57 protein-coding genes (1 of these 57 running past the window's edge) are annotated in these 55,474 nt (G+C 67.7%); 22 read left to right on the top strand and 35 right to left on the bottom strand.

What is annotated here, in order from left to right; all coding sequences use genetic code 11:
- Window positions 1–799 carry the final stretch of a bifunctional protein-serine/threonine kinase/phosphatase gene (locus MHA02_RS11495; RefSeq protein ID WP_147078790.1) on the top strand. The gene continues 944 nt to the left of window position 1, outside the view, so the window shows 799 of its 1,743 coding nt (coding positions 945–1,743); its start codon lies off the left edge, out of view; its stop codon occupies window positions 797–799.
- A 956-nt stretch (window positions 800–1,755) separates the two neighbouring features.
- Here MHA02_RS11495 and MHA02_RS11490 read toward each other — a convergent pair.
- The 4 genes from MHA02_RS11490 to MHA02_RS11475 all read right to left on the bottom strand — a co-directional run bounded on the left by MHA02_RS11490 (window position 1,756) and on the right by MHA02_RS11475 (window position 5,282).
- Window positions 1,756–2,025, bottom strand: coding sequence for a DUF6894 family protein (locus MHA02_RS11490; protein ID WP_147078775.1), 270 nt, complete (start codon window positions 2,023–2,025; stop codon window positions 1,756–1,758).
- A gap of 243 nt (window positions 2,026–2,268) precedes the next feature.
- Entirely contained in the window at window positions 2,269–2,790 is a 522-nt protein-coding gene (locus MHA02_RS11485; protein ID WP_147078774.1) for a Ros/MucR family transcriptional regulator, read from the bottom strand.
- A 214-nt stretch (window positions 2,791–3,004) separates the two neighbouring features.
- Window positions 3,005–3,391 carry a hypothetical protein gene (locus MHA02_RS11480; RefSeq protein WP_147078773.1) on the bottom strand — a complete coding sequence of 129 codons (387 nt, stop codon included), beginning with the start codon at window positions 3,389–3,391 and terminating at the stop codon, window positions 3,005–3,007.
- A gap of 610 nt (window positions 3,392–4,001) precedes the next feature.
- A complete protein-coding gene (locus tag MHA02_RS11475) occupies window positions 4,002–5,282 on the bottom strand; it encodes an O-acetylhomoserine aminocarboxypropyltransferase (protein ID WP_147078772.1) in 1,281 nt (426 codons plus the stop codon).
- A 118-nt stretch (window positions 5,283–5,400) separates the two neighbouring features.
- On the opposite strand from MHA02_RS11475, the gene MHA02_RS11470 reads away from it, so the two are divergent.
- Window positions 5,401–6,663, top strand: a complete 1,263-nt coding sequence (locus tag MHA02_RS11470; RefSeq protein ID WP_147078771.1) for an MFS transporter — start codon at window positions 5,401–5,403, stop codon at window positions 6,661–6,663.
- 41 nt (window positions 6,664–6,704) lie between these two features.
- On the opposite strand, the gene MHA02_RS11465 is transcribed toward MHA02_RS11470, so the two are convergent.
- From MHA02_RS11465 to MHA02_RS11455, 3 genes are all read right to left on the bottom strand, one after another.
- On the bottom strand, window positions 6,705–7,184 hold the full coding sequence (locus MHA02_RS11465) for a hypothetical protein (protein WP_147078770.1): 480 nt from the start codon (window positions 7,182–7,184) through the stop codon (window positions 6,705–6,707).
- A 141-nt stretch (window positions 7,185–7,325) separates the two neighbouring features.
- Window positions 7,326–8,354: a ribosome small subunit-dependent GTPase A gene (gene rsgA / locus MHA02_RS11460; protein WP_147078769.1), complete on the bottom strand. Its 1,029-nt coding sequence runs from the start codon at window positions 8,352–8,354 to the stop codon at window positions 7,326–7,328.
- Window positions 8,355–8,425: 71 nt separating this feature from the next.
- Window positions 8,426–8,965: a CoA-binding protein gene (locus MHA02_RS11455; protein ID WP_147078768.1), complete on the bottom strand. Its 540-nt coding sequence runs from the start codon at window positions 8,963–8,965 to the stop codon at window positions 8,426–8,428.
- A gap of 42 nt (window positions 8,966–9,007) precedes the next feature.
- Here MHA02_RS11455 and MHA02_RS11450 point away from each other — a divergent pair, with 42 nt between their 5' ends.
- Window positions 9,008–9,430, top strand: a complete 423-nt coding sequence (locus MHA02_RS11450; RefSeq protein ID WP_373318337.1) for a PaaI family thioesterase — start codon at window positions 9,008–9,010, stop codon at window positions 9,428–9,430.
- On the opposite strand, the gene MHA02_RS11445 is transcribed toward MHA02_RS11450, so the two are convergent.
- From MHA02_RS11445 to MHA02_RS11430, 4 genes are all read right to left on the bottom strand, one after another.
- On the bottom strand, window positions 9,431–10,033 hold the full coding sequence (locus MHA02_RS11445) for a protein-S-isoprenylcysteine O-methyltransferase (protein ID WP_147078766.1): 603 nt from the start codon (window positions 10,031–10,033) through the stop codon (window positions 9,431–9,433).
- Window positions 10,034–10,068: 35 nt separating this feature from the next.
- Window positions 10,069–11,283: an RBBP9/YdeN family alpha/beta hydrolase gene (locus MHA02_RS11440; protein ID WP_147078765.1), complete on the bottom strand. Its 1,215-nt coding sequence runs from the start codon at window positions 11,281–11,283 to the stop codon at window positions 10,069–10,071.
- A 13-nt stretch (window positions 11,284–11,296) separates the two neighbouring features.
- Entirely contained in the window at window positions 11,297–11,947 is a 651-nt protein-coding gene (locus MHA02_RS11435; protein WP_147078764.1) for a hypothetical protein, read from the bottom strand.
- Between the two features lie 134 nt (window positions 11,948–12,081).
- Complete coding sequence (locus tag MHA02_RS11430) at window positions 12,082–12,222, bottom strand: ABC transporter (RefSeq protein ID WP_147078763.1); 141 nt, start codon at window positions 12,220–12,222, stop codon at window positions 12,082–12,084.
- 565 nt (window positions 12,223–12,787) lie between these two features.
- On the opposite strand from MHA02_RS11430, the gene rplM reads away from it, so the two are divergent.
- Window positions 12,788–13,249, top strand: coding sequence for a 50S ribosomal protein L13 (rplM, locus tag MHA02_RS11425; protein ID WP_147078762.1), 462 nt, complete (start codon window positions 12,788–12,790; stop codon window positions 13,247–13,249).
- A 2-nt stretch (window positions 13,250–13,251) separates the two neighbouring features.
- Window positions 13,252–13,737 carry a 30S ribosomal protein S9 gene (gene rpsI, locus MHA02_RS11420; RefSeq protein WP_147078761.1) on the top strand — a complete coding sequence of 162 codons (486 nt, stop codon included), beginning with the start codon at window positions 13,252–13,254 and terminating at the stop codon, window positions 13,735–13,737.
- Window positions 13,738–13,961: 224 nt separating this feature from the next.
- Here rpsI and MHA02_RS11415 read toward each other — a convergent pair whose 3' ends face one another.
- The 3 genes from MHA02_RS11415 to MHA02_RS11405 form a co-directional block, all read right to left on the bottom strand.
- Entirely contained in the window at window positions 13,962–15,692 is a 1,731-nt protein-coding gene (locus tag MHA02_RS11415; RefSeq protein WP_238180185.1) for a pyrroloquinoline quinone-dependent dehydrogenase, read from the bottom strand.
- Between the two features lie 181 nt (window positions 15,693–15,873).
- Window positions 15,874–16,326 carry a response regulator gene (locus MHA02_RS11410; RefSeq protein ID WP_147078759.1) on the bottom strand — a complete coding sequence of 151 codons (453 nt, stop codon included), beginning with the start codon at window positions 16,324–16,326 and terminating at the stop codon, window positions 15,874–15,876.
- 29 nt (window positions 16,327–16,355) lie between these two features.
- Complete coding sequence (locus tag MHA02_RS11405; RefSeq protein WP_147078758.1) at window positions 16,356–16,823, bottom strand: BLUF domain-containing protein; 468 nt, start codon at window positions 16,821–16,823, stop codon at window positions 16,356–16,358.
- A gap of 242 nt (window positions 16,824–17,065) precedes the next feature.
- On the opposite strand from MHA02_RS11405, the gene MHA02_RS11400 reads away from it, so the two are divergent.
- The 3 genes from MHA02_RS11400 (at window position 17,066) to MHA02_RS11390 (ending at window position 22,249) form a co-directional block, all read left to right on the top strand.
- The gene (locus MHA02_RS11400; RefSeq protein WP_147078757.1) at window positions 17,066–18,457 is read left to right on the top strand and encodes a flagellar hook protein FlgE; all 1,392 of its coding nucleotides are present in this window, start codon (window positions 17,066–17,068) and stop codon (window positions 18,455–18,457) included.
- 94 nt (window positions 18,458–18,551) lie between these two features.
- Window positions 18,552–20,441, top strand: coding sequence for a flagellar hook-associated protein FlgK (gene flgK, locus MHA02_RS11395; RefSeq protein ID WP_147078756.1), 1,890 nt, complete (start codon window positions 18,552–18,554; stop codon window positions 20,439–20,441).
- A gap of 11 nt (window positions 20,442–20,452) precedes the next feature.
- The gene (locus MHA02_RS11390) at window positions 20,453–22,249 is read left to right on the top strand and encodes a flagellin family protein (protein WP_147078755.1); all 1,797 of its coding nucleotides are present in this window, start codon (window positions 20,453–20,455) and stop codon (window positions 22,247–22,249) included.
- Window positions 22,250–22,325: 76 nt separating this feature from the next.
- On the opposite strand, the gene MHA02_RS11385 is transcribed toward MHA02_RS11390, so the two are convergent.
- From MHA02_RS11385 to MHA02_RS11365, 5 genes are all read right to left on the bottom strand, one after another.
- Window positions 22,326–23,564, bottom strand: coding sequence for a DUF4167 domain-containing protein (locus tag MHA02_RS11385; RefSeq protein WP_147078754.1), 1,239 nt, complete (start codon window positions 23,562–23,564; stop codon window positions 22,326–22,328).
- A 442-nt stretch (window positions 23,565–24,006) separates the two neighbouring features.
- Window positions 24,007–24,918, bottom strand: a complete 912-nt coding sequence (prmC, locus tag MHA02_RS11380) for a peptide chain release factor N(5)-glutamine methyltransferase (RefSeq protein ID WP_147078753.1) — start codon at window positions 24,916–24,918, stop codon at window positions 24,007–24,009.
- A gap of 137 nt (window positions 24,919–25,055) precedes the next feature.
- Window positions 25,056–26,135, bottom strand: a complete 1,080-nt coding sequence (gene prfA / locus MHA02_RS11375; protein WP_147078752.1) for a peptide chain release factor 1 — start codon at window positions 26,133–26,135, stop codon at window positions 25,056–25,058.
- A gap of 69 nt (window positions 26,136–26,204) precedes the next feature.
- A complete protein-coding gene (gene ptsP, locus MHA02_RS11370) occupies window positions 26,205–28,469 on the bottom strand; it encodes a phosphoenolpyruvate--protein phosphotransferase (protein WP_147078751.1) in 2,265 nt (754 codons plus the stop codon).
- An 87-nt stretch (window positions 28,470–28,556) separates the two neighbouring features.
- Window positions 28,557–29,792, bottom strand: a complete 1,236-nt coding sequence (locus tag MHA02_RS11365) for an aspartate kinase (RefSeq protein ID WP_147078750.1) — start codon at window positions 29,790–29,792, stop codon at window positions 28,557–28,559.
- A 190-nt stretch (window positions 29,793–29,982) separates the two neighbouring features.
- Between MHA02_RS11365 and ubiG the strand changes: the two genes are divergently transcribed.
- From ubiG to MHA02_RS11350, 3 genes are all read left to right on the top strand, one after another.
- Entirely contained in the window at window positions 29,983–30,714 is a 732-nt protein-coding gene (gene ubiG / locus MHA02_RS11360; RefSeq protein ID WP_147078749.1) for a bifunctional 2-polyprenyl-6-hydroxyphenol methylase/3-demethylubiquinol 3-O-methyltransferase UbiG, read from the top strand.
- Between the two features lie 64 nt (window positions 30,715–30,778).
- Entirely contained in the window at window positions 30,779–31,351 is a 573-nt protein-coding gene (locus MHA02_RS11355; RefSeq protein WP_147078748.1) for a YbhB/YbcL family Raf kinase inhibitor-like protein, read from the top strand.
- A 67-nt stretch (window positions 31,352–31,418) separates the two neighbouring features.
- On the top strand, window positions 31,419–32,399 hold the full coding sequence (locus MHA02_RS11350) for an NADPH:quinone oxidoreductase family protein (RefSeq protein ID WP_147078747.1): 981 nt from the start codon (window positions 31,419–31,421) through the stop codon (window positions 32,397–32,399).
- Between the two features lie 73 nt (window positions 32,400–32,472).
- Here the strand turns inward: MHA02_RS11350 and MHA02_RS11345 are convergent, their stop codons facing one another.
- The 3 genes from MHA02_RS11345 to MHA02_RS11335 all read right to left on the bottom strand — a co-directional run bounded on the left by MHA02_RS11345 (window position 32,473) and on the right by MHA02_RS11335 (window position 34,274).
- Entirely contained in the window at window positions 32,473–32,760 is a 288-nt protein-coding gene (locus tag MHA02_RS11345) for a hypothetical protein (RefSeq protein WP_147078746.1), read from the bottom strand.
- A gap of 240 nt (window positions 32,761–33,000) precedes the next feature.
- Window positions 33,001–33,567 (bottom strand): crossover junction endodeoxyribonuclease RuvC, encoded by a 567-nt coding sequence (ruvC, locus tag MHA02_RS11340; protein ID WP_147078745.1) that lies wholly within the window; start codon window positions 33,565–33,567, stop codon window positions 33,001–33,003.
- An 83-nt stretch (window positions 33,568–33,650) separates the two neighbouring features.
- Complete coding sequence (locus MHA02_RS11335) at window positions 33,651–34,274, bottom strand: YceI family protein (protein WP_147078744.1); 624 nt, start codon at window positions 34,272–34,274, stop codon at window positions 33,651–33,653.
- A gap of 93 nt (window positions 34,275–34,367) precedes the next feature.
- On the opposite strand from MHA02_RS11335, the gene ruvA reads away from it, so the two are divergent.
- Window positions 34,368–34,985, top strand: coding sequence for a Holliday junction branch migration protein RuvA (gene ruvA / locus MHA02_RS11330; RefSeq protein WP_147078743.1), 618 nt, complete (start codon window positions 34,368–34,370; stop codon window positions 34,983–34,985).
- A gap of 14 nt (window positions 34,986–34,999) precedes the next feature.
- Here the strand turns inward: ruvA and MHA02_RS11325 are convergent, their stop codons facing one another.
- Window positions 35,000–35,296: a DUF3572 domain-containing protein gene (locus tag MHA02_RS11325; RefSeq protein WP_147078742.1), complete on the bottom strand. Its 297-nt coding sequence runs from the start codon at window positions 35,294–35,296 to the stop codon at window positions 35,000–35,002.
- Between the two features lie 76 nt (window positions 35,297–35,372).
- Here MHA02_RS11325 and MHA02_RS11320 point away from each other — a divergent pair, with 76 nt between their 5' ends.
- Together MHA02_RS11320 and MHA02_RS11315 are read left to right on the top strand one after the other, a co-directional pair.
- Entirely contained in the window at window positions 35,373–35,747 is a 375-nt protein-coding gene (locus MHA02_RS11320; RefSeq protein ID WP_147078741.1) for a response regulator, read from the top strand.
- Between the two features lie 42 nt (window positions 35,748–35,789).
- A complete protein-coding gene (locus tag MHA02_RS11315) occupies window positions 35,790–37,163 on the top strand; it encodes a PleD family two-component system response regulator (protein ID WP_147078740.1) in 1,374 nt (457 codons plus the stop codon).
- Here the strand turns inward: MHA02_RS11315 and MHA02_RS11310 are convergent.
- The 6 genes from MHA02_RS11310 to MHA02_RS11295 form a co-directional block, all read right to left on the bottom strand.
- Window positions 37,160–37,339, bottom strand: a complete 180-nt coding sequence (locus tag MHA02_RS11310; RefSeq protein WP_147078739.1) for a hypothetical protein — start codon at window positions 37,337–37,339, stop codon at window positions 37,160–37,162. The two genes, MHA02_RS11315 and MHA02_RS11310, sit on opposite strands and share 4 nt — an antisense overlap.
- The gene (locus tag MHA02_RS11305) at window positions 37,336–37,638 is read right to left on the bottom strand and encodes a hypothetical protein (protein WP_147078738.1); all 303 of its coding nucleotides are present in this window, start codon (window positions 37,636–37,638) and stop codon (window positions 37,336–37,338) included. The genes MHA02_RS11310 and MHA02_RS11305 overlap by 4 nt, the downstream gene beginning before the upstream one ends.
- Entirely contained in the window at window positions 37,635–37,847 is a 213-nt protein-coding gene (locus MHA02_RS22140) for a hypothetical protein (protein WP_170249179.1), read from the bottom strand. Before MHA02_RS22140 ends, MHA02_RS11305 begins: the two co-directional genes overlap by 4 nt.
- Before the next feature lie 121 nt (window positions 37,848–37,968).
- On the bottom strand, window positions 37,969–38,946 hold the full coding sequence (gene cysK / locus MHA02_RS11300; protein ID WP_147078737.1) for a cysteine synthase A: 978 nt from the start codon (window positions 38,944–38,946) through the stop codon (window positions 37,969–37,971).
- Between the two features lie 293 nt (window positions 38,947–39,239).
- Entirely contained in the window at window positions 39,240–39,413 is a 174-nt protein-coding gene (locus MHA02_RS22135) for a hypothetical protein (protein ID WP_170249177.1), read from the bottom strand.
- Window positions 39,414–39,552: 139 nt separating this feature from the next.
- Window positions 39,553–40,050 carry an META domain-containing protein gene (locus MHA02_RS11295; protein WP_147078736.1) on the bottom strand — a complete coding sequence of 166 codons (498 nt, stop codon included), beginning with the start codon at window positions 40,048–40,050 and terminating at the stop codon, window positions 39,553–39,555.
- Between the two features lie 297 nt (window positions 40,051–40,347).
- On the opposite strand from MHA02_RS11295, the gene MHA02_RS11290 reads away from it, so the two are divergent.
- Window positions 40,348–40,620 (top strand): helix-turn-helix domain-containing protein, encoded by a 273-nt coding sequence (locus MHA02_RS11290; RefSeq protein ID WP_147078789.1) that lies wholly within the window; start codon window positions 40,348–40,350, stop codon window positions 40,618–40,620.
- A 6-nt stretch (window positions 40,621–40,626) separates the two neighbouring features.
- Here the strand turns inward: MHA02_RS11290 and MHA02_RS11285 are convergent, their stop codons facing one another.
- Window positions 40,627–41,862 carry an NAD(P)/FAD-dependent oxidoreductase gene (locus MHA02_RS11285; RefSeq protein ID WP_147078788.1) on the bottom strand — a complete coding sequence of 412 codons (1,236 nt, stop codon included), beginning with the start codon at window positions 41,860–41,862 and terminating at the stop codon, window positions 40,627–40,629.
- Window positions 41,853–42,806 carry a LysR family transcriptional regulator gene (locus MHA02_RS11280; RefSeq protein ID WP_147078735.1) on the bottom strand — a complete coding sequence of 318 codons (954 nt, stop codon included), beginning with the start codon at window positions 42,804–42,806 and terminating at the stop codon, window positions 41,853–41,855. The genes MHA02_RS11285 and MHA02_RS11280 overlap by 10 nt, the downstream gene beginning before the upstream one ends.
- Window positions 42,807–42,971: 165 nt before the next feature.
- Between MHA02_RS11280 and MHA02_RS11275 the strand changes: the two genes are divergently transcribed.
- The 6 genes from MHA02_RS11275 (at window position 42,972) to MHA02_RS11250 (ending at window position 48,823) form a co-directional block, all read left to right on the top strand.
- Window positions 42,972–44,021: a class 1 fructose-bisphosphatase gene (locus MHA02_RS11275; RefSeq protein WP_147078734.1), complete on the top strand. Its 1,050-nt coding sequence runs from the start codon at window positions 42,972–42,974 to the stop codon at window positions 44,019–44,021.
- 34 nt (window positions 44,022–44,055) lie between these two features.
- On the top strand, window positions 44,056–44,916 hold the full coding sequence (locus MHA02_RS11270) for a phosphoribulokinase (protein WP_147078733.1): 861 nt from the start codon (window positions 44,056–44,058) through the stop codon (window positions 44,914–44,916).
- Window positions 44,917–45,099: 183 nt separating this feature from the next.
- Window positions 45,100–45,783: a ribulose-phosphate 3-epimerase gene (rpe, locus tag MHA02_RS11265; protein ID WP_147078732.1), complete on the top strand. Its 684-nt coding sequence runs from the start codon at window positions 45,100–45,102 to the stop codon at window positions 45,781–45,783.
- Entirely contained in the window at window positions 45,777–46,541 is a 765-nt protein-coding gene (locus MHA02_RS11260; protein WP_147078731.1) for an HAD-IA family hydrolase, read from the top strand. Before rpe ends, MHA02_RS11260 begins: the two co-directional genes overlap by 7 nt.
- A gap of 312 nt (window positions 46,542–46,853) precedes the next feature.
- Complete coding sequence (locus tag MHA02_RS11255) at window positions 46,854–47,963, top strand: OpgC family protein (protein ID WP_147078730.1); 1,110 nt, start codon at window positions 46,854–46,856, stop codon at window positions 47,961–47,963.
- Window positions 47,912–48,823, top strand: a complete 912-nt coding sequence (locus tag MHA02_RS11250) for an SGNH/GDSL hydrolase family protein (RefSeq protein WP_373318381.1) — start codon at window positions 47,912–47,914, stop codon at window positions 48,821–48,823. The genes MHA02_RS11255 and MHA02_RS11250 overlap by 52 nt, the downstream gene beginning before the upstream one ends.
- An 8-nt stretch (window positions 48,824–48,831) precedes the next feature.
- Here the strand turns inward: MHA02_RS11250 and radA are convergent, their stop codons facing one another.
- The 3 genes from radA to MHA02_RS22375 form a co-directional block, all read right to left on the bottom strand.
- A complete protein-coding gene (radA, locus tag MHA02_RS11245; protein ID WP_147078728.1) occupies window positions 48,832–50,265 on the bottom strand; it encodes a DNA repair protein RadA in 1,434 nt (477 codons plus the stop codon).
- A 272-nt stretch (window positions 50,266–50,537) separates the two neighbouring features.
- Window positions 50,538–51,647 (bottom strand): alanine racemase, encoded by a 1,110-nt coding sequence (gene alr / locus MHA02_RS11235; protein WP_238180386.1) that lies wholly within the window; start codon window positions 51,645–51,647, stop codon window positions 50,538–50,540.
- Between the two features lie 188 nt (window positions 51,648–51,835).
- Window positions 51,836–52,210, bottom strand: coding sequence for a hypothetical protein (locus tag MHA02_RS22375; RefSeq protein WP_174804665.1), 375 nt, complete (start codon window positions 52,208–52,210; stop codon window positions 51,836–51,838).
- A gap of 95 nt (window positions 52,211–52,305) precedes the next feature.
- Between MHA02_RS22375 and MHA02_RS11225 the strand changes: the two genes are divergently transcribed.
- Entirely contained in the window at window positions 52,306–53,253 is a 948-nt protein-coding gene (locus MHA02_RS11225) for a LysR family transcriptional regulator (RefSeq protein ID WP_147078727.1), read from the top strand.
- A 303-nt stretch (window positions 53,254–53,556) separates the two neighbouring features.
- On the opposite strand, the gene MHA02_RS11215 is transcribed toward MHA02_RS11225, so the two are convergent.
- Window positions 53,557–55,098, bottom strand: a complete 1,542-nt coding sequence (locus tag MHA02_RS11215) for a replicative DNA helicase (RefSeq protein WP_238180385.1) — start codon at window positions 55,096–55,098, stop codon at window positions 53,557–53,559.
- Window positions 55,099–55,474 lie beyond the last annotated feature (376 nt).

The raw sequence follows: 55,474 nt of genomic DNA, 5'->3' as shown, positions 1-55,474 counted from the left end.
GCGCTTCATGATGGAGGAGTGGATCGCCCGGCGGATCGACAACCTCCACGTGCTCAAGGCCCATCCGCAGACGCGGCGGCGCAGCCACCTCTACGTCGCCATGGACTACGTCGACGGCCAGACGCTGACGCAGTGGATGGCCGACCATCGCGAGCCCGGTCTCGAAACCGTCCGCAGCCTCGTCGAGCAGATCGCCCGGGGCGGGCAGGCCTTCCACCGGCGCGAGATGGTCCACCGGGACCTGCGGCCCGACAACATCCTGATCGATGCCGGCGGCACCGTGCGGATCATCGATTTCGGCGCCACCAAGGTCGCTGGCGTCATCGAGGCCGAGCCGCCGGTGGCGGACGAGGCGATGCTCGGCACGCTGCAATACACCGCGCCGGAATGCTTTCTGGGGGAAGCGGCCACGCCGGGCTCGGACGTCTTCTCGGTGGGCGTCATCGCCTACCAGTTGTTGACGGGCCGGCTGCCCTACGGCGCCGCGGCTGCCCGCGCCTGGACCCGGGCGAGCCAGCGCAAGCTCCGCTACCGCTCCGCCCGCGACAGCCGCCCGACCTTGCCCGCCTGGGTCGACGGCGCCCTGCGCCGGGCCGTCCACCCCAATCCCCAGCGGCGCTACACCGTCCTCTCCGAATTCCTCCACGACCTCCGTCACCCCAACCCGGCCCTCACCGACACGCGCAGCCTGCCGCTGCTGGAGCGCAACCCGCTGATCTTCTGGCAGGGGCTCTCGCTGGTTCTCGCCGTGGTGGTTTTTTGTCTGCTGGCGGATCGGGTGTTCTGGCCGCCAAGATGAGGTGCGTTCAAGCGCAACGTCCACCGTCGTCCTTGCGCGCCGCGGGCGAAGCAAACCAGGGCAACCCCGTGATCGTCGTCGGTCTGGCCTCGGGTTGCTTCGCTACGCGCGCAATGACGGACAGCTTTCGAGATTCGCATAACGACTGAGCCACCGGAAATGCGGCCTCATGGAGCCGATGCACCAAGTGGTGAGGCCTACCCCGCCCGTCGCCCCTGAGGCGGAATGCTCTCGGCAGCCTTGTTCGGCACCATCGGCTCGCTGCTCGTCTATTCTTTTTTCAAAGTTCAGGGGTTCCTGGGAAATAGCACTACGCCGGCGAAAACATCGCGCCGAATTTTTGCATTGCCGTGACGTTGTCGGCGCTTGCGCGGCAATAAGCCTGTTCTTTTGCAGCACGTAGCGCGATAATCGATGCCGCCCAAGATTTACGCCTGATTTGAAATTTCTTCTGTATCTCAGGGCTACAATCTAAAACAGACGACTGCGCTGGCAGGACGATTGACAGTACAAGCATAGTGCTGAAAATCCACATCTTCCCTGCAACCTTCATCTGCTGAATTAGCCCCCGATAAGGCTGGATCAGCCAGAAGCAGGGAGCGAGGTAGCCGACAGGTTTGAAAACGAAAGCGCCCCGCGAGCCGAAGCTGCGGGGCGAAGTCGGTTTGGATTGCGCTGCAGCCGCCCGCTGCAGGCAACTCCGGCCTACCCGTGCTGCGAGCCGTCGGCCGTACGCGGGCACACATCGTCGCGCTGAGGACGGCAGGGCTGAGTGAGCTTGCTGCTTAAAGACCGCGAAACTCTCGCGCTCGTCTCCGGTCATAAGTTGGCGCGTGCGCACCTATAGGGGCCTATCGCCATCTTACCGCTGTCGCTTTGCCTCGGCGGCAGCGGCCTCCCGACCCGACCTTCGCCCCGCAGATCGCCCGTTCTCCAGGGCGCTCTTGTTCGAGGTTTCACGCCGTAGACGCGACGGGCACGCGCTGGCGTTTCCAGGGCTTGTCGATGTTGAACACCAGGCGAACCTTCAGCGCGACGCAATCCGGAGCATTGCGGACAACGACAACCAACGCGCCCCCCTCTGCGCCGAGCATGGCCGGTCTAGTCGCAAAGTTGCCGGCGATGCGAACAGCCTCGGCTTCGGCGGCTGGAAGGTCGGGAAGATCCTGACCTGCATCATCGATGGCATCCACGCCATCATGGACGTCGAAGAAGTATCGGGGCACGGCGCACAACCTGCTCACTCAGCCGTGCGGCTCGCCGCCCCAATCTGAGGTTGGCCGACCCCATTAATGCATATGCACGCTGGCCCGAATTGCCATTTGCGCGCACCACCATTTGGGTCCGGTATCCGACGGTTCCTCGGTGCATGTGCTCCATGAGGCCACAAAAATGCGGCCCCGGCATCAGGTGATGCCAAGGGCCGCCAAATCGTCGTCGATCAATGGCTTCTGATCGTGTCGAACCGTTCAGGCAGCCTCGACGGCCTTCTTGCGGCCGGGGGTCTTGCGCGGGGCCTTGGCGGGGGGCGAGTCGGCGACGACTTCGGCGGGTTCGGCGGCCTTCTGGGCGGCGGGCTTGCGGCGCTGCTGGCCGAGTCCGAGATCCTTGGCGAGGGCCGAGCGCGCCGCGGAGTAGTTGGCCGAGACTGTCGGGTAATCCGCCGGCAGGCCGTAGCGGGCGCGGTAGGTGTCGAAGTCGAGACCGTGCGTCGACAGGTGACGCTTCAGCGTCTTGTAGGGCTTGCCGTCGATGAAGGAAATCAGTGCATCCGGCGTGACCGACTTCTTGATCTGGCTCGTCGTGGCCTTCTCGACGGAATCCTCGGGTACGGCGGCGGGCGCGGACAGGTTCGCCAGTGCAGCGTGGACCTGCGTGATCAGGCCCGGAAGATCAGCGGCAGGCAGCGAATTGTTCGAGACATAGGCCGATACCAGATCGGCGGCGAGTTCGACCCGGTCGAGTAGCGGTGCTGCAGTACTGTCGGACATTATGGGGTTCCTGTGTTTGGCTTACGCCATAAACGACCTATGCGGATCAGAAAAAGATTCAAGTGTTTTTTTGAGTGCTCGCCCAGCTTCGATGCAGTTTTCAGCACAAAAACCCCTCGCGGGCCATGATCAACCGCGGATTGTGCCGTGACGGGTTTTGTACTGCGTTAAAGGAGGGTCAGTGCAGACCGTGATGAACCCTGCGCGGACAGCCTCAGGGCGCGGTGTGATCTGGCGTCTGTGGCTGATTCGCAGTGGCGGTTGCCATCCGTCGCCGACGCCGTCTCGGACGTGGCCGCGGCGCGGCCGTATCGAGCGATTCGGCGAGCCTGAGAAAACGCGCGGCGCGGGCGAGTTGCGGCACTGTCGCGGCAGGATCCATCTCGATGATACTGACGAGGTCTTCGGCGCGCCGCAGAATACGTCCGGCGAGCGCCCCGCGCGGTGACCGCCGCCGGCCCTCCGGCGCCAGCCGCTCTTCGCGCAAGACGGCCTCGGGCCGGCACCATCCCTTCGCCGTAGCGTGGCGCGAAATCGCGGCGGGCGAGACCCCGGTGCACCGGGCGATCTCGCGGTAGGTAAGGGTGGTGGTCTCGAACAATCCGCGGACCGTCTCCAACGCCTCGGGCGTCGGCTTGCATCCGCCCCGCGGTTCCGCCCGGGCTTCGTCTGTAGCGAAGGGTGAAAGGCGAACGATGCCGTAACTCATACTAGGCTTATTAGCATATTCTAGGCATGAAAGCTAGTTTTACGGATGCGATCTGCACTCTGCCGACCGAAACGGCTGCAGGCTCTCGATAGGACGCTCGGAAGTTCGACGGACTATGATCCGCGCTTCAGAGAAGACAGCACCGCGTCCTATCCTCGAAGACCGATGCCCGGACCCAGCCCCGTCTTTGCGGGTCGAAGGAGGGATGAACGGCTCGGTGACCCGGCGCTCGAGATCCGCCCTGTTCCACCGGAGGACAGATTGGCGGATCGCGCCTGACGACGCTTCGCGACATCGTCGTCCCGGACAACGGGGAGCACCCGCCATCGCCTCGTCGGTCCGAAAAGATGCGCGCGTCCGAGGTGGCCGGGGCCGCTTGGCCGCGAGTCCGGATGGAACGAGATGGAACAGCCGGAACGGGCGTTCCATCTCCGACGGGTTTTTTGAGAGTTTCAGACAGGCATTCCGGCACGGGAGCGATGCTCACCGCGCCGGCCCGCGCTCAGGCGCCGAGCGCCGCGTCGAGATCGTCGATCAGGTCGAGCGGATCCTCGATGCCGACGGAGAGGCGGACGACCTCCGGGCCGGCGCCGGCGGCGCGCTTCTGGTCGTCGGTGAGCTGGCGGTGGGTGGTCGAGGCCGGATGGATCACCAGGGAGCGGGTGTCGCCGATATTGGCTAGGTGGCTGAACAGTTGGAGGTTCGAGACGAGCTTCACCCCCGCCTCGTAGCCGCCCTTCAACCCGAAGGTGAAGACCGCACCGGCACCCTTCGGCGTATAGCGCTTGGCGAGCTGGTGATAGCGGTCGGTCTCGAGACCGGGATAGCTGACCCACGCAACCGACTGATGCTGCTGCAGGAATTTCGCGACCTGCAACGCGTTGTCGGAGTGGCGCTGCATCCGCAACGGAAGGGTTTCGATGCCGGTGAGGATCATGAAGGCGTTGAACGGCGAGAGCGCCGGGCCGAGATCGCGCAGGCTCAACACCCTGACGGCGATGGCGAATCCGAAATTACCGAAGGTCTCGGAGAGCACCATGCCGGCATATTCCGGCCGGGGCTTCGAGAGCATCGGGTAGCGGGCATCGCCCTCCCAGCGGAAGCTGCCGCCGTCGACGATGAGTCCGCCGATGGAATTGCCGTGTCCGCCCAGGAACTTGGTCGCCGAATGGACGACTATGTCCGCGCCGTGCTCGAAGGGCTTGATCAGGTACGGCGTCGCCATGGTGTTGTCGACGATGAGCGGGATGTTGTGCCGCTTCGCAATCGCCGACAGGGCCGCGATATCGGTGATCACGCCGCCCGGATTGGCGATGCTCTCGCAAAATATCGCCTTGGTGCGGGCGGTGATCGCGGCCTCGAAGGAGGCCGGATCGTCGGTGTCGGCCCAGACCACGTTCCAGCCGAAGTTCTTGAAACTGTGGTTGAATTGGTTGATCGAGCCACCGTAGAGCTTGTTCGCCGCGATGAACTCGTCGCCAGGCTGCATCAGGGCGTGCAGCGTCAGGAACTGGGCCGCATGGCCCGAGGCCACGGCGAGCGCGGCAGTGCCGCCTTCGAGCGCCGCGATGCGCTCCTCCAGCACGGCGTTGGTCGGGTTGGTGATCCGGGAATAGATGTTGCCGAAGGCCTGCAGACCGAACAGCGAGGCGGCGTGATCCACGTCGTCGAAGACGAAGGACGTGGTCTGGTAGATCGGCGTCGCCCGGGCGCCCGTGGTCGGGTCGGGGGTCGCTCCGGCGTGGATCGCCAGGGTATTGAAGCCGGGCTCGCGGTCGGTCATCGGGTGTCTCCTCGCGGAGCCGTGTACGCCTGCGGTTCCGGGGGAGGCAAGCGGCGGAGCCACCTCCGCGGGACCCCATTCTACTACCACTGCGACATCGCTCGGCTATAGGAGGGCCATGCCGCCTTCCGCCACCCGTATCCTCGTCGCCAGCTTCGTCGGCACCGCGATCGAGTTCTACGACTTCTACATCTACGCCACAGCGGCGGCCCTGGTGATCGGGCCGATCTTCTTCCCGCCCGGCGATCCCGCCGCGCAGACGCTCCAGGCCTTCGCCACCTTCGCCATCGCCTTCGTGGCCCGGCCGGTGGGCGCCGCGCTCTTCGGGCATTTCGGCGACCGGGTCGGGCGCAAGGCGACGCTGGTCGCGTCGCTGATGATCATGGGCATGTCCACCGTCGGGATCGGCTGCCTGCCCTCCTATGCGAGCATCGGCTGGCTCGCACCGGCGCTGCTCTGCCTGCTGCGGGTCGGACAGGGCATCGGCTTCGGCGGCGAATGGGGCGGGGCCGCCCTGCTGGCCGTCGAGAACGCGCCGCCGGGCCGCCGCGCCCTCTACGGTATCGCGCCGCAGCTCGGCGCGCCGATGGGTTTCCTGGCGGCCAACCTGCTGTTCCTCGGCCTGAATTCTTCACTGACTTCGGAGGACTTCGCGGCCTGGGGCTGGCGGCTGCCCTTCCTCGCCTCCTCCGTGCTCGTGGGGGTCGGGCTCTACGTCCGGCTGAAGCTCACCGAGACGCCGGCCTTCGCCGCGGCACTGGCCAAGGCCGCACCTGAGCGCGTACCGCTCGTCGCGATGGCGACGCACCATTGGCGGGCGACGCTGCTCGGCACCCTGGCGATGGTGGCGCCCTACGCGGTCTTCTACCTCTGCACGGTGTTCGCGCTGAGCTGGGGCACCGGACGGCTCGGCTACCCCAAGACGATGTTCCTGCTGTTCGAATGCGCGGCGATCCTGTTCATGGCGCTCGCGATTCCGCTCGCGGGCGTTGCGGCCGACCGCTTCGGGCGAAAGCCGGTGCTGCTCTCCGGCCTCGCCGTCACCGCTGCGCTGGGCGCGGTGTTCGGTCCGATGCTCGGGAGCGGGGAGGGGGCGCAGGTCCTCGCCGTCCTCTGCCTCGGGCTCTTCGCCATGGGCTGGATCTTCGGGCCGATGGGTGCGGCTCTGCCCGAGCTGTTTCCGGTGCGCGTGCGCTACACCGGCGCCTCGGTCACCTACAATTTCGCCGGCATCCTCGGCGCTTCCGGCGCGCCCTTCGCCGCGCAGTGGCTCGCCGATCGGGGCGGGATCGGCTCGGTCGGGCTGTATCTGGCCGGTGCAGCCGCGATCAGCTTTTTCGCGGTGGCGCTGATGCCGGAGACGGGGCCGGCGGAGGTCTGAAGGGGCTTCGGCGACGTTCCGGTTTCAACGGCCCGAAGGCCCTAGGCAGACCGCCGCATCAATCGCGGCCGCCAGATCCCGAGTACGACGTTGATCGTGGCGATCGCGAGCATCACCCAGAGGGTATTGCGCTCCGGCCCGAGCGACTGCGCCAGGGTCGCGGGATCGACCTTGCCGGCCAGCGCGCCGGCGCTCTGGCTCGCCTCCTGCTGCATCGGCCCCAGGATGCCGACGAAGCCGCTCTCGAACACCAGGATGCCGGTCGCGGCTTTCAGCCAGGCCCAGCCGGCGTTGTGAAAGCCGCGGTTGAGGCCGATGGCGAGCAGGCCAGCGATCAGGGTCAGCCCCAGCGAGGGAAAGAAGATCCAGGTGGCGATGGCGCCCATGGCCCCGCGCATCGCGGCATAGGCAGCGAGCGAACTGGTCGGCGGCATGAAGCCGAGCATGACGAGCAGCGACGCCATCGCCCCCATCAGCCCGATCGCCCCCATCGTGTGAAGGAATTTCAGAAAGCGTCGCAAGGCGCCTCGACCACCGTGCCAACCGGCTTTCGAAGAGGTTAGCGCAGTTGACGGAGGCGGGGTAGCGGCATCTGCAGACGGACGTCGGCAAGAACCTCCAACGACGCCGCCGATGGCGTCGAGACGATGGAGCGTTGCCTGCTATCGTCCGTGGCGATTGCGGGGACCCGTCGTCGCCGGGGTGTTGTCGCGGTTTTCGTCGACGAGCTTGCGCCAGCGGGTCAGGCGCTGAGGGTCGATCCCGCCGTCGGCGACGGCGGCCTGCACGGCGCAGCCCGGCTCGTGGGCGTGCGTACAGTCGCGGAACCGGCAGGCCGGCGCGAGCTCGGTGATCTCGGCATAGAGGGTCTCTATGCCCTCCGCAGCGTCGCTGACGTGCAGCGTCCGCATCCCCGGCGTGTCGATGACCCAGCCGCCGCCGGCGATGGCGTGCAGGGAGCGCGACGTGGTGGTGTGCCGCCCCTTGGCGTCGTGCTCGCGAATGCCGCCAGTCTCCTGGGGCAGCTCCTGGCCGGGACCGGCCAGCGTGTTCACCAGGGTCGATTTGCCGACGCCGGAGGAGCCGACCAGTGCTACGGTCCGCCCGACCCCGCACCATGCCGCCAACGCGCTCGCGGCCCCAGCGAGACGGGGATTGATGGTGACGACGGCGAGCCCGCGTTGCAATTCGGCCGCCTGGCGCTGGTAAGCCCCGGGATCGGCCGTCATGTCGGCCTTCGTGAGCAGGATCACCGGGTTCGTGCCGCGCTGATTGGCCAATGCGAGATAGCGCTCCAGCCGGGCCTGATTGAAGTCGGCATTGCAGGAGGTGACGACGAACAGCGTGTCGACATTGGCTGCGGCGGCCTGCAGAGCCTTGCTGCCTTCGATGCGCCGTTCCAGCACCGTTCTGCGGCTCAAGCGGCGGTGTAGCGTCAGCGTCTCGGGGGCGACCAGCACCCAGTCGCCCACGGCGAAATCGCCGGTGTTCGTGTGCACCGGAAGGACCAGCTCGGCAGGTCCGCCAAGTGACAGGGCGGTCAGGCGTGAACGGTGAACCGTGGCGATCCGCATCGGCGCGAGATCGGTCTCATGGGGCTCACGCTGATCCGCAAAGAAATCGGACCAGCCCAGGCTTACGAGAAATTCGGGACAGAGGCCGGCGGGATGATCGCTCACCGGCTTGCCCATGACATGGCGCTGCCCTCAAGGCCAGCGCTCGCCTCCCGGAGTGCATCCGACCCTCGGCCGGCCGGCTGCGGCTATCGGTCGTCGATCGTCAGCCTCTGAACGCCGCGCTTGTCCAGAACGGGCTTCTTCGCGCTGATGATGCGGGAGTTCACGCCGGTCCAGCCGATCTCGCCCGACAGGCGGCCGTATTCGATCTTCGGGCAGCGGTTCATGATCACCGTGACGCCGCGCGCCTCAGCCCGCGCCGCGGCCTCGTCGTTGCGAACGCCGAGCTGCATCCAGATGATCTTCGGGAGCTCGGGCAACGCCAGGGCCTCGTCGACGAGGCCGTCCGCCGCGATGGAGTTGCGGAAGATCTCGACCATGTCGACCGGGCCGGGCAGCTCGGCGAGACGCGCGATCACCGTCATCCCGAGCAGGGTCTGGCCGGCGAGGCCGGGATTGACCGGGGTCACCGTGTAGCCGCGCTCGGACAGGTATTTGAGGACGATGTAGCTGGGCCGGGCCGGGTTCGCCGAAGCGCCGACCAGCGCGATCGTGCGCGTCGCCTTCATCAGCGCGCGGATCGTCGTGTCGGGGTAGCGGTCGTGGTGGGCGAGGGTGGCGTCCATGGCTGCCTTGTCGGCCAGCCGCTGCCGTGCTGCAAGACGGCGATGACCACGATGAGCCTCGAAGAAACCCGCGACTTCCTCGATCGCGAATTCCCGCAGCTGAACGATGGCGGGCGCTCCTACCACTTGGAGGCGGTCGGCCCGCTGACGGCGCGGATGCGGCTCGACCATCACGAGCGCTTCCTGCGGCCCGGCGGCACCGTCTCGGGGCCGGCGATGATGGCGCTCGCCGATTTCGCGCTCTACGCGGCGATCCTCGCCAACATCGGCCCGGTAGCGCTCGCGGTGACGACCTCGCTCAGCTTCAACTTTTTGCGGAAGCCCGGCACGGACGGGCTGATCGCGGAGTGTACGCTGATGAAGCTCGGACGGCGGCTCGCGGTTGGGGAAGTGCGGATCGCGACGCAGGGCAGCGACGAGATCGTCTGCCATGCGACGGGAACGTATTCGATCCCGCCGCGGTGATCAGCGTCGCTTCGAAAAAGCCTTCCACGGCACCACGCGCGGCGTCGCGGCCGCATATGCACGCCACTGATCGCCAAACCGCTCCTGCATCATCCCCTCCTCGCGCGGCACCCGGAATGCGTAGAGGCAGCCGAATCCAGCGAGGCCGGACAAGCCTGCGATCCAGTTCGGCAGCAGGATCGCCTGGGCCAGCGCCCAGAGCCAGAACGCGCTGTACATCGGATGGCGCACCCATCGGTAGACGCCGTCGGTCTTGAGGCGGTGGCCGTCGCGAAGCTCCAGGCTGAAGGACCATTCGCGGCCCAACCCTCGGTGGCTCTTATCGAACATCCAGAGAGCCAGCGCCGCCACGACGATGCCGAGGACGAGCAGGGCCGGGTTCGTCGCCCGCTCGCCGAGCTTGGCGAATCCGAACAGGCTGTAGGCGATCGGGATCACGCCCAGCCCGGTGCCGGAGATCGAGAGCAGCAGGTTCTCGCGGAAATCCCAGTGCGAGGCGGCGACCGGAATGCGCTTGGCCCGCCGCTTGTGCGGGATCCGGATCGCGTACCAGCCCACGACGAGGGCGAGGAAAGCGAGCTTGCAGAGAAGCGGCGTCGTCATGGCGCGGCGATACGGGCGATCGAGCCTGGGCGCAATCAGGCGCCGTGCTGTGGCGCGTTGCCGGTGAGGGCGCCCCTGTCGTCGAGCCAGTCCATCGCCCCGTGCGGCGATCGGGCGAGGTCGGCGCCGTAGAACGGGCCGCAGGTGAACATGAAGTAGTCGTAGCCGCTGCGACGCGTCGCTGCGTGGAAGAACTGATTGTGCTTTCGGAAGAAATCGAAGCGCACCGCACGCAAGGCCTCCGCCGAGATCATCTGCCGAAAAATCGCCTTGCGGCTGATCGGCGGGTGCAGCGGGGTTATGCCCATGGCGACGGCCGGGTCGACATAGGGAAAGTTCATCACGTCGTGCTGCGACCAGTAATCGGCCCAGACGATGCGCGGCGACGACGTCACCGCGGCAGTGGCGCGGCGCAGCGGTTCAGCGGCGCTGTGCAGGCCGATCTTGAGGACCGACGAGCCGATCGTCAGGAGGGCGATGCGGGTGGGCGAGGGGGCTGAGGCCGTCTCCGGCGGCAACCCGCCCAGCAGCATCTCCGCGAAATGCAGGATCATCACGGCGCCGAGGCTGTGGCCGATGAGCAGGACCTCGTCAAAGGTCCCACCCTCGATCGCGGCCCGGACTTCGCGGCTTCCCTCGTCGAGCCGCGCTGCGAGTTCCGGCTCCAGTCGTCGCGCCAGGATGCTGGCGAAGGCCCAATCCTCCAGCAGGATGAACAGGTAGAATTTCTTGGAGAAGAACGCGATGCCGGCCACGAAGACGGCAATTCCGACGAGCGACCCGAACCACGGCCCGATCGAGCCGGACGACCATCGTGCTGCGAATAAGCCGGCGAGCACGGAGGCGAGCATCATCGCCAGTGGCGCGATGGTGAAGATCGCGTACCGCCAGCCGTAGCGGAAATAGCCCAGGATCGCGCGGTCGAGCAGGAAGTCGAACAGGCCACGAATGCCGAGCAGAATGCGGCCGGGCAGCGGCTTCCGATGCCCCTGCGCGATCAGGTCGTCGAGGCGGATGATGCGGTAGTCGGTCCGCGTTCGCCAGTCCGGGCCGCCGGCCTCGGCCTGCCAGTGCGCCTGACGCGGCAGGATTTCGGGCGCGCCGGTCTCGGTCGATGCCGACCAGGTCTCGCCGAAGGTGGAAAGATCGCGGGAGAAGCGCCGGTGAAACCGATCCGGCGCAGTCAGCTGATAGCCGTGGATGTGAACGACCAGCCTTCGTCGGACGATCGGCGCGGCGGTGACTGTCATACCGCCGCCGGTATTACCGGGCGGCTGCGAGGGACAGGGCGGTACGGCGGTCGTTGCCTTCGTTCATCTTGCGCATGCCGTTGATGAAATCGGCCGGCATCAGCAGCGAACCGGGGGCGCTCAGGCCCATGTAGCGGCCGACATCGGCGACCCAGCTGCTGCAATTGTTGAAGATCGCATGCCAGGTGCCGGACGTCGCCTGCTTGTTCTTGATGTAGGCGACGATGCGCCGGAACTCTGGCTCGTCGACGACGACGCGATAGCGGGCCGAGACGTACTCGTCTTCGAGGTCGCCGTCGCTCGGTCCTGTCTCGGACTTCACGGGGATGAGGTGGCCGAGCATCCAGGGCTGCGCGCTGTCGCCCGCCGGGTGCAGGCCGGCGACCACACGGTCGACGAGCTGGCCCTTGGCGTTCAGCCGGCCGTACATGATGAAGGTGTGGCCGTAGCTCAGCGCGTAGCGCGAGCGGAATTCGATGGCGTACTGTGTCTTGCCACGGATGCTGGTTTGCCGTCCTTCCGCGCCATTGCCGCTGCGGGCGGCGTCGGCGGGCTGCGAGGCCAGGCCGAGGGCGAGAACGGCGGCGGTCAGGGAGAGAAGGGAGAGCCGGCTCAGGGTCCGCGTCGCCCGGACACGTCCAGCCAATTCGCGAAAGGTGCCCATAGGCCAGCGCTCCAACAGCGTTTGCTTCTAACTAATGCCGATCCAGGCGGCATATAAAGTTAGGGGTTCGCTCATGGCGAACCCCCGAGGCCGTCTAGTTCGGATACCGGTCGATAAATACTGTCTTTAAGAGATCAGTACTTGGAGATGACCGGAGCGGCGACGGGCGGCGGAGCCTTGCCCTTGCCCTTGCCGATGCAGGCCGAAGCGTTGAGAGCAACGACGGCAGCGAAAGCGATGAGAACGACGCGCTTGGCGGTGGTGGAGGTGATCATCGTGGTCTCCGACTCAGTTCCGAATGAACAACCTCAGCTTACTTTATGGCCAAGCTAGCAATAGTGCATAAAAACCACAGTGCCATCGCATTGCCCCATTCCGGGTCAGCCGCTCCGTTCCGGCGAGTCGGCGGGTGCTAACCACACGATTCGAAAGGGACCTCCGCGCAGGGGATGCAACCGAAAACTGCGACATGCCGCCACGCAACCGCCGTCACGGTCGCTTGGTCCCGAAGGCTACTGATCCCAACCGGCTGTGGCGAAATTACCACAACAGGCTCGGCGATCGATAGGGTTGTGTTTGCTCGGACTCGATGACCCGCCTCTCACGACGTTTGACCCGCTGGCCGCCTGGACGAACGGCGGAAGGCGCCGAAGCGGTCCAGGCAGTGGGGTATCCTGATACCTTACATCCGAACTCGTTCCACGCATTGAGCTTTTGCGATACTGTGCCGTCCGATATCCCTTGACGAGGGACGCCCTACTCCGTATGCACCGCTCGAACGCCGCTGCGTCACCCGACGCGGCGGCGCCTTGTTTCGAGAGAACCGGCACGGGATCAGCCATGAAAACCACCTCGCTGAAGCCCGCCGACGTCGAAAAGAAGTGGCTCGTGATCGATGCGGAGGGCCTCGTCGTCGGCCGTCTCGCTTCGATCGTGGCGTTGCGCCTGCGCGGCAAGCACAAGCCCGCCTACACGCCCCACGTCGACTGCGGCGACAACGTCATCGTCATCAATGCCGACAAGGTGAAATTCACCGGTCGCAAGTACGAGCAGAAGAACTACTACCACCACACCGGCTATCCGGGCGGCATCAAGGAGCGCTCGGCCAAGTACATCCTCGAAGGTCGCTTCCCCGAGCGTGTCGTCGAGAAGGCCGTGGAGCGCATGCTGCCGCGCGGCCCGCTCTTCCGCCAGATCATGGGCAACCTGCGCGTCTACAAGGGCGCCAGCCATCCCCACGAAGCCCAGCAGCCGCAGGCGTTCGACGTCGGCGCCCTCAACCGCAAGAACGTGAGCGCTTGATCATGGCGACGCTTCAGTCCCTTTCCGACCTCAACCGGTCGAACACCGACACGTCGAACCCCGAGCAGCAGGCTCCGGTGCGCGTCCAGAAGATCGACAAGCAGGGCCGTGCCTACGCCACCGGCAAGCGCAAGGACGCGGTCGCCCGCGTCTGGATCAAGCCCGGCAACGGCACCGTCGTCGTCAACGGCCGCACCATCGAGGTCTACTTCGCTCGTCCGGTGCTCCGCATGATCCTGCGCCAGCCGCTCGAGATCGTCAGCCGCGTCGACCAGTACGACATCACCGTCACGGTGAAGGGCGGCGGTCTCTCGGGTCAGGCCGGCGCCGTGCGCCACGGCCTCTCGAAGGCGCTGACCTACTACGAGCCGGAACTGCGTGCCCCGCTGAAGCGCGAAGGCTTCCTGACCCGCGATCCGCGTGTCGTCGAGCGCAAGAAGTACGGCCGCAAGAAGGCTCGCCGCAGCTTCCAGTTCTCGAAGCGTTGATTTTTCACGATGCAACGACAGAAGGGCGGGTCCGCAAGGATCCGCCCTTTTTTGTTTGTCGTGCTGTTCTGCCGATCAGGCCGTTACTGCTCCCGTCATTGCGAGCGCAGCGAAGCAATCCAGGGCCACAGCCGTGACGTCGGTGAGCTCGCCTTGGATTGCTCCGCCTTCGGCACGCGATGACGGGGTATCGATTGCCTACCGAAACGATGGTCCGTGCATCATCACTCCGGCAATGCGAACACCACAAGCGCGTCGCCGGTCCCAAAACCCGAACCCTTCGTGAACGACGCGCCGCCCGCGGCCACGGCCACGTATTGTCGCCCGTCGACGGAGTAGGTCACCGGCGGGCCGCCGATGCCGGCACCGCATTGGAAGCGCCAGAGCAGCCTGCCGTTCGCGGTGTCGTGCGCGTCGAGATACCCGTCCTCCTCGCCGGAGAAGACGATGCCGCCGGCCGTAGCCAGCGTGCCGCCGGAAAGACGGCTGCCGGCCTTGGTACTCCAGGCGACGGAACCGCCCTTGGACAGGTCGACGGCCGTGAGCGTGCTGAAAGTGGGTTCGCCCTTGGCCTCGCCGGTCTCGGTGTAGCGGATCTCGGGACGCCCATTCGCGGCCGGTACGGTCTTCACCGTGTAGGTCGCTGCACCATGCCGGACCTGGGCGAAGGCGAGACCGGTCTTGGCATCGTAGGAGACCGGGTGCCAGGAAACCGCACCGAGCGGACCGGGGCTGACCACGGTGCCCTCCGGGCTCGGCGGCACGAACAGGTTCTTCTGGGTGATCAGGGGGGCCGACTTGCCCAGCAAACGCCCGTCCTTGCGGTCGTGGACGTAGATCCAGCCGAGCTTGCTCGCCTCGGCCACCGCCTTCACCGGCCCCGTGTCGGTCGGGTAGTCGAGCAGGAAGGGGGGGCTGGCGACGTCGTAGCCCCAGGTCTCGTGGGGCACCTGCTGGAAGTGCCAGCGCAGCGCCCCCGTCTTCACGTCGAGGGCGACGAGGCTCATCGTGTAGAGGTTGTCGCCGGGCCGGGTCAGGCCGAAATTCTGCGGCGCCGGGTTGCCGGTGCCGAGATAGATCAGGCCGAGATCCTTGTCGTAGGCCGGCGTCATCCAGAGCGAGCCGCCGCCGACCTTCCAGGCGTCGCGGTTCGTCTCCGCCGCAGCCTTCTCGGCCGGGATGTCGCGGTGGAGCGGCAGACCGTCGGCGGTCTTGTCGACGAAGCCGCCCTCCCAGCCGTCTTCCTTGGTCACGTACCAGCGCCAGACTTCGGCGCCCGTCTTGGCATCGTACGCCGCGAGCCAGCCGCGGCGGCCATAGCCGCCCTCGATCCCGACCACCGAACCGCCGTCGAGGCCGCCCTTGGCATCCTCGACATGCAGGCCGTAGCCGGCACCGGTGACACCGACGATGACGAGCCCCTCGGCGACCAGCGGCGGCATCTTGAAGCCGAGCCGGCTCGACCCCTGTACCGCCTTGTCGCCGAGCCCAGCCGCGAGCGCCACGGCCGTCTCGGTTTCACCCTCCTCAGGGCGCACCGCCTCGATGTCCCAGACGAGCTTTCCGGTCTTGGCGTCGAGGGCGATGACGCGCCCGTCCATGGTCGCCTCGTAGACGAGGCCGCCGGACACGGCGACGCCGCGGTTCGAGGGCGGCCCGAAGATCTTTTCGGTGCGCGCCTTGTGCGTGTAGGTCCACAGGACCTTGCCCGACTTCGCCTCGAGCGCGGCGACGTGGTTGCCGGTGGCCGACACGTACAGCGTGCCGTCGACGATGACCGGTTCGGCCTGGAAGTAGCCGGTGGTGCCGGTCTGGAAGATCCAGGCGGGTTTGAGCCTGCCGACGGTCTCGCGGTTGATCGCGTCGAGAGCAGAGGCATGGCGGTTGCTGTGATCGCCGCCGAAGGCCGGCCAGTCCTCGGCCTCCGCGGGAAGGGCGAGACCGACGAGCGCGATCGCGAAAAGCCAATTGCGGTGAGACACGCGGCCGGACCCTCCCTCTGGACTGACGCCGTTTCCGTTCCCTCCGCTGTTAGGCGAACGGGCAGGGGCTGTCGAAGGGGCGGTCATTCGCTTTTTCGCGCGGGCGCACAACTCCCGCGGGGCGGGCTTCCATGCGGAGCGCGGGTTCCGAGGCTCAGAGTTTTCCGAGGAGCGGGAAATCCTGGCTCAGCGTCGATTCCAGGGGCAGCGGCGCCTCGCGGCGGCGCGGCCGCCGGTTGAGGACCTGCTTCAGCTTGGTCTTCAGCAGCGCGATATCGAACGGCTTCAGGAGGAAGGCGTCGGCGCCGGCAAGATGGGCGACGTTCACGTCCTCGAAGTCGAAGGTCGCCTCGGTCAGGATGAAGGGCGTGTTCATCAGCACGTTGTCGGCGCGGACCTCGCGCAGCAGCGTCAGGCCGTCCATCGGCTCCAGGTCGAGATCGCAGATCACCAGGGCATATTTACGCGCCCGCATGCGCTCCAGGGCCTCGAACGCGTCCGAGACGCCGTCGACCTCCGGAAAGCCCAACCGCGTCAGCAGCTCGACGACGAGCCGCAGGAGCTTGGGCTGATCGTCGACGATCAGGATCGCTGGCGTGTCGCTCATGGCGGTGTCTGTTGCGTCCGTCATGGAGATCAACCGAAAAGATGATCGATGCCCTGCTTCGACATCGTGTCGTGCTGGAGCGTCGTTGCAAGATTGTGAATCGTGCTGGCCTTGGGCGTCCCGCGCTGGAGCATCGGCAGCAGACCGGCCTTGCTGAAATGCGCCTCGGTGGTGCCGCCGCGTATGCCCGTGGTGAACGACGTCACGAAGGCGCGCTTGATGATCTCGCGCCACTCCACGATCTTGACGTCCCGGTGGCGGGCGTCCGCTGCGATGCGTTGGAAGGTCTCGTTCACGGAGAGACGCTCGCCCTCGATGATCTGGACGGCGAAGTTGCCTTCGAGGATCAGAAAGCTCGTGATCACCGCGAATTCGTTCTTCTTCTGCGCGTGCTTGGCGATCTCACTGACCTGGCGAGCGCGCGTCGGCGCATCCGCGGCGAGGCTGAGCCGGGAGAAGTAGATCAGGTTGACGAGGCTCGTCCGCTTGGTCCGCATGAGGGCGTCTCGATCCCGGCGTCTCGGACACGGTACCGACACCTTAGGGGCCATGCCGATAACGTCGCGTAAACGACGCGCGCACCCGGCAGGACTTGCCGGGCTGCGTGCTCCGACCGGGCCGACCTTGCCGGGCATCCTGCAACTGGGCCCAACGAATTCAAGGACTTGGCTCTGGCATGCGGGTTGCGCCCGTCCATCCCGAACAGCGTGCCGCGTCGTCGGCGTACGGGGTATCGGCCATGGACGTTTTCACTGCGCTGCAGACGGCGGTCTCGGGGCTCAAGGCGCAGTCCTATGCCCTCGACAACATCTCGGGCAACATCGCCAATTCCCAGACCACGGGCTACAAGCGCATCGACACGAGCTTCGTCGACCTAATCGCGGAGCAGACCCCGCGGCGCGAAGTTGCCGGCAGCGTGGGTGCGTATTCGCAGCTCACCAACACCATCCAGGGCAATCTCTCGTCCACCGGCGTCGCCACCAACATGGCGCTGAACGGCGAGGGCTTCTTCGTCGTCCAGAAAAAGACGACCGACGCCGCCGGAACGACGTCCTTTTCCGGCAGCAACCTCTATACGCGGCGCGGCGACTTCGCTCAGGACAAGGACGGCTACCTCGCCAACGGCGCCGGCTCCTACCTCACCGGCCAGACGCTCGATCCGATCACGGGCACGACGACGTCGACCGGCCCGATCAAGATCTCCAACTCGATCCTGCCGGCCAAGGCCACCACGTCGATCACCTATTCGGCCAACCTGCCGAAGAGCCCGACCACCACCAACACGACTTCGACGGCGGGTTCGGAACTGCTCGGCACCTTCGCCGACGGCTCGGATGCGCGGATCACCAGCGGTACCGGAACCGGGACGGTCTCCTCCACGAATTCGCAGAGCTTCATCGACAGCAGCATCTCCGGCCCCTCTCTCACCGTCTACACGACGGCCGGTTCGCCGGTCAGCCTGCAGACGCGATGGGCCAAGGTGCAGAACGCCGACTCCACGTCCACGCCCGCCACAAACGACACCTGGAACCTGTTCTACGCGGACAAGAGCAGCGTCACCGGCAGCAACACCAGCTGGACCAATGCCGGGCAGGCCTTCACCTTCAACGCGAGCGGCCAGCTCACCTCGCCGGCATCGACCGCGATCACCATCCCGAACCTCACGGTGGACGGCGCATCGGTCGGTAACATCAGCCTCAACTACGGGGCCGGCGGCCTGACGGAATACGCCTCCACCACCGGCAAGGTCACGACCAACACGCTCCAGCAGAACGGCTACGCCTCGGGCACGCTGAACACGGTCGAGGTGACCGAGGACGGCAAGATCATGGGCACCTACTCGAACGGCACGACGGTGGCGCTCGCCAGCGTCGACGTTGTGAATTTCACCAACGACGACGGATTGCGACCCGACTCCCTCGGCAATTACCAGCAGACTTCGGCCTCCGGCGCGCCGATTGCCGGGCTCAGGACCAGCACGGTGGTCGGCGGCAACATCGAGCAGTCGAATACCGACATTGCCGGCGAATTCTCGAAGATGATCGTAACCCAGCAGGCCTACTCTGCGAACACGCGCGTCATGTCGACGGCGCAGACGATGATGTCCGATCTCATGAACATCATCCGCTGAGCACGGTGGAAATAGCCGCCCCCGCGGTGGCGCGATACTCGGCCCGGCCTCCGGCGAGACGCGTCATCCGGTCGAGTTTCGGAGGAGGTCCCGGGTGTCGCTCAATGCCCTGAACACCGCGACCGCGGGTCTGCGCCTGACCCAGGCACAGATCGGCATCGTCTCGCAGAACGTCGCGAATGCGGGCACGGTCGGCTACGTCAAGCGGACCCTCGACTCCGTGACGACGGGACCCGGCAATTCCGGCGTCGCCACCGGCACCGTCGGCCGGGCCCTCGACGCGGCTGCCCTCAAGCAGTTGCGGCTCGAGACCTCGGGCGCCGCCTATACCGCTCTCAATTCGGCGGTGCTCACACAGGTCGACAAGCTCTACGGAACACCGGGAGACTCGAACGCCCTCGACGGCGTCGTGAACAGTTTCGCTTCGTCGCTCCAGACGCTCGCCGCCAACCCGAGTTCGTCGGCAGCCCGCAGCGGCGCCGTCACGGCCGCGTCGAGCCTCGCCGCCAAGATCGGCACCATCGCCAGCGGCGTGCAGGACCTGCGCACCGCGATGGAATCGCAGCTGGCGCAGGATACGGCCAAGGCCGGCAGCCTGCTGACCTCGATCGCCGATCTCAACACACGGGTGCAGTCGGCCGGCGACAGTGCCAGCAAGGCGGACCTGCTCGACCGGCGCGACCAGGCCATCAACGCGTTGTCCGCGCTGATGGACGTGCAGACGGTGGGGCAGAGCGATGGATCGGTCTCGGTCTTTACCACGACCGGGGTCACGCTCGTCGACCGCAGCAACGCCACGAAGCTGTCCTTCGACAGCCGAGGCACGCTCTCACCGGATGCCACCTACGCGACGGATCCCTCCAAGCGCGGCGTCGGCACCATCACGGCGGTCATTCCGGGCGGCGCATCCATCGACCTCGTCGCCTCCGGCGCCGTTCGTTCAGGATCGATCGCGGCGGCATTGGAGATACGCGACACGGTGCTGCCGCAGGCCCAGCGCCAGCTCGACGATCTCGCCGCCGGCCTGTCGCGGTCGATGTCGGACAAGCTCTCCACCGGAACCGCGGCGACCGACGGCACCAAATCCGGCTTCGATATCGACCTGACCGGTCTCAGCGCCGGCAACGCCGTGACGCTGACGGTCAAGGATGCCTCGGGCATCCAGCGCAACCTGATCCTGATGCCGTCCTATCTGACGCCGGCGGCCAGCGCCTCCGCGTCCGCCACGGACGATTCGGGCGCCACCGTCGTGCCGTTCACGATTCCACCATCGTCCGCCTCGCGAGACCCTGCCACGATCGTTGCCGCCATCTCCGCGGCCCTCGGATCGAGCTTCAGCGTTTCGGGCGCCAGCGGCGGCACGGCCAGTACTGTCCGCATCCTGTCGAACGGCGGCGGCGCGCCGACCCTCCTCGCGGCCAGCGCCAGCGTGACCCAGGCCACGTCGCCGACCGACACGCAGGGCGGTAGCGCGCAACTCGCGCTCTTCGTCGATTCCGGCCGCAACAACGGGCTCTACACCGGCTCCTTCGACGGCGGCTCACAGCTGACCGGCTTCGCCCAGCGTATCGCCGTCAACCCGAACGTGTCGACGACGACCTCGACCCTCGTCGCGACGTCGGCAACGGCCGCATCGAGCGACTCGACGCGGCCGCAGGCGCTGTACGACGCGCTCACCAAGACGCAGCGGACCTTCTCGTCGTCGAGCGGCATCGGCGGCATCAACGCGCCGACGACCTCCACCGTCAGCGGTTTCGCACAATCGATCATCGCCTCGCAGGGGGCCGCCGCGTCCTCGGCGCAGGATCTCGACGAGGGCCAGAGCGTGGCTTTGGCCACGGCCCAGAGCCGGTTCTCGACCCAGTCCGGCGTCAACATCGACGAAGAGATGTCGAAGCTGATCGAGCTTCAGACCGCCTACACCGCCAATGCCCGGGTGCTCACCGCCGCCCGCGACATGCTCGACACGCTGCTCCGGATCTGAGGCGCCGCACCATGACCTCGATCACCACCTTCGCCGCCGGCAGCTACGCCTCCGACCGCACCGCCGCGAGCCTCGCCGGGCTCAAGAGCCGCCTCGACGGGCTGACGACCCAGCTCTCCACGGGCCGCACCGCCGACACCTATGGCGGCCTCGGCTCGGCGCGGACCTCGAGCCTCAGCGCTCATTCGACGATCAGCGCGCTGGACGGCTACACGGCGGCCATTGCCGGCGCGAGCACGCGGGTGACGCTCGCCGCCACCAGCCTGACGCAGGTCAAGACGCTGGGCGACACTCTCAAGACCAGCCTGACCTCCGCCATCCTCTCGACCACCAGCACCGGCGTCACGACGAGCACGACGCTGGCACGTTCGAACCTCGATGCAGCCGTCGACGCGCTGAACCAGTCGGTAGCGGGCAAATACATCTTCGGCGGCCGGGCGACCGATACGCAGCCGGTGATCTCGACGGACACGATGTTGAACGGCGACGCCGCCAACGGCCTCGCCGGCCTGAAGACGCTGATCGCCGAGCAGAAGACCGCCGATCTCGGCATCGCCGGCAACGGCAGGCTCACGCAGACCCAGACGGGAACGACCGTGAGCCTCACAGAGGATGCGAGCGCCGAGGCGCGGGCGAATTTCGGCTTCTCCCTGGTTTCGGCCACGAGTTCGAACACGAGCGGGGTGTCGGCGAACCTGACCGCTGGAACCGCCGCGACCGTCGACCTTACGTTTGCGAGCCAGCCAAGTGACGGCGATCGCGTGCGCGTCGCCGTCCTGCAATCCGACGGCAGCCAGAAGATTCTGGACCTCGCTGCGCGTACCACCGTCGCGCCGGGCGCGACCGACGGTTTCGCCATCGGCGCCACGCCGGCCGATACGGCCGCCAACCTCAAGGCGCTGCTCGGCACCGCCTCCGTCGCCAGCGTGCAGAGTGCCAGCCCCCCCGGTATCTCGGCCGCCTTCACCGGAGGCAGCCCAGCCTCGCTGTCGCTGAACACCGGCACGCCGGCCATCGGCGACACGCTGACCCTCAAGGTCGGGATGCGCGACGGGACGACACAGACCATCACGCTGACCGCTGCGGCCACCGCGTCGTCCACGTCGGCAACGAACTTCGCCATCGGCGCGACGCCCGCGGACACGGCGGCCAATCTATCGACCGCGGTATCGAACGCCCTGACGCAGGCGGGCGGCACGGCGCTCGCCGCGAGTTCGGCGGCGCGCGCCTCGAAGAACTTCTTCGACGGGTCGTCCTCGCCCGGCCTCGCGCCGCGCCGCCTGGCGGCCGACGGCAACGGCTATGCCGAGACCGCGAGCAAGAGCACGGTGATCTGGTACACCGGCGACGATGCCGCCAGCGACCCGCGCAGCACCGCCAGCGTCCAGATCGGCGCGAACCGGAGCGTGTCGATCGGGGCCAGGGCCAACGAGGCCCCGCTGCGCGACACGCTCGCCGCTCTCGCGATGCTCGCTGCCGGCGGCTTCGCCGATGCGACCGGTACCCAGAACGTGGCGCTCTTCCAGGCCACCGCGGATCGGGCGAAGAGCCTCGTGACCCCCGCGGACGGCAAGCCCAGCGTCGCCGATCTCGTCGGCGATTTCGGTGTTGCATCGAGCAGCATGGCCGACGCCAAGGCGCAGGCGCAATCGACCAAGGCGGCGCTGCAGGATTCCCTCGACGGCGTCGAGACGATCTCCACCGAAGAGGTCGCCGCCAAGCTGCTGACGCTGCAGACGCAGCTCCAGGCGAGTTATCAGGTCACCTCGATGCTCTCCAAGCTGTCGCTGGTGAACTACCTTTCGTAAGCACCCGATCGTCGCCGGAAACGAAAAGAGCCGCCCGGAGGGGCGGCTCTCGACGATCGGCACCGAACTCCGGCGATCACTCGCCGGCGTCGGCTACCTCCGTCTTCTCGGGCGGAGCGCCCTCTTCGCCGGCCTTGTAGCGCGTCCGGCGGCGGCGGGGCTTCGGCGGGAGCGCCGCGTCTTCGGCGGCCGCTTCATGCTGCGGTGCCGAAGCTGGCACCGGTGCGAGACGAACCGGCTCGGCGCTCGGCTCTGGGGCCGGAGTCGGATTGCGCGTCGCCGTCATCAGGAATGCGGGCAGGGCCGACGTCTCGTCGACGGCCTGACGGGGTGACTCCTCACGGTCGCGGCGGCGCTCGCGGCGCGGCGGCGGATCGCTGCGGAGCGCGGGCGCCTCTTCGCGGCTCACTTCCTGTCGGGGCGCGTCCTGGCGAACGGCATCCTGGCGAACAGGCTCGGGACGTCCTGCATCCTGGCGATTGCGATCCGGTCGACCACCGTCCTGCCGATTGTAGTTGCCACGACCGTTCTCGTAGCGCGGCTGATCCTGCCGGCCATGGTCTTGCCGAGGCTGATCCTGGCGAGGCTGATCCTGGCGGGGCTGCTCCTGATGAGACGGATCCTGCCGGCCAGCGTCCTGACGCGAATAGTCCTGACGACCGTAATCCTGGCGGTTCTGCTCGGGGCGGCCGTGGTCCTGCCGGCCGTAATCCTGGCGCGACTGATCCTGCCGGGGTTGATCTTGTCGAGACTGGTCCTGTCGCGGCTGATCCTGGCGGAACTCGCCGCGGTTGTAATCCTGGCGATTGTTGTCGAAGCGCTGCGGACGGTCGTTCCGGTTCTGGAAGCGGTTGGGCCGATCGTTGCGATCCTGGCCCTGGCCCCGATCCTGACGGTGCTGATCCGGCCGATCGTTACCGCGGTTCTGCTGGCGCGCCTCGTAATCCTGGCGCTCGAAAGGCTGCGGCTGCTGCGACGCGTCGCCGTACTCGTCGCCACCATAGCCCTGGCGGCCCTGATCGGCGCCGTCCTCATCGCCCTCGTCCTCATCGTCGAAGCCGTTGCGGGCATAGCCCTGCGAGGCCTGCGGACGGTTCGGCTCCTGGGCACCGGTGATGATACGGAAGTAGTGCTCGCCGTGCTGGAAGTAGTTCTCCGCGGCGACGGGGTCACCGCTCGCCAGGGCGTCCCGGGCGAGCTGTGCGTATTTGTCTGCGATGTGCTGGGCGGTGCCGCGGACCTTGATGTCGGGTCCGGTGGACTCGTAGGACCGGGTCAGCGGATTGGGACCCTTGGGCCTGTTGCGGCCACGCATCCGTCTGTTCTGGTTTGGTCTCATCGGTCTCGATTGACCCTTCACTCGCAGCGAAAATTGTCTCTGACAGAGGTGGACCGGCGGCGCGTGCGGGTCGTCCGCGGCCGAGCCCAATGCTCGCCGCGGGATGCCTCGCAGGTCGATCCGTGATCCTTCACGTCGTGCGTGCCGTCGTCTCGTCCGGTCGGTGCCCGCGCTCGCCGCAAGGCATGCACGCGGGTCAACCTTCGACTGTCAGGTTCGATGCCATCTTGCTTGGCGGCCACCTTGGCTTTTATGCCGCGTGCGCGTCCGCTCGATGGTGGGGCGATCGACCGAACCGAAGGCGGTGCTGATCGAACCCGATCCTACCGCAACCCGTCTTAACGGGCCGTTCACGATCTACACCCTGAACGTAATGGCTGATCGTCCCCGCAACAAGCATTTTTTCATGTCGTTGCAATCATCGCACGACTTTGTTGCCGACTGACGTGACATCGAACGGTGGCCGAAGCGTGACGACCCGCGCGTGCCCGGTGAGATCACGGTCGATCCCGGCGACGCGGAAGCCCGCGTCACGGCCGAGGCCGGCCACCGCCTCGGCCTGATCATAGCCGATCTCTAGCAGAAGGGCGCCGTCGGCCGCGAGCAGGCCGGGCCGCGCGGCGAGGCCATCGACGATCGCGCGATAGGCGTCGAGCCCGTCCGGGCCGCCGTCCAGCGCCGCGGCCGGATCGTAGCGGCGAACCTCCTCGGAGAGCGTCGGGATCACGCCGCTCGCGATGTAGGGCGGGTTCGACACGATCAGGTCGAAGGGGCCGCGCACGGCCTCGCACCAATCTCCGCGCAAGAAGGCGGCGCGGTCGCCGACCCCGTTGCGGGCGGCATTGGTTCGGGCGGTGGAGAGGGCGTCTTCGGACAGGTCGACGCCGAGCCCCCGCGCGCCCGGCCATTCGCCGAGCAGCGCAATCAAGATACAGCCCGAGCCGGTGCCGAGATCGAGGATCGTCGGCGACGGTACGGTGCCGAGCCTCAGCGCGCTGTCGACGAGCGTTTCCGTATCCGGCCGCGGCACCAGCGTTCCTGCAGACAGTGCGAAGGTCAGGCCCCGGAATTCCCACTCGCCGAGGATCCGGGCCACCGGCTCACCCCGGAGCCGCCGCGTCAGCGCTTGCGTGAGGGCGTCCGCTCCGGCCGGTCCAATCGGCGCATCGCCGCGCAGGGCCAGATCAGTCGGGGTGAGGCCGAGGAGATGGAGGCACAGGAAGCGCGCATCCCCCCGCGCTTCGGTGTGTCCAGCCTGCTTCAGCGCCTGCGTCGCCCGGCGAAGCGCTTCGGAGCGCGAGAAGCCCGGCTCGAACGCTACGTCCGACACGAAGCGCTCCGCATACCGATTCGCACTCCGTCATTGCGAGCGCAGCGAAGTGATCCGGGGCAACACCCACAACGAATTGGACGCAACCCCGGTTTGCTTCGCTGCGCTCGCAATGACGGAAACGGCATCGAACAACGTCACGCCATGCCTTCGGCGGCGAGCAGTTCGGCCTGATGCTCGGTCACCAGCGCGTCGATGACTTCGTCCAGCGCCGTGCCGGCCATGATCTCTTCGAGCTTGTAGAGCGTGAGGTTGATGCGGTGGTCGGTCACGCGCGCCTGCGGGAAATTGTAGGTCCGAATGCGCTCCGAGCGGTCGCCGGAGCCGACCTGCGCCTTGCGGTCGGCGGCACGCACCGAGTCCTTGGCCGTCCGTTCGGCATCGTAGAGTTTTGCGCGAAGCAGCGACATGGCGCGGGCCCGGTTCTTGTGCTGCGAGCGCTCCTCCTGGACGAACACGATGATCCCGGTGGGCAAGTGAGTGATGCGGATCGCCGATTCCGTCTTGTTGACGTGCTGCCCGCCGGCGCCCTGCGCCCGCATGGTGTCGATCTTCAGGTCGGCGTCGTTGATGACGATATCGACCTCCTCGGCCTCCGGCAGCACCGCCACGGTGGCGGCGGAGGTGTGGATACGCCCCTGCGTCTCCGTCTCGGGCACGCGCTGGACCCGGTGGGCGCCGCTCTCGAACTTGAGGCGCGAGAACACGCCGCGCCCGTTCACCTCGGCGAAGATTTCGCGGTAGCCGCCCATGGTGCCCTCGCTCTGCGAGATCACCTCGACGCGCCAGCCCTTGGCCTCGGCGTATTTGGCGTACATCTCGAACAGGTCGCCGGCGAACAGGGCCGCCTCGTCGCCGCCGGTGCCGGCGCGGATCTCGAGGATGGCGCTCTTCTCGTCGGCCGCATCCTTCGGCAGCAGGATGAGTTGCAGGGCGCGATGCGCCTTCTCCACGGCCTCCTCGGCCTCGGGCTTCTCGTCTGCGGCGAGCGCCCGCATCTCGGCGTCGCCTTCGGCGATCAGCGTCTCGATGCCGGAGAGGTTGTCGATCGCGGCGCGATAGGCATGGATCGCCGCGACGACGCCGTCGAGCCCCGACAATTCGCGGGATAGCGCGACGAAGCTCTCCGCATCGGCCGAGCCGGTGCTCAGCATCGCGGTGACGATGTCGTGCCGCGCCAGGATGGCGTCGAGGCGGTCGGAGGGAATGGGGGTCATCGTCCTGCGGGACTGCGCGTGAAGAGGAACCGGCGAGACGGCGCATTACGGCGCTCGGGCCGGTTGAGGCTAGATGGGCACGCCCTTCGCCTTCGCGAAGGCGGCGAGCGTCGGCCGGAGCGACGCGCCGTCCGTCGCCTTGGCGAGTTCGGTTTCGATCAGGGCGCGGATCTCATCGGCCTCGATCGAGAGGACCATCGCCTTGACCGGGCCGATCGAGGCCGGCGACATCGAGAAGCTGCGGAAGCCGAGGCCGATCAGGGCCATCGCTTCGAGGGGGCGGCCGCCGATCTCGCCGCAGACCGTCACCGGACAGCCCATGGCCCCGGCGCGGTCGGCGATCACCCGGAAGGCGCGCAGGGCCGCGCCGCAGAGGGGATCGAACCGGTCGGCGACGCGCCGGTTCTCGCGATCCACCGCGAACAGGAACTGCATCAGGTCGTTGGAGCCGACCGAGAGGAAATCCGCCTCGCGGGCGATCTCGTCGATCTGGAACAGCAGCGAGGGCACTTCGACCATCGCACCGAGCTTGCAATCGATCGGCAGCGGATAGCCGTGGCGGCGCAGATGCGCCTTCTCGCGTTCGACGATGCCGCGGGCGCGGGTGAACTCCTCCACGGTCGCCACCATCGGGAACATGATCTTCAGGGCACGCCCCCCGGCCGCCTTCAGCAGCGCCCGCAGCTGCACGCGCAGCAGGGCAGGGCGGTCGAGGCCGATGCGGATCGCACGCCAGCCGAGCGCCGGATTCTCTTCCTCCAGGCTCGGCATGTAGGGAAGGATCTTGTCGCCGCCGATATCGAGGGTGCGGATGGTGACGGGCAGGTCGCCGGTCGCGGTGAAGACCGCCTCGTAGAGAGTCTGCTGCTCGGCAGCCGAGGGCATGCGCTGGGCGACCATGAACTGAAGTTCGGTGCGGAACAGGCCGATGCCTTCCGCGCCGGTCTCGGCGAGGTGGCTGAGGTCGATCAGCAGTCCGGCATTGAGGTGAAGCCCGATGCGGACCTTGTCGCGGGTCGTGGCCGGCACGTCGCGGAGCGCCCGGTACTGCTCCTGGCGCCGGGCGCGGAGACGGGCCTGCTCGGCATAGGCCGATTCGATCTCGGGCGAGGGCCGCACCTGGATCTCGCCGGCACCGCCATCGACGATGATCGCATCGCCAGAATCACAAAGCGCCGTGGCGTTGGCGATCTCGCCGACCGCAGGGATGCCCAAAGCCCGCGCGACGATGGCGATATGGCTGGTCGGGCCGCCTTCTTCCAGCACGACGCCGCGCAGGTTCGCCCGGTCGTAATCGAGCAGCGCCGCCGGCCCCATGGAGCGCGCGACGAGGATCGCATTCTCCGGCAGGGCACCGTTGCCGCCGCCGGCCTCGTGGCCGATCAGGCGGCGCAGGAGGCGGTTGGCGAGGTCGTCGAGATCGTGAAGGCGGTCGCGGAGATACGGGTCGGACTGGCGCATCATCCGCGCGCGGTTGTCGGACTGCACGCGTTCGACGGCGGCCTCGGCGGTCAGGCCCGACTGCACTGCCTCGCGCATCCGGCGCAGCCAGCCCTTGTCGTGGGCGAACATGCGGACGGTTTCCAACACCTCGCGCGATTCGTTCGAGCCGATGCCGTCGCCGCGCTCCACCAGCTCGTCGATCGCCGAGCGGACGTCCTCGATCGCCTCCTCCAGGCGCACGACCTCCGGCTCGACGCTCTCGGCGATCAACCGCTTCACGACGATGCGCGGCTCGTGCAGCACGACGTGGCCGAGGCCGATGCCGTCGGCAAGCGGCACGCCCCGCTGGCTGACCGGCCGCCGCGCCGCGCTGCCGGCGCCGGGGGCCAGCGCCTGCAGCTCGCCCGAGGCGATCATCTCCGCCAGCACCATGGCGGTGGTCTGGAGGGCCTCGATCTCCTCGTCCGAATAGACCCGGTAGGTCTTGTTCTGGACGACGAGCACGCCGAGCGTGTTGCCGGCCCGCAGGAGCGGCACGCCGAGGAAGGCGTGGTAGATCTCTTCCCCGGTCTCGGGCCGGTACGAGAAATTCGGGTGGGACTGGGCGTCGGAGAGCGAGAGCGGCTCGGCCTGGTTCGCGATCAGGCCGACGAGGCCCTCGTCGGTGCGCAGCCGCGTGATGTGCACGGCCTCGCGGTTCAGGCCCTCCGTCGCGAACAGCTCGAGCGTGTTGTCGTCGCGCAGCACGTAGACCGAACAGACCTCGGCGATGACGTTCGCGGCGATGAGGACGACGATGCGGTCGAGGCGCGCCTGTGCACTGACCGGTTCCGCCATCGCTTCGCGGAGCCGGCGCAGCAGCAGGCGCGGGCCTCCGGGCGCAGCGGGCATCGAGTCGTCAATCCGTGTTCAGCCGGTGCAACCACCAAACGTGCCAACCGCCGGGGCGGTCACACGCCACGCGTGCGGCGAGTACGGTCAGGCCTGATCGAGGCCGTATAGCGAGTGGAGCGTGCGAACGGCAAGCTCCGTATAGGCCGCGTCGATCAGGACGGAGAACTTGATCTCCGACGTGGTGATCGCGCGGATGTTGATGCCCTTCTCGGCAAGCGCCCGGAACGCCTTGGCCGCGACGCCCGCATGCGAGCGCATGCCGACGCCGATCGCCGACACCTTCACCACGTCGGTGGCACCCTCGATCTGGCCGTAGGAGATGATCTCCCGCTGTGCGTCGAGGATCGCGCGCGAGCGCTGGTAGTCGGCGGCCGGCACCGTGAAGGTCATGTCCGTGGTCGACTGGTCGCCCGACACGGTCTGGATGATCATGTCGACGTTGATGTTGGCGTCCGCCAGCGGGCCGAAGATGGCCGCCGCGATGCCGGGGCTGTCCTTGACCGAGCGGAGGGTGATCTGGGCTTCGTCCTTCGAGAAGGCGATCCCGGTGATGATCTGCTGTTCCACGATGTCGTCCTCGTCGCAGATGAGGGTGCCCGGGCGCGCCGCGTCGGGGGGATCGAAGGAGGAGCGCACCGTGGTCGGCACGCGATGGACCATGGCGAGCTCGACGGAGCGGACCTGCAGCACCTTGGCCCCGAGGGAGGCCATCTCCAGCATCTCCTCGAAGGTCACGCGTTCCATGCGGGTCGCCTTCGGGACGATGCGCGGGTCGGTGGTGTAGACGCCGTCCACATCCGTGTAGATGTCGCAGCGCTCGGCCCCGATCGCGGCGGCGATGGCGACTGCGCTGGTATCCGAACCGCCACGGCCGAGGGTCGCGAGCCGGCCCGTTTCGCTATGGATCCCCTGGAAGCCGGCGATGACCGCGACTTCGCCGCGCGCGAAGCCGGCATCAAGATTCTTCGGGTCGATCGCCTCGATCCGGGCGGAGCCGTGCGCCTCCGAGGTCTCGATCGGGATCTGCCAGCCCTGCCAGGAGCGGGCCTTGATGCCGTTTTTCTGCAGGGCGATGGCCAGAAGGCCGGACGTGACCTGCTCGCCCGAGGCGACGACCGCGTCGTATTCGGCCTCGTCGAAGAGGGCGTTGCAATCCTTGACCCAGGCGACGAGCTCGTTGGTCTTACCCGACATCGCCGAGACCACCACCGCGACCTCGTAGCCGGCCGCGACCTCGCGGGCGACGTGGGCGGCCACGTTGCGGATGCGGTCGACGTTCGCGACGGAGGTGCCGCCGAATTTCATCACCAAACGGGGCATGTCGCGTCCGCGTCTTCTTGGTCCGTTTCGTACCGTCGGCCGGGAGCGGACCGCCACGTCTCAATCGTCGCGCGGAAGGCCGTCGCGGCTGTACCGGGGAGGCGACCGGCGGGTACAAGGGCCTCTCGAAGGTGTCAATGCGATGGCCGCCGGCCTGGATTGCGGGCGGCGGCCGGGGAGTTGCGAGCGAATGGCTGCGTCGGTCGATCGTGAGGAAGTCGCGCGCTTCGATGCGCAGGCCGCGACGTGGTGGGACACGGAGGGGCCGATGCGGGTGCTGCATCGCTTCAACCCCGTCCGCCTCGCCTATATCCGAGACGAGGCCTGCCGGCATTTCGGGCGCGACCCCAACCGCCCTTTCGCACTGGAAGGCCTGAGCCTCGTCGATGTCGGCTGCGGCGGCGGCGTGCTGTCCGAGCCGCTCGCCCGCCTCGGCGCGAGCGTCACCGGGCTCGATCCGGCGGAGAAGAACATCGCGGTCGCGAAGGCGCATGCTGAAGCCGAGAACGTCACGGTCGATTATCGCGCCGAGACCATCGAGGCGGTGGTGGAGCGCGGCGAGCGCTTCGACATCGTGCTCGCCATGGAGGTGGTCGAGCACGTGGTCGACCGGCCGGCCTTCCTGCGCACGGCCTGCCGGGCGATGAAGCCCGGTGGCGTGCTGTTCGCAGCCACCCTGAACCGGACCCTGCGGTCCTACGCGCTCGCCATCGTCGGCGCGGAATACTTCCTCGGCTGGCTGCCGAAAGGCACGCACGACTGGGAGAAGTTCGTGAAGCCGGACGAGCTGACCGACGATCTCAGAGCCGGCGGCTTGGCGGTGTTCGACGTGACGGGCGTCGTGTTCGATCCGCTCGGAGGCAGCTGGCGGCGAAGCCGGGACACGGCGATTAACTACATGGTCGCTGCGCGGGGGCCTTGACCACGGAGCCGTTCGCCCACCCGGCCGTTTTCCCCGGACGACCCGCCGCGACGGAGGACGAACCATGCTCGAAAAGTTGCCCCACACCGTCGGCGAGGCCCTGTCCCGGGTGAAGGCCGGCCTCGGCAAGACCGTGTACCACTCGGTTTTTGCAGACGTGCCGGAGAGCATCACCGTCACAAGCGAGGCGTTTTCGGACGGCGCCGCGATTCCAGCGCGCTACACCGACGACGGCGGACGGCTCTCGCCACCGCTCGCCTGGAGCGGTCTGCCGCAGGGCACCGGCAGCGTCGTGCTTCTCGTCGAGGATCCGGATGCTCCGATGCCGAAACCCTTCGTGCACCTGATCGCCTGGAAGGAACGCGGTCGCGACGCCGCGCTGCCGGAAGGCGACTTCGCCAGCCGGGGCAGCAAGGGCGAGCGGCACGCGCTCGGCCGCAACTCCTTCCAGAAGGATGCCTGGCTGCCGCCGGACCCGCCCACCGGGCACGGGCCGCACCACTACTTGTTCCAGGTCTATGCCCTCGACGGCGCACTCGACCTGCCGGCCTCGCCGGGACGCGGCGATGTCCTCGACGCGATGCAGGGCCGGGTGCTGGCGAAGGGCCTGCTGACCGGGATCTACGAACGTCCGTGATCGCCCGATTTCCCCTCGCGCCGACCGCCTGCTCCATCATATGGGGACAGCGGAAGGGGAGTGCTGGATGAAGGCTCTGTTGTGCACACGGCTCGCCGGGCCGGAGGATCTCTCGCTCGCGGACCTGCCCGATCCGACACCCGGACCCAACGAGGCCGTGGTGCGGATCACGGTGGCGGCCCTCAACTTCTTCGACACGCTGATCATCGCCGGCCGCTATCAGGTGAAGCCGGAGCTACCCTTCTCGCCCGGCGGCGAGGCCTGCGGCGTCGTGGAGGCGCTGGGCGAGAGCGTCGCCGGCTTCGCGGTGGGCGACCGGGTGATCGTCCACGTCACCAGCGGGACCTGCCGCGAGGCGATTGCCGTCGATACGCGGCACCTCACACGCGTGCCGGATGACCTGAGCGACGAGACGGCAGCCGGGCTCACCATCACCTATGGTACGACGCTGCACGCCCTGCGCGACCGAGCGCGTATACAGCCTGGAGAGACGCTGGCGGTGCTCGGTGCGTCGGGGGGCGTCGGTCTGGCCGCCGTGGAGATCGGAAAGATCCTGGGAGCGCGTGTGATTGCCTGCGCCTCGTCACCCGAGAAGCTGGAGACCGCCCGGCAGCACGGTGCAGACGATCTCGTGGATTACGCCGCCGACAACATCCGCGAGGCGCTCAAGCGGCTGACGGACGGGCGGGGCGTCGACGTGATCTACGACGCGGTCGGTGGCGACAACGCCGAGCCCGCCCTGCGGTCGTTGGGGTGGAAAGGCCGCTATCTCGTCATCGGCTTTGCCGCGGGCGACATCCCGAAATTTCCGCTCAACGTGATCATGCTGAAGGGCGTCGACGTCCAGGGCGTGCACTGGGGCGCGTTCGTCGAGCGCGAGCCCGAGGCCCACCGCGTTCATCAGGAACAGCTCTTGGCCTGGGCGGCCGAGGGGCGGCTGAAGGCCAGGGTCCACTGCGTTCTGCCGCTGTCGGACTATGCCGAGGCGCTCGGCATCCTGAAACGGCGTGAGGCGCAAGGGAAAGTTCTACTGCGCATCGAGGGCTGACGGCGGCGGTGCAAACGAAAACTGCCCCGCGAGCACGGGGCTGCGGGGCGGCTTGTCGATCGAAACAGAGAACTTAGCGTGCGGGACGCTCGCCGCGCATCATCTTGCGATCGCGACGGTCCTCACGATCCATCCGGTCTTCCCGGGCTTCGCGCGCATCGGGATCGATACCGAGCACGCCGCCGACCGTACCGGTCGCCGCACCTACAGCGCCGCCCACGACACCGCCGACCGGACCAGCCGCCCGGTTGCCGTCTTCGGCGCCGCGCTGCGCACCGCGAACGGTACCCTGCGCATCGGCAGCGCCGGCCAGGACGAAGGGGGATATGGCGAGGGTGGCGATAAGAAGAATACGCTTCATTCAAGAAACTCCAGATACGTTGAAAGGGCCGTTTTCCGGCCGAGTGCCGACGGCTTTCTGATCAGTCAACGACCGAGATCCGAAAAGGTCCCAAATTTTATCCGGGGCACTGAAGCGACGTCCTGCGGATGCTGGTTCCCGAAGCCGCGCCAGCGCCAGCAGGCCGATCGGATCATGCCGATCCGCCATGATATCTATCGCGAGCTTTCGCGCGCCGACATCCGTTGCCCAAAACGCGCGTCAGCTCTGCCGCGCCAGCGCAGCCGCGATCCTCGCCGCGCCGGGCCCCTGCGGCTGGCCGGCCACATGCAGCTTCCTGAGCGTGTGGGCACCGCGATGGCTGGCATGGGTGATGGCGATGGCGAGCGCGTCGGCGGCGTCCGCGACCTTGAATTCGGCCTTCGGCAGCAGAAAGCGCACCATCGCCTGTATCTGCACCTTCTCGGCATGGCCCGAGCCGCAGACCGTCTTCTTCACGAGGTTGGCTGCGTATTCGGAGACCGGCAGTCCGGCCAGCGCCGGCACCAGCAGGGCGATGGCTCGGGCATGCCCGAGCTTCAGCGTCGCCTGCGCATCCTTGTTCACGAAGGTCTCCTCCACCGCGACCTCGTCCGGGGCGTGGCCGCTGACCACCCGCGTGATGCCCTCGTGCAGTTCCCGCAGACGCAGGGCGAGCGGCAGGTCGCCGTCGGAGGTGACGACGCCGCAGGCCAGATACGCGAGCTTGGTGCCCCTGGCGGTGATCAACCCCCAGCCGGTGCGGCGCAGTCCGGGATCGATGCCGAGGATGCGGACGTCCGACGTCATGGTGCCTCCGGCGTGGCGAGAGGCCCGCGTCGCAACCCGTCGTCAGCACATACCGTGAACGCCCGCTTGCGGCAAACGATGTCTCACGGGGCCGCCTTGAACTCGCCCTCGAGCCGCAACTGCACCTCGTCGCCGAGGATCGGCAGGAAGGCGCTGACGCCGAAATCGGAGCGGCGGATCACGGCGCGCCCGTCGAAGCCCACCGAGTAGGCTTTGTCGACCGGATTGATGCCGGCCTGATTGAAGGTGGCGTCGAAGGAGACGACCCGGGTGATGCCCTTGATGGTCAATTCGCCGTTGACACGCGCCGTCGTCGGGCTCGTCGGCTCGACGGAGGTGCCGACATAGGTCGCCTGGGGAAACTTTTGGACGTCGAAGAAATCCGGCGCCTTGAGATGCTCGTTCAGCTTGTCGTTCAGGGAGTTGACGCTCGCCGTGCCGATCGTGATCGAGAGGCGGCTCTTGCTCGGATCGCTCGGATCGAGCGTCGCCTCGCCCGAGACGTCGGTGATCTGTCCGTAATAGGTGGAGTAGCCGAGATGGCTCAGCGACCAGGTGATCTTGCCGTGCGCCGGATCGAGTCGGTAGCGGCCGGGTTTCACCTGCGTCGGGTCGGTGGTCGGCCCCGTGGGCTCGGCCTGCGCCCAGGCCGGAAGGGGAGCGCTCGCGAGGAGCGCGATCAGGGCGAGGATCGGTTTGGTCGGCACGTCGCGGGCTCACCTTGTCGGGGCAGGTCGCGTATCGGATATGGCAGGCCGGCGCGGGAACCAAGTCCCGGCGCGCCCCCGCACGGAATCGTCATGATCGGCAAGCTCAAGGGCATCGTGGATTCCTTCGGCGAGGATTTCGTCATCGTCGACGTGCAGGGCGTCGGCTACGTCGTGCATTGCTCGGCGCGCACGCTGCAACGGTTGCCCAAGCCCGGCGAGCCGGCCGAACTCGCCATCGAGACCCATGTGCGCGAAGACATGATACGTCTCTACGGCTTCCGCTCGGACGCGGAACGCGAGTGGTTCCGCCTGCTCCAGACCGTGCAAGGCGTGGGCTCGAAGGTGGCGCTCGGCGTGCTCTCGGTGCTGGAGCCGGCGCAGCTCGCTACCGCGCTCGCCACCGGCGACAAGGGCGCCATCGCTCGCGCGCCCGGCGTCGGGCCGCGGCTCGCGGCGCGTCTCTCGGCCGAGCTGAAGGACAAGGCGCCGGCCTTCACGCCGATCGATCCGGCCCTGATCGCGCTGACCGGCGCGGTCGCCGAGCGCACGGCGCCACAGCCCGTGGCGGATGCGATCTCCGCTTTGGTCAATCTCGGCTATCCGCAGATCCAGGCCTCCGCCGCCATCGCCGCCGCGATGAAGGGCGCCGGCGAGGGCGCAGAGGCGAAAGTCCTGATCCGGTTGGGCCTGCGGGAGCTCGCGCGATAGCCCGGATCCTTCACTCACAGGTCGGGGTCGAAGTCCGGTGGCTGCAGCCGCCGCCAGGCCGCCGCGATCTTTTCGGGTTTGACATCGAGCGTCCGCGCGCAGGCCAGCAGCATCGGCTCGTCGCCCATCACGTGGTCGAGGACCGCGCCGAGGAAGGCCGGATCCCGCGCGCTTTCGCGCACCGTGCCGGGGTTCAGGCCACTCAATTGCAGGAACGGAAACAGTTTTTCCTCGTCGCCGGCGAGCCAGGCCAGGACCTCGAGGGCGAGACCCTCGGCGGCCGCATCTCCATGATCAAGTTTGCGTTTCATCAACGAGTATCACTTAAGCGGAATAAGAGCAGACGGCGACGAAGGCGAGGTCGCGGGAGCCCGGAGACTGTGGGCCATGAAGAAAACCGTTCTCATCGTTGAGGACAACGAGCTCAACATGAAGCTCTTCAACGATCTTCTCGAGGCCCATGGTTACGCCACCCTTAAGACCGCCAACGGTATCGAGGCGATCGAGCTCGCCCGTACGCACCGTCCCGACCTGATCCTCATGGACATCCAGCTGCCCGAGGTCTCGGGCCTGGAGGTGACCAAGTGGCTCAAGGACGACGAGGAGCTGCGCCACATCCCGGTGATCGCCATCACCGCCTTCGCGATGAAGGGCGACGAGGAGCGGATCCGCGAGGGTGGCTGCGAAGCCTACCTCTCCAAGCCGATCTCCGTCGCGAAATTCATTGCGACGGTGCGCAGCTTTCTCGACGAGGCCGGCTGAATCCTTAGGGAAGCCGCCGGTAGAGGGAGGCAGGAGCCAGCCATGTCCGCCCGTGTCCTGATCGTCGACGATCTGTTTCCCAACCTGAAGCTCCTCGAGACGAAGCTCTCGATGGAGTATTTCGGCGTTGTCGCCGCTATGAACGGTCCAGAGGCCCTCGCGATCTGCGAGAAGGGCCTCTGCGACATCGTCCTGCTCGACGTGATGATGCCGGGGATGGACGGCTTCGAGGTCTGCCGCCGTCTCAAGACCAACCCGGTCACCGCGCACCTGCCGGTCGTCATCGTCACCGCCCTCGACGAACCCTCCGACCGCCTGCGCGGGCTCGATGCCGGCGCCGATGATTTCCTGACCAAGCCGATCGACGACACCGCCCTGTTCACGCGGGTACGCAGCCTGCTCCGGCTCAAATCCGTGACCGACGAGCTGCGCAGCCGGGCGATGGCCTCGCGCGAACTCGGCATGGGCGATCCCTTCGCGCTCGCCGCAGCCGAGACCGGCCAGGGCGCTCGCATCCTGCTCGTCGAAGACCGCCCGAACGCCGCCGATCGCATGTCCACCGCGCTGTCGCAGCATCACACGGTCACGATCGAGCCGGACCCGCATCGCGCCCTGGTCGCCGCGACCGAGGGCACCTTCGATCTGGCGCTCGTGAGCATCGATCTCGACGGCTTCGACGGCCTGCGCCTCTGCAGTCAGCTTCGCTCCCTCGACCGCACCCGCGACATGGCGCTGATCATGGTCGGCGAGCCGCATGGCATGGCGCGGCTGACCCGCGGACTCGATTTCGGCGTGCACGACTATCTCCTGCGGCCGGTCGACCGGAACGAACTGATCGCCCGGGTGCGCACCCAGATCCGCCGCCGCCGCTTCTCGGAGACCCTGCGCGGCGCCGTGCAGGCCTCGATCGAACTGGCGGTCACCGACGAGCTCACCGGTCTGCACAACCGCCGCTACCTCGACCGGCAGCTCGGCCCGCTTTTCGGCGAGGCGACGGCCCAGGCACTGGGCCTCGCTTGCCTGATCCTCGACATCGACCGCTTCAAGTCGATCAACGACACCTACGGCCACGAGGCGGGCGACGAGGTACTGAAGGCCTTCGCCGACCGGGTTCGCCAGCACACACGCGGCATCGATATCGTCGCCCGCTTCGGCGGCGAGGAAGTCGTGATCGTCATGCCGGGAGCCACCCTGGCCGATGCTCAGGCCGCAGGCGAGCGCATCCGCGAGCGCATGGAATCCGCCGCATTCCTGGTCCAGCGCGGAGCCACGGCGATCACGGTCACGGTCTCGATCGGCGTGGCCGTTCGCCATGTCGGCGACACCAGCGCGTCCGACATGCTCAAGCGCTCGGACGACGCGCTCTACCGGGCCAAGGCCAGCGGCCGGAATCGCGTCGTCGCCGAGGCGGCCTAACCGCCGCCCGGATCGGCGTTATCGCCCTGGTCCGCACCCGTTGGCAACCCGGGCTTGCCGTCGGTCTTCTCGTTCGGGTCCTTGACCGCGTCGGGGGCGGAGTTGGCCGGCTTGCGCTTCGGCTCCTCGTCCTCGTCCGGCCGGTCGCTCCGCGTCTTCGGTCCGGCGCTCGTCATTCCCGATCCTTCTCGACATCGTAATGGCCGCCCGCGACCTTGCCGCCGCCGGAGGCCGATTTCTGATCGGAATGGCCGCCCGAAGATCCACCGGTCGCCGTCGGACTGCGTTCCGCCGCGGCACCGGCATCGGGGCGGTCGTGGCTGCGGTCGGCATCGGTGAGTCCGCCCCGACCCATGCCGGTGATCGCCGCCTGCTCCGGCGTTTGGTGACCGCCGCCAGTGGCCGGAGGGCCGGACTTGCCGACATCGTCGGGCTTCCGGGTGATGGTCGCGTGCGAGGTGTTTTCGTCGCTCATGACGCATCGCCCTCATCGTCGCCGACGACGGCCGTTGCGCACTCAATCGCTTCTTGGGCCTCGCCACTCGGTCGGCCCCTCAGAGATGCCGAAAGCTGAGCAGGGGCGTTGCCGTCGTTCGGGGAGGCCGTATCGAGATCGTCGTCCCTCTGTCCGGCGGAGGCGTCGATCTCCTGGGAGGCTGGCCGCTCGTCGTGCTGTTCGCGCATCGTCGTCCTCGTCTGTTGCCGTGGACAACAAAGACAGACAGGAGACGTTGCGTAGGGCCTTGCCGCACCACAGCCGCCGCGTTGTCGCGGCGGCTGGATGCTGATGGGTCTAGCGCGTGGGCTAGCCGATCCCCTCGAACAGCACCGAAGAGATGTAGCGCTCGGCGAACGAGCAGGCGACCGTGACGATCCGCTTGCCCTTGAATTCGGGCCGTGAGGCGAGTTCCAGCGCGGCGGCGACGTTGCCGCCGGTGGAGATGCCGCCGGGGATACCTTCGAGCTTGGCGAGCTGGCGGGCGGTCTCGATCGCGGTCTGGTTCGAGACCGTCAGCACGCCGTCGATCACCGAACGGTCGAGGTTGTCCGGGATGAAGCCGGCGCCGATGCCCTGGATCTTGTGCGGGCCGGGCTGGCCGCCGGAGATCACCGGCGAATCCGTCGGCTCCACCGCGAAGACCTTGAGGTTCGGAAGGCGCGGCTTCAGCACCTGGCCGACGCCGGTGACGGTGCCGCCGGTGCCGACACCCGCGACGAATGCGTCGAGTTGGCCGTCGGTGTCGTTCCAGATCTCCTCCGCCGTGGTCTTGCGATGAATCTCCGGGTTGGCCGGGTTCGAGAATTGCTGCGGCATCACCGCGCCGTCGATCTCCGTCAGCAGCTCCTCGGCCCGGGCGATCGCGCCCTTCATACCCTGAGGACCGGGGGTGAGTTCGAGCTGCGCACCGAGGAAGGCGAGCATCTTGCGGCGCTCCAGCGACATCGTCTCGGGCATGACCAGGATCAGGCGGTAGCCCCGCGCGGCGGCGACGAAGGCGAGCGCGATGCCGGTATTGCCGGAGGTCGGCTCGACCAGGGTTCCACCGGGCTTAAGCCGGCCCGATGCCTCCAACGCGTCGATCATGTTGACGCCGATGCGGTCCTTCACGCTGGCGATCGGGTTGAAGAACTCGAGCTTCAGCAGGATTTCGGCGTCGACGCCGCGCTCCTTGGTGAGCCGGTTCAGCCGGACGAGGGGCGTGTTGCCGATGGTCTCGGTGATCGAGCCGTAGATGCGGCCGCGGCCGGCCTTGCGCGCGGATGCTGTGGTGTCGTCGGCCATCTACGGGTCTCCTGATCGTCCAAGGCACGTGGGGTGGAAGCGCCGGGCGCGTCAGCCGACTGTCGGCTAACCGGGACGCGCGTCCACCGGGCTTCTCAGAGCGACCGGATATCGCGTCGCGACAACCGGGGCAATCGACCTAACCCCTGCTGCAGCAATTCTTTTCTTGATTTCCTGCAAAGTCCTCAAGCGTGTAGAAAAACTATTCTGTCCGACTGCACTTCCGGAGAAACGAATTCTTCGATAGCCCTCGGCTGGCGCGCGTCCACCGACGCGTCGTCGCCTGCGATACGTCAGCCGCGAAGCACGATGGCGCCGAGGACGAGGACGAGGGATGCGAGGAGGGTTGCGCCGAGGGTCAGGAAGGCGGCGTTCTCGTCGTAGCTCCGCACCGGGGCATATCGCGCCGCGACTGCGCGCGCGGCGGTGCGAACCGGGGAGCGCCGACCTGCCAGCGTGAGCTTCATCCGTCCCGATCTCCCCGGATACCGGCCCGCCTGGGCCGGCCGCGACGCGGGCAGAATGGGAAGGAGAGACCTGAAGGAGCATGAATCCGCGGCAGGAACCGCGGATCATCCACAAGGAAGTGTTAAGGCCGGACGGCTCTCAGAGCGATCGATCGAAGCGCAACTCGCCGCCCTGGCTCTTGATGACGAGCTGCGAGCCGACGATGTCCCAGGCACCCGCCGTGCGCAGAGCTACGAAGAAGGCCTGCTCGGTGGCGCCGAGAGCCTTCTCGCAGGGCTTCTTGGTGATCGCGAGCGGGCCGACGGCGAGGTGCTGCTCGCGCAGCGGGAAAGCGGTGGCGGCGAAGGTGTTGCAGCCGCCATAACCGCGGGCACGGTACTGCGCGTCGATGATGAAGCTCGGCCGGTCGCCACCGTTGAAGTTCTTGCCGTTCAGGCTCACCGCGGTCCAGGTCGTGCCGAGCGGAAATACCTTCTCCTGAGCCTTGGCGCCGGGAACGTATTGCGGCTTCTTCTCGGGCTGCTGCCCCTGGCCGAGGTTGCGCACGCCGCTCATCTGAGCCTGCGACGGGGTCGCGACGATCATCGCTCCGGCGAGGGTCGCGCAGGTCAGCGCGACGGTCAGCGTCTTGTTCATGGTGAAGCCCCCTGGTGCTCGCGCGTCCATCGCGTCGATGAAACTCGGCCTGCGCGCCTGATCCCGGGCACGAAGCCACACGCGAATCCGCTAGGAATCGAGCGCAAATATGGTCGCGCGGGGTCGTTTTCGGCGCCGCGCTCCCGGCTCCACGGCAGTCTGCAACGATCCGGGACGCACCGGGTTATCGCGCAGCGAGGCCCGGACCCGGGCTTGCGCATGATCAGATGAGTCGACGGGAGTGCCTGCGTGTCCGGATCGGATGAAGGTGAAGCGGGCGGCCGCTCGCCCAACACGATGACGTCGGCACAGTGCCGCGCGGGCCGGGCGCTGATCGGCTGGTCGGTCGAGGATCTCGCGGCCAAGGTCGGCTTCGACGCGGCGCTGGTGCGGGATTTCGAGGGCGGCCTGAACGATCCGCCCTCGGGAACGATCGAAGCCCTGCGGAGCGCACTGACGACGGGCGGAGTGATCTTTACCGACGGCGGCTCGGCCGGCGTCCGCCTCGGCCGCCAGGGTGGCGACGAGGGCACGCGGCTCGGCGAACTGAATACCGAGAACGACCGCTGAACGCGTTCAGCGCGCCGTCGCGAGCGCCTTGAGGTCGAAGGCCGGATCGGCCGCCTGGGCGGGCGTCAGGCCGCGCCCGAGGGTGAGGATGCGCCGGGCAGCCATGTGATCGGCCCCGCGGTTCACCGATTCGACCGCACAGAGCCGCCCGTCGCGGAAGCGGAAGACCGAGAACGCCTCGCCGCTGCCGCGAATGACGGCTCCGTCGTCCGGCTCCGAGAGGCCGGCGATCTGGAGCTTGTAGCGTCCCTGGTCGCTCCAGAACCACGGCACCGCATCGTAGGCCGCAGGCCTTCCGGCGAGCCGCGCCGCGAGGCAGCGACCCTGGTCGATGGCGTTCTGCACGGATTCGATCCGAACCCGATCGCCGCGCGACATCCCGGCTGCGAACCGCGTGGGAAACCGGACGCAATCGCCGATGGCCGAAATCGCCGGATCGGTCGTCGCCAGAAACGGATCAATCTCGATGCCGTCGCGCACCGGCAACCCGGCACGTTCGGCGAGTTCCTGATTCGGCACGACTCCGATGCCGACGAGGACGAGATCGGCCGGAAGCCGTCCACCCTCCGCCGTCACCACCGCGGCCACACGGCCGTCGCGGCCCTCGATCGCAACGACGCCGGCCCGGAACCGGAAAGCGACACCCATGGCCTCGTGTGCGATCCGGAAGGCCTCGGAGGTCTCCACCGAGACCGCCCGAGCCATCGGCCGGTCGGCCGCCTCGATCACCGTGACGGCGAGACCGCGTCCGGCGCAGACCGCCGCAAATTCGAGCCCGATGAAGCCGGCGCCCACCACGACGATGTTTTTGGCGGACTCGATGGCCGCGCGGAGCGCATCCGCGTCGTCGAGGGATCGGAGTTGATGCACGCCCGGGAGATCGGCGCCGGGCACGGGCAACGACCGATTGCGTGAGCCCGTCGCCAGCACGAGGTGGTCGTAGGGAAGGTCCGCGCCGTCATCGAGCGTCAGGCGGCCGGCATCGCGGTCGATCGCACAAGCCCGCGCCCGACGGTGCACGATGCGATGCTCGGCCAGATACGAAGCCGGCCGCAGCAGCAGGCCTTCGGCATCGGTCTTGCCGGCGAGATAGGCCTTCGATAGGGGCGGCCGCTGATAAGGCAGCGTCTGCTCATCGCCGACCAGCGTGATGACATCGGCGAATCCCGCCTCGCGCAGGCTCACGGCGGTCTGGAAGCCGGCCTGACCCGCACCGACGATGACGACGCCGCTCACGGGGATACCGGCTCGGGCGCAGCCGCAACGATAGCCGCATCGAGCTTCGGCAGGAAGCCGGCGCCCTCCTGGACGAGGTAGCTCCAGAACGAGTCGGAGGCCGGCCCGAGCACCTTGTCGGCGCGGCGGACCACGTACCAGTCGCGCCGGATCGGCAGGCCCTGCACGTCCAGCAGTACCAGCCGGCCGCTCTCGAGCTCGGCCGAGACCGTGTGCGAGGAGAGCAGCGCGATGCCGAGCCCCGCCATCACCGCCTGCTTCAGCGTCTCGTTCGATCCGGAATCGATCCCGAGCCGTGCCCGGCGGATCATCACACCATTCATGAACTCTTCGAAGACGGCGCGCGTGCCCGAACCCTCCTCGCGCACCAGAAAGGACTGGTCGGCGATGGCATCGCGCGTCAGGCCCGACTGTCCGGCAAGCGGATGGCCAGGCGCGGCGATCAGGACGAGGGGATGCGGACCGAAGGTCTCGGCCTCGATTGCGAAATCGCGGGGCGGCCGACCCATGATCGCGAAGTCGATCTCGTAGTTCCGCAGGGTCTCGACCGTATCGGTTCGGTTGCCCACCGTCAGGTTCACCTCGACCTGAGGGTGGGCCTCCATGAAGCCGGCGATCACGGCGGGCGCGAAATACTTCGCCGTCGAGACCACGCCGAGCGCCACGCGCCCGCCGCCGGCGCCCTTCAGGGTGCGGAGGCGTTCGGTGCAGGTCTCGAGCACCGTGTTGATGCTGTTGATCGCCCACAGCATCTCGCGGCCGGCATCGGTCGGCTTGAGGCCGGTGGGCGTCCGGTCGAACAGCAGGAGGCCCGCTTCGTCCTCGAGCTGGCGGATGCGGGCATAGAGGGCGGCGGAGGTGACGTTGAGCTCCTGCGCCGCCCGCGTCATCGTCCCGAGCCGGGCGACGGCCGCGACGGCCTGAAGCTGCTTCAGCGAGAGGTTGCGCATGGGCCGCTTTTAGTTTTTTTGCGCGGCACCACAAGTTTCGTGAGAATCTTTGTCGGCCTCGTGCACCGCATCTGGTGCTCACGCGGCGCGGCGGGATATCATGCGGCCCACAGAAGTCGGCGGCCGGGCAACGGCCGGTAGCATGACGGGACCTCGGATCAGGACATGGCCATGGCGATCGGCTCAACACTCTCCGAGCATCTCGACGCGGAAGTCGCACGCGATTCCTCCCTCGCCGACACCGCCAGGACGATCCTGGCGCTCGCCGCCGCCTCCATCGACGTGAGCGAGATCTGCGCGCGCGGCGCGCTCGCCGGCGATCTCGGCGCCCAGGGCGAGACCAACAGCGACGGCGACGTGCAGAAGGCCCTCGACGTCATCGCCCACAAGCGCTTCACCGAGGCGTTGCAATCCGCCCCCGTCGCGGAAGTCGCCTCCGAGGAGGCCGACGACGTGATGGTCCTCAACCCCGGCGCGCCGCTGGCTGTGGCGATCGACCCGCTCGACGGCTCCTCGAACATCGCCGTCGGCATGATCGTCGGCACCATCTTCGGGATACGGCCGGTCGTCTCCGATCCGAACGACCCGAACGCCTCCTTCAAGACGCCCGGCACGACCCAGACGGCCGCCGGCTTCACCGTCTACGGACCGGCCACGACCTTCGTCGTGACGCTGGGCAACGGCACGCGGATCTTCACCCTAGACCGCACCGACAAGGTGTTTCGCCTGACCCACGACGCGCTCAAGGTCGTCGCCACGGCCAACGAATACGCGGTCAATTCCTCGAACGGCCGCCACTGGGACGTTCCGGTCAAAGCCTTCATCGAGGATTGCCTGCGCGGCGAGGAAGGCCCGCGCGACCGCAACTTCAACATGCGCTGGACTGCGGCCCTGGTGGCGGATGCGCAGCGCGTGCTGATCCGCGGCGGCATCTTTCTCTATCCGGGCGACAGCCGCAAAGGCTACGAGCAGGGCCGCCTTCGCCTCCTCTACGAGACCGCGCCGATCGCCTTCGTCATGGAGCAGGCGGGTGCCGCCGCCACGGACGGGCAGACGCGGATCATGGATGTGGTCGCGACCAGGATCCACGAGCGCTCGCCGCTGGTCTTCGGCTCGACCGACGAGGTGGCCTGCGTGGCGAAATACTACGAGGGCCGCCAGCCTGCCGCGGGCCGCTCGCCGCTCTTCGGCCAGCGCGGCCTGATGCGAAGCTGAGTTCAAGGCCTCCCGCGAGTAATCTCGAGCCACGATGTCGGCGCGTCATCCCATCATCTCGGTCACCGGCTCCTCGGGCGCCGGCACGACCTCCGTGCGCAACACCTTCGAGCAGATCTTTCGCCGCGAGGATGTGAGTGCCGTCTACATCGAGGGTGACGGCTTCCACGCCTTCGACCGCGAGACCATGCGCGCCAAGATGGCGGAGGAGCCGACGCTCAGCCACTTCGCGCCGCGCGCCAACCTGCTGCCGGAACTCGAGGAAGTCTTCCGCAGCTACAGCGAGTCCGGCAAGGGCCGCACGCGCGCCTACGCGCACGACGAGGTGGATGCTGCACGGCTGCGCGTGCCGATGGGCGAGTTCACGCAGTGGGAGGACTTCCCGGCCGGATCGGACCTGCTGTTCTACGAGGGCCTGCATGGCTGCGTCGTCGACAACACCATCGACCTCGCCCGCTATCCCGACCTCAAGATCGGGGTGGTGCCGGTCATCAACCTCGAGTGGATCCAGAAGCTGCACCGCGACCGCTCGATTCGCGGCTACTCGACCGACGCCGTCACCGACGTGATCCTGCGCCGGATGCCGGACTACGTGCAGACGATCTGTCCGCAATTCTCCTGGACGGACATCAACTTCCAGCGCGTGCCGATGGTCGACACCTCGAACCCGTTCATCGCCCGCTGGATCCCCACCGCCGACGAGTCGATGGTGGTGATCCGCTTCCGCGACCCGCACGGCATCGACTTCTCGTATCTCGTCTCGATGATCCACGACAGCTTCATGAGCCGGGCGAACTCCATCGTGATCCCCGGCTCCAAGCTCGATCTCGCCATGCAGCTCATCCTGACGCCGATGATCATGCAGCTCGTCGAGCGCAAGCGCCGGCTGGGGTGAGCCCTCGGTCCATGCGGCGAAGGGATGTCGGCCCGGTAGGCGCGCGAGAGCGGGTAGCCCTGATTTCGCATTCCCGCTTGGACGAATTGGCACTACATCGCGAGCGTCCCACGCCCTAGTTTTGCGTTGCACATCCCGATGGGCTGGGCCGACCCGCATGATGCGGACCCCGCCGAGGATTCCATGACGATCATCGCCCCCTCCATCCTCTCGGCCGACTTCGCCCGGCTCGGAGAAGAGGTCCGCGCCGTGGCCGAGGCCGGCGGCGATTGGATCCATCTCGATGTGATGGACGGACATTTCGTCCCCAACATCACCTTCGGTCCGGCGCTCATCAAGGCCTTGCGCCCGCACACGACGAAGCATTTCGACGTGCATCTGATGATCGCCCCGGCGGATCCGTACCTCGCCGCCTTCGCCGAGGCCGGTGCCGACACGATCTCCGTGCATGTCGAGGCGGGTCCGCACATCCACCGCTCGCTGCAGACCATCAGGGCGCTCGGCAAGCGTGCCGGCATCGCGCTCAATCCCGGCACGCCCGCCTCGATGGTCGAGCCGGTGCTCGACCTCGTCGACCTCGTGGTCTGCATGACGGTGAACCCAGGCTTCGGCGGCCAGAGTTTCCTGCCCTCGGCCCTGGAGACCGTTGCGCGCGTGCGCGCCATGGCCGCCGGCCGCGCCATCGACATCGAGGTCGACGGCGGCATCACGCCCGAGACCGTGGAAGCGGCGGCGCGCGCGGGCGCGAATGTTTTCGTGGCCGGCTCCGGCGTCTTCGGCGGCGGACCGGCCGCCTATGCGCGCAACATCGCGGCGATCCGCGAGGGTGCGAATTCCGCAACGGGTCGAGACGGCTTGCGATGCTGAAGGCGCTGATCTTCGACGTCGACGGGACGCTCGCCGAGACAGAGGACCTGCACCGGCAGGCCTTCAACCGCGCCTTCGGCGAACTCGGCTTCGACTGGCACTGGACGCCGGAGCTCTACGCCGAGCTGCTCAAGGTCATGGGCGGCAAGGAGCGGCTGCTCCACTACATCGCCCAGGCTCATCCCGGGGACGAGCCTGCGCTCAAGACGCGGATGCCGGAGATCCACGACCTCAAGACGCGCATCTACGGGGAATTGATCGAGACCGGCCCGCTCGCGCTCCGTCCCGGCGTCGCCCGCTTGATTGCGGAGGCGCGCGAAGCCGGCCTTCGCCTCGGCGTCGCGACGACGACCACGCGGCCGAACCTGGACCGGCTCGTGGCGATCAACTTTCCGGAAGGCGACGTGCCGTTCGACGTCATCGCCGCCGGGGACGAAGCCGCCCGGAAGAAGCCGGCGCCGGACATTTTCGAGCTCGCGGTGGAGCGCCTCGGCATCGAGCCGTCCGAAGCCATCGCCTTCGAGGATTCCGCGGCCGGCATCCGCTCGGCGCTCGATGCCGGGCTGCCGGTGCTCGCCACCCGCAGCCGCTATACCGAGAGCCACCGGCTCGACGGCGCCTTCTCCGCGGTCTCCGACCTCGGCGAGCCGGGCAGGCCCCATCGGCATCTCTCGGGAGCCGTCTGGCCCGACGGAATCGTTACCCTGGACGCGCTCCGCGCCTGGCATGCCCGCAGCCGGGAGGACGCGACCGCGTGAGCGGTGCCCCCAAAAACAAGCAGCGCGCCCGTTTGGGAGCGCGCTGGCTGAGGTAGTCCGTGGTCTCTGGAACGGACAGGACCGATATGCCGCTTCTGTATGCAAAATACAGTCGCTTTTCAGCCACGGTACACCGTTCCTCGACGAGGTGCCGTTCGGCACGACCCGCTCGCTGCAGCGGCGGCCGGTCGTCAGGCCCGCGCTTTGCAGATCGGCGTGCGGGCCGTATCAGGGCGCGGCTTCGTTTCGGGGCACTCGCCTGCGCTTCCTCGGGAGCGTGCCCAATCAACCGCCGCCGGAGACGGGAGCCTGATGCGTGGACCGAACGCGATCGATTTCTGGCGCGGCTTCGCCCTCATCACGATCTTCGTCAATCACATCCCCGGCAACGTCTTCGAGCGTTGGACCTATTCGCAATACGGCATCTCGGACGCGGCCGAGCTGTTCGTGTTCCTGGCAGGCTGGTCGATCGGGCTGGCGACGCGCGGGCGCGACGGCGTTCCCGAGCCCGCACTGACGGCGGTGCTGCGGCTGCTGTCGCGCACGATCGAGGTCTACCGGGCGCAGGTGGTCATCATGGCGCTGGCGCTCGCGATGATCGCGGGCACGGCGCTGCTCCTCGACAACCCGCTCATCCTCGAATGGCACAATGCCGGCGGATTCTTCGCCGATCCGATCCAGACGATGGTCGGCATCGTGCTGCTGACCCACCAGCTCGGCTATTTCAACATCCTGCCGCTCTACGTGGTGTTGCTGGCGGCCGCCCCGGTCATCGTGCTGGCGGCGCGGGCCAACCAGACCGGCACGCTGATCCTGTCGCTGTGCCTCTACGCGGCGAGCCTCGTCTACGAGTGGAACCTGCCGTCCTGGCCGGGGGAGGGCGACTGGTTCTTCAATCCGTTCTGCTGGCAGCTCCTCCTGGTACTCGGCTTCACCATGCAGGACTGGAACCGCACGGAGCCGCGCTTCCGCGACTGGTGCCGCCGGCTGATGCCGCTCGGCGTCGTCATCGTGATCGTCGGGATCGTCCTCTCGGTATTCGAGCTCAGGCCGGACCCGCTGACGGTTCCCGAGCCGCGCCTTATTTTTACCTTCGACAAAACCTACCTGTCGCCGGCCCGTCTGATCCATTTCTGTGGTGCCCTCCTGGCCTTTCAGGCGGTCTACGGACTGGTCGCGGACCGGATCGGTCCGATCACGCGCTATCTGGCCGGGCTCGGGCGTAACTCGCTCGCGGTCTTCTCGATGGGATCGCTCCTGAGCCTCGCTGCACAGTTCGTGCGGTTCCGGTTCGGCGGTGGTATGCTCGTCGATGTTTCGGTCGTAGGCTGCGGCCTGTTCGCACTGGGTTTCACCGCATGGTTCGTCGAGTGGCGTTCCCGCAAGCCAAAGAAGGTTGTCGTTACGCCTGCCGCATCGTAGGCGCTGCGGCTCTCGGCCTGTGCCTGACCTTCAATGGTGCGATGGCCCTGGCCGAAGGATCGGCGACGGTGGTCTCGCCGCCGCATCCGCCCTCGGCCGCGCCGGGCGCGGCACCGATCGAGGCCTTGGACCTGAGCCTGTCGCCGGAATGCCGGGTGCCGGGCTCCAAGCTCTACACCCTCGCCAAGCTCATGGCCGTGAAGCGCGCGCTGAAGGAGAAGCGCCCGGTGCGCGTGCTCTCCGTCGGCTCGTCCTCGTCGGGCCTCGGCGCCTCGGCCTCTTACCCGGTCAGGCTCGAGAACGCCCTCGAACGCTCGCTGCCGAACGTCGACGTGCAGATCGACTCGCGCGGTCTCTCCGGCGAGGTCGCCAGCGGCGCGGGCGAGCGGCTGCGCACCATGGTGGCGGAGATCGAGCCCGATCTCGTGGTCTGGCAGGTCGGCACCAACGACGCCCTGGCGCGGGTCGATACCGACGCCTTCGGCGAGGCGCTGCGCGAGACGGTGGAATGGATCAAGTCGCACGACATCGACGTCGTGCTGATCGACCCGCTCTTCACCCAGAGCGTCGCCGACGACGAATCCTACAACGGCCTCGTCCACAAGGTGCGCGACATCGCCTCCGAGCAGCGCGTTCCGCTGGTGCGGCGCTACGAGGCGATGCGCTTTCTCTCCGCCAGCGGCGACAAGGACAGCGAGACGCACATGCTCGGCCGGCATTTCCGGCTGAACGATCTCGGTCTGCGCTGCATGGCCGAGCACGTCACCCGCGCGATCACCCTGTCGCTGCTGCAACCCGACCTCGCCCCGGGCGGCGAGACGGTGCAGAAGCCCGAGCCTGCGAAGCCGGCCGGTCCGTAGAGCCGGCCTTAATCGTCGTCGTCCGGCCATGCACGGGCCGCCGGCCGCTTGCCGCCCGAACGGGGTGCGCCCGATGCGATCCCGGCGACGAGATCGGCGATGTGGCGCAGGGCCTCGGTCTGCATCGCCCGCTCCGGCGTCTCGCCACGTGCCTGCGGCGTGACCGCTTTCGAGAAGCCGAGCTTTTCCGCCTCCTTCAGACGCGCCCCGGCCTGGCTGACGGGCCGAATGGCGCCGGAGAGGCCGAGTTCCCCGAAATACACCGTCTCCGCCGGCAGCGCCGCACCCGAGAGCGAGGAGACCAACGCCGCCGCCACGGCGAGGTCTGCCGCCGGCTCGGTGATGCGCAGGCCCCCGGCGACGTTCAGATAGACGTCGTGCGCACCCAGCCGGATGCCGCCATGGGCTTCGAGCACCGCCAGCACCATCGACAGCCGGTTCGGATCCCAGCCGACGACAGCGCGGCGCGGCGTGCCGAGCGAGGACGGCGCCACCAGCGCCTGGATCTCGACGAGCAGCGGCCGCGTACCCTCCATGCCGGCGAAGACCGCCGTGCCCGGCGCGGCGTGGTCGCGCCCGGCGAGGAAGAGCGCGGAGGGGTTGGGCACCTCGGCCAATCCGCCATCGGTCATCTCGAACACGCCGATCTCGTCGGTCGGCCCGAAGCGGTTCTTCACCGCGCGCAGGATCCGGAAGTGGTGGCCCTGGTCGCCCTCGAAGGAAGCGACGGCGTCGACCATGTGCTCGACCACGCGTGGGCCCGCGATCTGACCGTCCTTGGTGACGTGTCCGACGAGGATCACCGCCGTGCCCGTCGTCTTGGCGAAGCGGATCAGGGCCTGGGCGGAGGAGCGCACCTGCGTGACGGTGCCGGGGGCCGATTCGACGGTCTCTGTCCACATGGTCTGGATCGAATCGATGATCGCCAGCGCCGGCGGCCGCCCCTGCGACAGCGTCTCGACGATGTCCTCGACGTTGGTCTCTGCGGCAAGGTCCACCGGGCGGTCGGAGAGCCCGAGGCGCTCGGCCCGCAGCCGTACCTGGCCCACCGCCTCCTCGCCGGAGATGTAGGCGACCCGCGCCCCGTCCTTCGCCATGGCCGCGCCGGCCTGCATCAGCAAGGTCGACTTGCCGATGCCGGGATCGCCGCCGATCAGGATTACCGAGCCGCGCACGAACCCGCCGCCGGTGACGCGGTCGAGTTCGGCGATGCCCGAGGGCGTGCGCGGGGCTTCCTTGGCCTCGCCGGTCAGCCCCTCCAGGGGAAACACCCGTCCGCGCGCGCGAGACGGCCGCGTCGCCACGGGACCGGCCTGCGGGCCGGCGGCCCCCGTCTCCTCGACGATCGTGTTCCAGCCGTTGCAGGCCTCGCAGCGCCCGCGCCAGCGATTGTAGACCGCCCCGCAGGACTGGCAGACGAAGGTCTGGTGGATCTTGGCCATGTATTTCGGATGCAGCCTGTCGCAAGTTCGATGACGGACGTGCGGTCCCCCTCTCCCCGCACGCGGGGAGAGGGCTTCGGCGACCTAGTCGTCGCCGAAGCGAGGCGGCAGCCGAAGCGGAGGGGGCTCCGACGAAAGAGCCTCGTCCGGTGCCGCCCCCTCACCTCCGCTCCGGTTCCGCCTGCGCTTCCCGCACGGACGACGAGGTCCATGCGGGCCTCTCCCCGCATGCGGGGCGAGGGCGGCGATAGCCGAACGCTTCCGCAAACGTCTCAACTGCCATTGTAGCTTCGAACATAACGGGAACCTAGCCCCGTCAGGATCTCGTAGCCGATCGTCCCCGCCGCCCGGCCGACGGTATCGAGGTCGAGCGCGTCGCCGATCAGCGTCGCGAGCGTGCCGCGGCGGGCCTCCGGCACGGCGGTGACGTCGAGGATGATCAGGTCCATCGAGATCAGGCCGACGATGGGACAGAATACGCCCGCGACGAGGGCGTAACCCCGGTTGCTCGCCATGCGCGGGAAACCGTCGGCATAACCGAGCGACAGCGTGGCGAGGCGGCGGGGCGCAGGTGCGGTCCATCGGGCGTTGTAGCCGGCCGTTTCGCCGGGCTGGATCTCGCGGATCTGCGCGATCGGCGCCTCCAGGCGCACCACCTCACGCATCGGGTTCGTTTCGCGATACGGCATCGGGTTGCCGCCGAACAGGGCGTAGCCGGGGCGGAGCAGATCGTGATGGACCTTGCGCCCGAGATGGATGCCGGAGGAGTTGGCGAGCGAGCCGGGGATACTGGGCAGCGCCGCGCGGATCGCGGCGAAGGCGGCGATCTGGCGAGCGTTCACGGCTTCGTCGGGACATTCCGCGCTGACGAGATGGCTCATCACCAGGGCGACGCCGGCCCGGTCGAGGAGAGGATCACCCGAGAGCGTCAGCGCCTCCGCCGGGGAGAGGCCGAGCCGGTTCATCCCCGTGTCGACATGCAGTGCGGCCGGCAGCGTGCCCTGCGAGACCTCGGCCCAGTCTGCCAACTCGTCGAGGGCGCCGAGCACCGGGCGCAGGTTGGCCTCGGCATAGGCCGGTCCCGTCCCCGGCACGAGGCCGTTGAGGACGTAGATCTCGGCCTCCGGCAGCAGGGCGCGGGCGGCGAGCCCCTCGGAGAGATGCGCCACGAAGAAGGTTCGGCAACCGGCCCGGCGCAGCACCGGCGCGACGGCGGCGAGGCCGCAGCCATAGGCGTCGGCCTTCACCACGGCGGCGCAGGCGGCCTGCGGGGCCTGCGCGGCGAGCCGACGCCAGTTCTCGGCGATGGCCGAGAGGTTGATGGACAGGCGCGCGCCATGCCCCGGCCCGGCCCGCGGGGTGGGGATGGCAGCGTCGCGCACGGAATCTCGGGGCGCTATGGCGGGCTCCTCGGGGAGTCGGCGTCTGCGACCTCATACACCGGCGGGCCGAAGAGGCCACGGCCCGCCCGGCTTCGATCCGGTGGCCGGTGGGGGGTATCGCCGTAGCGCAACAAAAAGCCCCGCATCGCCGGAGGGATGCGGGGCCCGAGGTTCGGCTCGGCCCGAGACTAGCGGGCGGGGGCCGACATCCAGCGGACTTTGCCGGCCGTGAGCGCACCGCCCTGGCGGCGAACCTCGGCGAAGCTCGTCGCGAGGCCGCGGGTTTCGAGGCTGAGCGCCCCGACGCTGCCGGCGTTCTCGATCGAGCCGGTCGTCAGGACCTCGACCGGCGTCGTCGTCCAGTGGACGGCGGACGGCGTCACGAAGCCGCCCTGGCGCTGAACGCCGGCATAGCTCGTGGCGAGCGCGCCGCTCTCGATGCGCATGGCGCCGGTGGTCTTGGCCGCGTGGATCGTGCCGGCCTCGTCGGCGGAGGCCGAAACGGTGAGGGCGGCCAGAGCCAGGGCGGCCGAGGCGGAAATGGTGGTGAAACGGTTGGACATGGTGGGATCCCCTGATCGGGCGGCGGACACCCCGTCGCTTCGTGAGAACCAATGTGTTTGCACCGCACCAATTAATCAAATAGATCCGTTTCATAATGAGTATCGATCATATCAATCTTGCGCGGCTCGATCTCAACTTGCTCGTCGCCTTCGACGCGCTGCTCGCGGAGCGGAGCGTCACGCGGGCCGCAGCCAAGATCGGCATCGGCCAATCGGCCATGAGCCACGCCCTTGGACGGCTGCGCACGACGTTTGCCGACGAGATCCTGACGCGGGCGCCGGACGGCATGCGGCCGACGCCCCGCGCGCTGGCGCTGATGGAGCCGGTACGGGCCGCCCTGTCGCAGATCCAGGCGATCGTCGAACCCCCGAAAGCATTCGATCCGGCGACGGCGCAGGTCACCTTCTCGCTGGGCATCCCGGATTCGACCGAGGTGCTGCTGATGCCCCGCCTCGTCGCGCATCTCCAGAGGGTGGCGCCGGGCGTCCGGCTCCTGCTGCACACGACCGACCGCATCCGCATCCTCGACGACCTCGATTCGGGCCGCATCGATCTCGGCATCGGCGTGTTCGAGCAGGGTCAGACGCACCACAAGCGCCGGCTGCTCAACAAAGAGACCTATCTCTGCGTCTTCAACGCCGAGCTCGTCGGCGTGACGCCGCCGATCTCCCTCGACGACTACGTGCGCTTGCCGCACGTCCTCACCAGCCTCGTCGAGACCGCCCACGGCGTGGTGGACGACGCGCTGGCCAAGATCGGCCGCAGCCGCGTCATTGCGATGACCTCGCCGCGCTTCACGGTGATGCCCTTCGTGGTCCAGCAGGCCCCCGTGATCGCCACGATGCACGCGACCCTCGCCCGCTTCTTCAGCGACTCGATGGGCCTCACGGTGAGCCCGCCGCCGATCGCGCTGCCGGACGTGGCGATCTCGATGCTCTGGCACGCGTCGAATGACGCGGTGCCGGGGCAGCGGTGGTTAAGGGAGACGATTGTGGGGTTGCGGCGGGATAAGATTCGACAAGATCAAACAACAGTCGCTTGACACGGCCTGCGATTGATCGGTTCGGATGCGCGCATTTCCCCTCTCCCCGCACGCGGGGAGAGGCCCGCATGGACCTCGTCGTCCATGCGGGAAGCGCAGGCGAAGCCGGAGCGGGGGTGAGGGGGCGACGACGAAAGAGGCTCATCCGTCGCCGCCCCCTCACCTTCGGCTGCCGCCTCGCTTTGCCGACGACAAGGTCGGCAAAGCCCTCTCCCCGCAAGCGGGGCGAGGGGATGCGCGCAATCCAAGATGATCAAGGAGAGACAATATGGTTCTACATTTCCAGAACCAGAGTCACGCTCTCTACTCTGAACGACTTCCAAGACGCGGTTGCGGCGTGCTCAGCGTATTTTGAGGCGAAGAAAGCGCGCCATAACGCTCTTCACTCGCCAAATTCGAAAACCGCGTGATATTCGCGTCGAACTGTAGCTCCACCGTCCCCGTCGGCCCGTGGCGCTGCTTGCCCAGGATCACCTCGGCCTTGCCGTGGACGCGGTTCATCTCCGCCTCCCAGGCGAAGAACTCTTCGGTGCCCTCGCGGGGCTTCTTGTTGTTGACGTAGTATTCTTCGCGGAACACGAACATCACCACGTCGGCATCCTGCTCGATCGAGCCGGATTCGCGCAGGTCCGAGAGCTGCGGGCGCTTGTCGTCGCGGTTCTCGACCTGACGGGAGAGCTGCGACAGGGCGATGATCGGCACCGAGAGCTCCTTGGCCAGCGCCTTCATGCCGGTGGTGATCTCGGTCATCTCCTGCACGCGGTTGTCGGAGCGCTTGCCGGAGCCGGCCAGCAGCTGGAGGTAGTCGACGATGAGGACGTCGAGGCCCTTCTGGCGCTTGAGGCGGCGGGCGCGGGCGGCGAGCTGGGCGATCGAGATGCCGCCGGACTGGTCGATGTAGAACGGGATCGTCTGCATGTCGCGGGCGGCGTCGGTGATCTTGTAGAAGTCCTCCGGCCGGATGTCGCCGCGGCGGATCTTGTAGGAGGGCACGCCGGATTGCTCGGCGATGATGCGGGTGGCGAGCTGCTCGGCCGACATTTCGAGCGAGAAGAACCCGACGATGCCGCCGTTCTTGGTCTTCGTGGTGCCGTCGGGCTGCTTCTCGCCCTGATAGGCTTTGGCGATGTTGAAGGCGATGTTGGTGACGAGCGAGGTCTTGCCCATGGCAGGGCGGCCCGCGAGGATGATCAGGTCGGAGGATTGCAGGCCGCCCATCTTGGCGTCGAGGTCGGACAGGCCGGTGGCGATGCCCGAGAGCTTACCCTCGCGCTGATACGCCTTGGCCGCCATGTCGACGGCGGCGGTGAGGGCGTCGGAGAACTTCTGGAAGCCGCCGTCGTACTTGCCGGCCTCGGCGAGTTCGTAGAGCCGGCGCTCGGTCTCCTCGATCTGGTCGCGGGGGGCGGATTCGACCGGCGCCTCGTAGGCGCCGTTGACGAGGTCCTCGCCGATGGTGATGAGCCGGCGGCGGATCGCGAGATCGTAGACGGCGCGGCCGTAATCCGCCGCGTTGACGACGGTGGTCGCCTCGGCCGCAAGGCGGGCGAGATAGGCCATCACGGTGATGCCGCCGAGATCGGCATCGCCGAGATAGGTTTTCAGCGTGATCGGCGTGGCGAGCTTGCCGGCCTTGATCAGCGAGGCGGCGGTCTCGAAGATCCGGCGGTGCACCTCCTCCATGAAGTGCTCGGGCATCAGGAAGTCCGACACGCGGTAGTAGGCGTCGTTGTTCACGAGCAGCGCGCCGAGCAGTGCCTGCTCCGCGTCGATGTTGTGGGGCGCGACCCGGTACTCGGCCTGGACCGCTTCGAGCTTGGCCGCGAGGGCGTTCGGCAGGGCCATGGCGGTCTGAGCTCCTTCAGCGGCAGCCCGCGGGCGCCGGTCTCCGTCAGCCGTCCACCATGCCGCGACAGGGTGAACCGATCCTTAGCCGCGCTCCCCGGAACGCGAACGCCCGCGAATCCTGACACGGAAACGCGGGCGTCCATGGTCGAACAAACTGCGAACGAGTCAACCGCAGGAAACGACGCTCCCCGCTGTCCACCGCCGATCGAAGTCGGCTGAACGGCGTTTCCCCTCCCCCTTGCGGGGAGGGGTCAGGGGTGGGGGGGTTCAGGATCGAGCGTCCCGGTCCCGCCTGCACCACCCCCACCTCCTACCTCCTCCCCGCAGGAGGGAGGAGTGAGCCTTCAACGACCGTTCCGATCAGATGGAACCG

The organism is Methylobacterium haplocladii, assembly GCF_007992175.1.
Lineage (GTDB): Bacteria > Pseudomonadota > Alphaproteobacteria > Rhizobiales > Beijerinckiaceae > Methylobacterium > Methylobacterium haplocladii.
This window is presented reverse-complemented; position numbering and strand designations above follow the sequence as displayed.

Coding starts and splice junctions, on each gene's coding strand:
- cysK (WP_147078737.1), bottom strand. CDS start 38,946: ATGGCCGACGACACCACAGCATCCGCGCGCAAGGCCGGCCGCGGCCGC.
- MHA02_RS11310 (WP_147078739.1), bottom strand. CDS start 37,339: ATGACGAGCGCCGGACCGAAGACGCGGAGCGACCGGCCGGACGAGGAC.
- MHA02_RS11400 (WP_147078757.1), top strand. CDS start 17,066: ATGGACGTTTTCACTGCGCTGCAGACGGCGGTCTCGGGGCTCAAGGCG.
- MHA02_RS11280 (WP_147078735.1), bottom strand. CDS start 42,806: ATGCGCAACCTCTCGCTGAAGCAGCTTCAGGCCGTCGCGGCCGTCGCC.
- MHA02_RS11350 (WP_147078747.1), top strand. CDS start 31,419: ATGAAGGCTCTGTTGTGCACACGGCTCGCCGGGCCGGAGGATCTCTCG.
- MHA02_RS11275 (WP_147078734.1), top strand. CDS start 42,972: ATGGCCATGGCGATCGGCTCAACACTCTCCGAGCATCTCGACGCGGAA.
- MHA02_RS11410 (WP_147078759.1), bottom strand. CDS start 16,326: ATGAGCGACACGCCAGCGATCCTGATCGTCGACGATCAGCCCAAGCTC.
- MHA02_RS11255 (WP_147078730.1), top strand. CDS start 46,854: ATGCGTGGACCGAACGCGATCGATTTCTGGCGCGGCTTCGCCCTCATC.
- MHA02_RS11435 (WP_147078764.1), bottom strand. CDS start 11,947: ATGGGCACCTTTCGCGAATTGGCTGGACGTGTCCGGGCGACGCGGACC.
- rsgA (WP_147078769.1), bottom strand. CDS start 8,354: ATGGGCAAGCCGGTGAGCGATCATCCCGCCGGCCTCTGTCCCGAATTT.
- MHA02_RS11440 (WP_147078765.1), bottom strand. CDS start 11,283: ATGACAGTCACCGCCGCGCCGATCGTCCGACGAAGGCTGGTCGTTCAC.
- MHA02_RS11445 (WP_147078766.1), bottom strand. CDS start 10,033: ATGACGACGCCGCTTCTCTGCAAGCTCGCTTTCCTCGCCCTCGTCGTG.
- MHA02_RS11290 (WP_147078789.1), top strand. CDS start 40,348: ATGACGTCGGCACAGTGCCGCGCGGGCCGGGCGCTGATCGGCTGGTCG.
- MHA02_RS11405 (WP_147078758.1), bottom strand. CDS start 16,823: ATGCGGACCAAGCGGACGAGCCTCGTCAACCTGATCTACTTCTCCCGG.
- rplM (WP_147078762.1), top strand. CDS start 12,788: ATGAAAACCACCTCGCTGAAGCCCGCCGACGTCGAAAAGAAGTGGCTC.
- MHA02_RS11475 (WP_147078772.1), bottom strand. CDS start 5,282: ATGACCGACCGCGAGCCCGGCTTCAATACCCTGGCGATCCACGCCGGA.
- ruvC (WP_147078745.1), bottom strand. CDS start 33,567: ATGACGTCGGACGTCCGCATCCTCGGCATCGATCCCGGACTGCGCCGC.
- MHA02_RS22135 (WP_170249177.1), bottom strand. CDS start 39,413: ATGAAGCTCACGCTGGCAGGTCGGCGCTCCCCGGTTCGCACCGCCGCG.
- MHA02_RS11270 (WP_147078733.1), top strand. CDS start 44,056: ATGTCGGCGCGTCATCCCATCATCTCGGTCACCGGCTCCTCGGGCGCC.
- rpe (WP_147078732.1), top strand. CDS start 45,100: ATGACGATCATCGCCCCCTCCATCCTCTCGGCCGACTTCGCCCGGCTC.
- MHA02_RS11365 (WP_147078750.1), bottom strand. CDS start 29,792: ATGCCCCGTTTGGTGATGAAATTCGGCGGCACCTCCGTCGCGAACGTC.
- MHA02_RS11295 (WP_147078736.1), bottom strand. CDS start 40,050: ATGAACAAGACGCTGACCGTCGCGCTGACCTGCGCGACCCTCGCCGGA.
- ptsP (WP_147078751.1), bottom strand. CDS start 28,469: ATGCCCGCTGCGCCCGGAGGCCCGCGCCTGCTGCTGCGCCGGCTCCGC.
- MHA02_RS11430 (WP_147078763.1), bottom strand. CDS start 12,222: ATGATCACCTCCACCACCGCCAAGCGCGTCGTTCTCATCGCTTTCGCT.
- MHA02_RS11325 (WP_147078742.1), bottom strand. CDS start 35,296: ATGAAACGCAAACTTGATCATGGAGATGCGGCCGCCGAGGGTCTCGCC.
- MHA02_RS11225 (WP_147078727.1), top strand. CDS start 52,306: ATGAGTATCGATCATATCAATCTTGCGCGGCTCGATCTCAACTTGCTC.
- MHA02_RS11315 (WP_147078740.1), top strand. CDS start 35,790: ATGTCCGCCCGTGTCCTGATCGTCGACGATCTGTTTCCCAACCTGAAG.
- MHA02_RS11355 (WP_147078748.1), top strand. CDS start 30,779: ATGCTCGAAAAGTTGCCCCACACCGTCGGCGAGGCCCTGTCCCGGGTG.
- MHA02_RS11215 (WP_238180385.1), bottom strand. CDS start 55,098: ATGGCCCTGCCGAACGCCCTCGCGGCCAAGCTCGAAGCGGTCCAGGCC.
- ruvA (WP_147078743.1), top strand. CDS start 34,368: ATGATCGGCAAGCTCAAGGGCATCGTGGATTCCTTCGGCGAGGATTTC.
- MHA02_RS11470 (WP_147078771.1), top strand. CDS start 5,401: ATGCCGCCTTCCGCCACCCGTATCCTCGTCGCCAGCTTCGTCGGCACC.
- MHA02_RS11345 (WP_147078746.1), bottom strand. CDS start 32,760: ATGAAGCGTATTCTTCTTATCGCCACCCTCGCCATATCCCCCTTCGTC.
- radA (WP_147078728.1), bottom strand. CDS start 50,265: ATGGCCAAGATCCACCAGACCTTCGTCTGCCAGTCCTGCGGGGCGGTC.
- MHA02_RS11390 (WP_147078755.1), top strand. CDS start 20,453: ATGACCTCGATCACCACCTTCGCCGCCGGCAGCTACGCCTCCGACCGC.
- MHA02_RS11450 (WP_373318337.1), top strand. CDS start 9,008: ATGACCACGATGAGCCTCGAAGAAACCCGCGACTTCCTCGATCGCGAA.
- MHA02_RS22375 (WP_174804665.1), bottom strand. CDS start 52,210: ATGTCCAACCGTTTCACCACCATTTCCGCCTCGGCCGCCCTGGCTCTG.
- MHA02_RS11260 (WP_147078731.1), top strand. CDS start 45,777: ATGCTGAAGGCGCTGATCTTCGACGTCGACGGGACGCTCGCCGAGACA.
- prfA (WP_147078752.1), bottom strand. CDS start 26,135: ATGACCCCCATTCCCTCCGACCGCCTCGACGCCATCCTGGCGCGGCAC.
- MHA02_RS22140 (WP_170249179.1), bottom strand. CDS start 37,847: ATGCGCGAACAGCACGACGAGCGGCCAGCCTCCCAGGAGATCGACGCC.
- MHA02_RS11305 (WP_147078738.1), bottom strand. CDS start 37,638: ATGAGCGACGAAAACACCTCGCACGCGACCATCACCCGGAAGCCCGAC.
- MHA02_RS11455 (WP_147078768.1), bottom strand. CDS start 8,965: ATGGACGCCACCCTCGCCCACCACGACCGCTACCCCGACACGACGATC.
- ubiG (WP_147078749.1), top strand. CDS start 29,983: ATGGCTGCGTCGGTCGATCGTGAGGAAGTCGCGCGCTTCGATGCGCAG.
- MHA02_RS11320 (WP_147078741.1), top strand. CDS start 35,373: ATGAAGAAAACCGTTCTCATCGTTGAGGACAACGAGCTCAACATGAAG.
- MHA02_RS11385 (WP_147078754.1), bottom strand. CDS start 23,564: ATGCGTGGCCGCAACAGGCCCAAGGGTCCCAATCCGCTGACCCGGTCC.
- MHA02_RS11485 (WP_147078774.1), bottom strand. CDS start 2,790: ATGTCCGACAGTACTGCAGCACCGCTACTCGACCGGGTCGAACTCGCC.
- rpsI (WP_147078761.1), top strand. CDS start 13,252: ATGGCGACGCTTCAGTCCCTTTCCGACCTCAACCGGTCGAACACCGAC.